This window comes from Mycobacteriales bacterium, from assembly GCA_030697205.1.
Taxonomy (GTDB): Bacteria; Actinomycetota; Actinomycetes; order Mycobacteriales; family SCTD01; genus JAUYQP01.
In genome coordinates, this window is the sequence record JAUYQP010000041.1 from 1 (window position 1) to 56,500 (window position 56,500).

Below are 56,500 nucleotides of genomic sequence, written 5' to 3' on the forward strand. Positions count from 1 at the left end.
CACCGCCGCCACCACCGCGGCGGCCGTCGGTGCGGCCGCCCTCGCCGCGGGCGCGCTCGCCACCCGCCACGCCCGCACCCCCTCCGCGACCTGAGCCGACCGGCCCTTCCGTCGTACCGCCCCTCCTGACCCAGCCCTGGAGATCCCATGGACCGCCGCGACTTCCTGCGCAGCTCTGCCCTCGCCGTCGGCGTCACCGCCCTCGGCCCGTCGTTCTGGAACAACGCCTACGGCGCGCCGGCCAAGCCCGGCAAGGGGCCCTACGGCCCTCTGCTCAAGGCCGACCGCAACGGCGTGATGCTGCCGAAGGGCTTCTCGAGCCGCATCCTCGCGACGAGCGGGAAGCCAGTCGGGAAGAGCGGCTACGCCTGGCACAGCGCGCCTGACGGCGGTGCGGTGTTCCCGCAGAAGGACGGCGGCTGGGTCTACACGTCCAACGCCGAGACCACGGCGGCGTCCGGCGGTGGCGCGGGCGCGCTGCGCTTCGACAAGCGCGGCGAGGTCGTCGACGCCTACCGGATCCTCGCCGACACGGCCAACAACTGCGCCGGTGGCCCGACCCCCTGGGGCACCTGGCTGTCGTGCGAGGAGACCCCGACCGGGCAGGTCTGGGAGTGCGACGTCACCAAGCCGGGCCAGGGCGTCGTGCGGCCGGCGCTCGGCCGCTTCAGCCACGAGGCGGTCGCCTTCGACCACGGCCGCAAGGCGCTCTACCTCACCGAGGACATGGGCGACGGGCGCTTCTACCGCTTCACCCCGACGTCCTACCCGGACCTGTCCGCCGGGGCGCTCGAGGCTCTTGCGGTGGCCGCGGACGGCTCCGTCACCTGGGTTCCGGTGCTGCTGCCGCAGCTGCCGCAGTCACCGCTGACCCGACCCGCCGGGTCGACCGCCTTCAACGGCGGCGAGGGCGTGTGGTTCGACGCCGACCACGTCTACTTCACGACCAAGGGCGACAACGTCGTGTGGGACCTCGACGTGAAGGCGCAGAAGCTCACGAAGCTGTACGACGCAGCCGCGCTCGGCGCGTCGGCGCCCCTGACCGGGGTGGACAACATCGTGGTGTCGCGCTCGGGCGACATCTTCATCGGTGAGGACGGCGGCGACCTCGAGGTCGTCCTCATCACGCCCGACCAGGTCGTCACCCCGGTCGTGCGGCTGATGGGCCACGACGCGTCGGAGATCACCGGCCCCGCCTTCAGCCCGGACGGCTCGCGGATGTACTTCTCGTCACAGCGCGGCCCGGGGACCACCGCGGCCGGCGTCACCTTCGAGGTCCGCGGCCCCTTCCGCACCAAGCGCATCCGCCCCACCCGCTGACCCGGCCCACCCGGCACCCCCAACCCCCCGCATGTACGCCGCTCTCGGCGCTACGGGGCCTCGTAGCGCCGACCCGGGCGCACAAGCGGGCCGTGGAAGGGGGTGGGGGCGGGGGGAGTCGTGCGGTGACGTTCACCTGGGAGTCGTGTCGAGGGCGCCGGCTGGCCGTGGTGGGAGCGGACCGTCAGCGGCATGGAGGTCCTCGGACACCGCGGCTACCCGTCCCCCACCACCCCTGAGAACACCCTCGTCTCCGTCGAGGCGGCGCTCGCCGCCGGCGCGCACGGCGTCGAGGTCGACGTCCGGCTGACTGCCGACCGCGTCGCGGTGTGCCTGCACGACAGCGACCTGCGCCGGGTCGCCGGCCTGGCCGTCATCGTCGAGCGCACATGCTTCGCACAGCTGCGCCGACTGCTGCTCCCCGGCGGGCACGTCATCCCGACGCTGCGCGAGGTCGCCGTCGCTGTCGCCGGTCGCGGTCGGCTCGTCGTCGACGTCAAGCCCGACCGGCGGACCTCCTCGCTCGCGCGCGGTGTCCTGCACGGCATCGACGGGATCGCCGACGACGATGTGGTCGTGTCGTCGTTCGACCCGCAGGTGCTGCTCGAGGTCGGCCGGCGCGAGCCCTCGCGCTCGCTGGCCCTCATCGACGGCGAGGACCTCAGCCGCTCCGTCGCGTGGGCCATCGGCCTGGGCTGCGACGCCCTGCACGCCGAGCTGAAGGCAGTGCTGCTGCAGCCGCACGTCATGGCCGAGGCCCGCGAGGCGCGACTGGCCCTGCGGGCCTGGACGGTCAACCGCCCGGTCGACGCCGAGCTGCTCGAGCGGACCGGCGCCACTGCCGTCATCACCGACGAACCCGCCGCCCTGCTGGCCCGTCAGCCCGTGACCGCCCACTAGCCACCAGCCACGGCGTCTGCTCGAGTCCGGCACGGGCGGTCCCGGGTGGGCGGACGCTGCAGGCGACAGGGCAGGGCAGGGTCAGCCGAAGCGGCCGTTGACGTAGTCCTCGGTGCGCGGGTCGTTGGGCTCACCGAAGACCTGCTGCGTCGGCCCGTGCTCGACGATCACACCGGGGGCGCCCTGCTCGGCGAGGAAGAACGCGCAGATGTCGGAGACGCGCGCCGCCTGCTGCATGTTGTGGGTGACGATGACGATGGTGACGTCGCGGGCGAGCTCGCCCATCGTCTCCTCGATGACGCGGGTCGACGTCGGGTCGAGGGCGGAGCACGGCTCGTCCATGAGCAGCACCTGCGGCCGGACCGCCAGCGCCCGCGCGATGCAGAGCCGCTGCTGCTGCCCTCCGGACAGCGCGCCACCCGGCGAGCGGAGCCGGTCGGACACCTCGCGCCACAGGCCGGCCTTGACGAGGCACTCCTCGACGAGGTCGTCCTTCTCCGACCCCGACGCGCGCGTCCCCGTGAGCTGGAGGCCCGCGACGACGTTGTCGTAGATGGACATCGCGGGGAACGGGTTGGGCTTCTGGAAGACCATCCCCACCTGACGACGCGCGTCGGTGAGCCGGCGCTCCACGTCGTAGAGGTCGTCACCGTCGAGCAGGACCTCACCGGCCAGCGACGCGCCGGGGATCAGCTCGTGCATGCGGTTCAGCGTCCGCAGGAAGGTCGACTTCCCGCAGCCCGACGGGCCGATCAGCGCCGTGACCTGATGGCGCGGCATGTGCAGCGAGACCCGGTCGAGAACCTTGCGCTCACCGAACCACGCAGAGACGTTGCGGGCCTCGAGGCCGGGCATCGCCAGCGGCCGAGGTGCAGCGGCCGGTCGCCGATCAGCGGTGGTGTCGAGCACGGGGGTCTCCTCGGGTGCGGTCACAGGACGTTGGGGAGCAGGCGCGAGCCGGTGTCAGCCACGACGAGCGACAGGATGATGAGGACGGGCACGCCGACGAGCCACGCCTGCCGACGGCCCCAGCGCACCCGCGCCCAGGTGTAGCCCAGCGCGGCGAGCAGCAGGGCTTGGCACCAGAGCACGAGCGGGTACGCCGCAGCAGGCTCCCCCTCGAGGGCGCGCTCGGCGACCGGCAGCGCTCCGGGTGCGAAGCCCGAGGCCGGGCGCGGCTGCACGGGCGTGATCGCGACGGCGTCGACGAGGACGAGCCCGCTGGGTGCGAAGGGCGAGCCGAGGGCCGTGACGAGAGTGAGCCCGGCCGTACCTGCGGGCACGACCGGCGCCGGCTGGCCGGAGCGGCGGATCGAGGTGACCTCGAAGCGCTGCTCGCCCTGGCCCGTCGTCACGGTGATGAGGTCGTCGACGGACAGCGAGGTGAGCGACCGGAACGGCCCGCCGAAGCCGGCTTTGCGACCGACCAGCACGCTGGTGCCGACCTGCCCCGGCAGCGGGGTGTCGCGGCGGTGACCGACTCCGCTCTGGGTGACGCCCGAGGTGGTGCCCTCGAGGACGACCTCGCGCAGACCGAGCTCGGGCACGTCGAGCAGCGCGACCGGAGCACCGAGGGCGAGCGCTGCGCCGTCGACGTCGGTCGGTCCGACCGGGGCGGTGCCGTTGGCCAGCGCGAGCCGGAGGTCGTCGTACGCCGTGGCCTGGTCGCGCTGGTGGACCAGCCCACCGATGACGGCGACGTGCGCCACGAAGGCCAGCAGCAGCAGGCCGATCAGGGTGAGGCTGGTGCCCGCGACCGACGCCGCGGGGCGGCGGGTCGGGACGGGGGCAGGTGCCTCGACGGTGCTCGGGGTCTCGGGCAGCGGGGGTACGGCACGGAGGTCCCGGATCGCGGCGGTGCTCATGGGGCCTCCGGGGTGGGTGAGGTGCGGACGGGTAGGGCAGGTGGTCCTGGGCCTGCCCCGCCGAAGGGGTCCGTCGGCGGGGCAGGCGTCAGGGGCATGCGTGTCGCGTGCGCTAGCGGACGATCTGCACGAGTCCACCCGTGCTGCGGGCGCCCACCGTCGTCGAGCTGACGTTGTAGTTCGTGTACCAGCGGAAGTCGTCGGCGACGCGGAAGAAGCCGTAGGACAGTCCGTCGTCGTCGGTCACGGTGCGGCGCGACAGGGCGAAGGTGCTGCCCCCGCGGGTGCGGGTGAAGAAGCCGACCGCCTTGCCGGGCACGTGCGACATGTCGCTGCGGACGAGGCGGGTCGACAGGACGACGGTCGTGCCGGCCTTGACGCGGAGGTACTCCGGGCTGATCCGCAGCGCGAACCCGGGGGCCACGGGGACCGGCGCGGTCGTGGGAGGCGCGGTGGTCGGGGGCCGCGTCGTCGGCGGGGCTGTCGTGGGCGGAGCCGTGGTCGGCGGGGCCGTGGTCGGCGGGGCAGTCGTGGGCGGAGCCGTGGTCGGCGGGGCCGTCGTCGGGGCGGCGCCCGAGACGAAGGTGGTCGGGCTGGTGAAGGTGATCTGCCCGGTGAAGTCACCGAAGTCGGCGGTGCCGAAGACGTCCTGGCACTTCAGGCTCAGCGTGTAGGTGCCCGACAGGGTCGCGGGCGGGCTCTGCTGGGCGGCGAAGGCCTTGAGGGTGTCGGACAGCGCGACCGAGAACGGCGCGGAGTTCGAGACGCCGGCGTCTGTGTTGCCGACGACGACCTGGCCGGTGGTGGGGAAGCCGCTGCCGAGGACGCGCACGACGACGTTGGTGCCGCCGGACGGGCAGCCGGCCGAGGTGTTGACCGACAGCGGGGTGCTGTCCGCGCCGGAGGTCGGGGTCACGGTCAGCGAGCCGACGACCGCGGCGCTGGACGAGCTCGAGCCGAGCAGGGCGACGAGGCCCGTGGCCGCGACGGTTGCTGCGGCGCCTGCCGCGGCGTACCGGCGGGTGGTCTTTCCTGCCACTTCATCTCCTGGTGTGTGGTGGTGCTGGTGGTCTGGTGGGGGGTGTCGTTGCGTGGTGCGACGAGCGGGTCAGGTCACGGCGGTCCGGGGTCGCGGGTGCCGGCTGAGCCGTCGGCGCAGCCGCGAGGCACCGAGCAGGACACCGGCGAGGCCGAAGCCTCCGAGTCCCGCTGCCGCGAGGGGCAGCAGCGAGCCGTCGTCGCCGACCGAGGCGGAGGCAGTGGCGGACGCCTTGGTGGTGGGTGTCCCGCCTGCAGCGGCAGCGGCGGTGTCCGCGCCGGAACCGGGTACGGCACCTGGCGCGGCCGCGGCGGTGCCGTCTGCCGCACCCGGCACCTGGGCAGCGCCCGGAGCACCGGTCGGCAGGGGCGCGGCATCGGCCGGCGCGGGCACCGGCCGGACGGCGGGGTTGCGGGCGGTGTAGCTGCGCGGGCTCGAGAAGACGAGCGTCCCGACGTAGTCGCCGAGGCTGACCGAGCCGAGCGCCTCCTGGCAGGAGACGACGACGCGGTAGCTGCCGGACAGCACGCCCGGGGTGGGCTGCAGCGCCGCAAAGGCACGCAGGGTGTCACCGGGTACGACGGAGAACGCGCTCCCTCGGCGGACGCCCGCGTCGGTGTTGCCGACCACGATCTGCCCACCGGCGGGGAAGCCGTTGCCGAAGGCCCGGGCGACGACGTTGGTCGCCGGGGCCGGGCAGCCACCGCTGGTGAGCAGGTCGAGCGGGGTGTCGTCGGCCCCTGTGGGCGGGTCGACGAACAGCGTCCCGAGCTGGGGGACGGCCGTGACCGACGAGGCGGCGGCCGAGACCGGCGCGGGGACAGCGCAGAGGACGCCTGCGAGCAGAGCTGCTCCGGCGTACGCCCGTGCTGTGGTCATGAGGTCTCCCGAAAAGGTGACCGAGCCGCCGGGCGGGGCAGCGCGCACCGCCCGACGGACCGGGTCAGGACTGGCTGGAGGTGCTGCCGCAGCTCGGCGAGACGGCGAGGCCGTACTGCAGGATCGTGGCCACGTTGGTGCACACCTGCGACGACGGGCCGACGAAGACGGTGTCCCACGGCGCGGTCCCGATCTTCGAGGTCGGGATGATGTTGTTGACCGTCCGTACGTTGGCGAAGCTGGTGTTGGTGGCGATCGCCGTCGTGCCGTCGATCTGGCCGAGGGTCGACCGGCCGCGCTTCTCCTGGATCGTGCCGGAGGCCTGCGCGATCCACTGGGCGCTCGAGAAGGGCACAAGCGAGCTGTCGTCGAGGATGCGCCCGTCGTGCTCCTGCGCACCCGTGTCGACCAGGCAGGGGTAGAGCGCGAGGTTCGGGCTGGCGGTGCCGTAGATGTAGCTCAGCCACGAGCTGCGGGTGCCCGAGCCGGCCTGCGGCAGCACCGGCTTGAAGGGCGCGCCGGCGGGGCCGGTGATCTCGCACTTGTAGATGCTGACGAGCTGCGCCTTGGTGAGCTTGCGCGGGACGCTGGACGTCGTCGTCACGGCGTAGCTGAGGCCCTCGACCGCGAAGGGCACCCAGGTCATCGACGGCGTCGAGGTGAAGGTGCCGCGGCTCGACGACGAGCGCGCGAAGTCCAGGCACCCGTTGCCGGCACCGCTGTTGGCCTGCAGCGAGGCGAGCAGTGCGTCACGGCCGGCGCTCGAGCCGTTGGGGCGGTTGATGGTGCAGCCCGGCGTCGTGCCCGGGTCCTTCGTCGTGATCTGCGCCGAGCCGGTCGCGTTGTAGGAGGCGATCTGCTTGACGCCGTCGATGAGCACGACGTCGGACAGCCCCTGCACAACCTCCTCGGTCGTGTCGGACCCGACACCCGCGAGATTGCGGAAGGTGGGCGTGCCGGCCGGGTCGGCCAGCGCGGCGCTGGTGCCCAGGGCGGCGGCAGCGATAAGGGTGCACAGGGCGGCGACGGCCACGCGAGCGCGAGTCTTCACAGGGGGTTCCCTTTCGAGGTGGTGGAGGTGCGGTAGTGGACGAGCAGGGTCGGACGGCTAGCGGGAGCGGCGGCGCAGCATCGGTCCGGTAAGGACCGCGAGAGCACCGAGGAACGTGGCGAGCAGGAGGGAGTACTGGTCGGCGACGCCGACGGGCAGGGGCCGCGCGGCCGCGAGGGTGGCGGGCACGGGCGCGACCGGGGCAGCAGTGGGGGCCGTCTGCGGGACCGGCAGCGGCGCGGGGACGACGGGCGGGACCGTCACCGGCACGACGGGCGCAGGCCCGCTGACGCCGCCGCCGGACACGACGGGGGTCACGGGCGCGGAGGTCGCGACGGTCGCAGGGGTTGCGGTCGGTGCGGACGTAGGCGCGGCCACGACCGGCTTCTCGAGCAAGGTGGCGAGGGCGAGCGTCGTGGACCGCAGCGACGCCGGCAGTGGTGCGTAGCCGCGGGGCAGCTGGCCCGGTGCGTCCCCCGGCTGCTGGCCACCCTCGACGGCGTAGCGCAGCAGGACCGCGTAGTCCGCGCGCGCCTGCGCATCGAGTGCGCTCGGCACAGTGGCGGCGTAGGTGAGGAAGGACAGGGGGTACGCCGCTGCCGCCTTCACGTCGGTCGCCACCTGCGGCGCCGCGGCGGTCGTGGGTGCCGGCAGGGTGGCTGCTGCCGCGAGCATCGACGCGGTCGTCGGGGCGACGAACTCACCGGAGGCGTTGCGCAGCTTGGCCATCGGGATGCCGTAGCGCGCGGCGCTCGCCGTGTCGGTGAGAGCCAGGGCGTAGCGGCCGCCGACCGGCTGCGGGGTGTTCTTCTTGTAGCCCGGCGGGATCGCGAGCGGCTGGTAGTCGGTGCGGGCGAGGGTGTCACCGCGGGCGGCGGACCGGGCGGCGTCGTGCAGGTCGGCGGCGTAGGGGTGCGCGTCCAGCGTGCACAGGTCCGGCTGGTCGGTCGTGAACTCACGGCAGTAGGGGTCGGCCTTCGGGAAGCCGTCCTGGGGCAGCGAGATCCCCTTGTAGTTCGGGTTGACCGTCATCCCGCTCGGGTCCGGTGCCCCGGCCAGGAACGCCCTGGCCTCGGCGTCCGTGCGCAGCCACTCCCAGACGTGTCGGGCGTCGTCGGTCAGTCCGGTCGGCAGCAGAACCTCCGCGATGGCGGGGTAGGTCAGCAGCGCGAAGCCCGGGTTGAGGGCCTGGAACTCCGGGTCGCGGGTCATGTCGAGCGGGTTGCCCTTGACGCTGTCGGCCTGGAAGTCGACGGCAAGCCGGTAGGACTGGGTGATGAGCTTCGCGACGAGGCGCGGGGTCAGCTGCAGCTCCCCGATGCGGGTCGCGTCGCGCAGCTGCACCTCGGTCGGGGCGTCGGATCGCGCCAGGCTGTCGATGTTGAAGGCCACGCCCATCCCGGACAGCGTCACCGGGGCGTAGGCAGGAGCCCGACCGGCGAGCTCCTCGGCCTCGACCTCACGACCGACGAAGACGACTCCCGGGTCGTCGCCCGCGAGGACCCGGCGGCCGGTGGCCTCGGGGACCTGGCTGAAGCCGAAGACCCGCTCGCCACCGGCGCACAGCGTCGGCTGCCAGCGGCTGATCGCCTCGACGACCGGCTCGTTGCCGACGGTGCGCCGCTCGGACGCGCCGAGCGGGCAGGACAGGCCGAGCGGCTCGAACTGCAGCGGGAAGGTGAGACGCTGCGCCCAGTTGGTCGCCGACAGCGCCGAGCTCTCGAGCTGGTTGATGGCCGAGGTCGTGCGGGTCGATCCGTCGACCTCCTTGTTGCCGCGGGGGACGACGACGAGCCAGCACGACCGCCCCACGGTCGCACCGCCCACGGTGAGCGGCTCGCCGCAGCCGAGGCCCGCGGCCTCGCGGGCGGTCTGCACCTCGACGTACTCCAGGCCGCTGCCGTCCGGGCGGGTGCGCGCCAGCGGGATCTCGTTGGTGGTGCTCTGGTCGAAGAACTCGTTGCGGGCGCCTGTCGCGACCTTGCCGGACACCGCCTCGAACGGCACGAAGGCGTTGCCGCTCCCCGTCGTCACGTAGGTCTCGCGCGGGTCGACGACGCCACCCTGGTTGGTCTGCCGGGAGGTGACGTTCTGCCCGCCGCGGGTGTCACCGGCGAAGCCGCCGAACTGGCACTGCTCGCGCCGGGGGCCGTCGGCCGCGTCGCCCCAGCACTGGAAGACCTGCAGAAAGTTGACGGCGAGGTTGCCCGTCGCGGGCTCGGTCGGGGCGCCGCCCTTCCACGACACCTCGACGACCTGGTTGATGAGGTTCTTCGTCTGGCTGACGGTGACCGACAGCCCGGCGAAGTCTCCGGCGCCGGACTTGGTGACCGCGGACGCGGTGGTCTCGGCAGCGGTCGCAGGGCCGGTCGTCGTCGCGATCGGGAGGGCCGCGACGACGGCGAGCAGCGCAACGGCCGCGAGGGCCCGCGGGGACCTGGTCATGTGAGGTCCCGCTTCAGCCGGCCGTCGAGCAGAGGCGGCAGGATCGTGACGGCGAGCAGCACGGCGATGGCCAGCAGCACCAGGGCTGTGCCGGAGCCGACGCCACCGGCACCGATCGACACCGGGATCGCGGCGATCTGCTGACCGTTGGCGTCGACGGCGCCGTCGGTGATGACCGCGCCGGTGTCGGGGTCGACCGTGACGGTGCCCGGGCCGGCCACGCCGCTCACCGCGCCCGGCAGGACGGGCGCTCCCGCGACACCGGATCCGGTGGTGCCCGAGGTCGTCGTACCTCCGGTGGTCCCTGCGGCACTGCCACCTGTGGTCCCCTGAGCAGCCGCGCCACCGGTGGTGCCGGTTGTCGTCGTGCCACCCGCGGCGCGGGTGCCGACGCACTGCGAGGCGCCCTGCTTGTCGCAGGCCTGTGGCTGCGGCGCGTTCTTGGCGAGCGTGTTCTCGCCGGTCGCGGAGAAGGTCGGGTTGTTGCACTTCTTGATGTCGGTGTCCTGCGCGGCAACGCCGGGGATGCGACGGACCTGCTTGAGGCCGGCCTCCACGAGGTTGATGGGCAGCGGGGAGTAGCCGAGGTCCTCGGCCTCCTGCTGGCCCTGGCACAGGAAGTAGTAGGCGAAGGCGCCGAGTGACTTGCCCTTCTCGTTGTTGAACGAGTCCGACAGCGCGGTCGGCACGATCATGTAGCTGTAGCTGGACAGCTGGTAGGACCGCGGGTCGGTGTTGCGGTAGACGCCGCGCAGGTCCGGGGTGAGGTAGGTCTTGCTCGACGGATTCTCGTCGACCTTCGCCTTGAGCAGCGCGACTGCGACGTTGCTCGCCGTAGGCTCGACGTAGTAGCCGCCGTCGTTGAGGACCTTGGCCGACGGGAAGCGCAGGTTCAGCGCGTAGCTGTACTCGACGTAGGTGATCGCGCCCTCGCTCTGGTCCTGCGCGACGTAGCCCGAGACGTTGAGCGAGCCGGCCAGGGCGACGAAGCCGCGGCCGTCCTTGACGGGGTAGTTCGACGTCGTGCCGCAAGGGACCGGGCGACCCACGAGACCGCACCAGGCGTCCCAGGTCTGCTGGTGCCGGTCGGCCATCCACGAGGTCAGCTGCGCGGTCGTGCCCGACCCGTCAGAGCGCACCACCGGGACGATGCGACGGGCCGGCAGGACGAGACCCGGGTTGTCGGCCTTGATCTTCGGGTCGTTCCACTGCGTGATGGTGCCGGTGAAGATGCCGGCGATGCTCGAGCCCGACAGCCGCAGGTCGGTGACCCGCTTGCCACCGATCTTGAGGTTGTACATGAACGCGGTGCCGCCGGCGACGATCGGCATGTAGGCGAAGGCGCGGGTCGGCGGCTCGTCGACGGTGTCGCCGTCCTTGATGCCGTAGGCGATCTCGCTGACGCCGAAGTCGACCGTGCCGTTCTTGAACTGGTTGCGGCCGTCCGACGACCCGGTGCTCGCGTAGTTGACCTTCAGGCCGTACTGGTTGACGTTGCGGCGCCACTGGTCGATCGCGTTGGCGCTCCACGTCGAGCCGGCGCCGCTGGTCGGGACGTAGCTCTCGGCCTGCACGGGCGCGGCGACGAGCAGCGGGGCGGCCACCACGGCAAGGGCCAGGAGGCGGGTCAGGAGGCGGGGCACGAGGCGGTCCTTCACGGGGGTCATCAGGAGTACGACGGGGGGCTCGGGTGCGGCGGGCCGTCCTGCGGCGGGACACGTCTCGGCATGACGTTCGGCAGGACGACGGTCCGGTGCGGCGCGAGGGAGGCTGCGGCGGACGGTCGGGCGGCCAAGCGCTCGGCGTCGCTCGCGGACTGGCGGGCGCGGCGACGGGACTGGGCCTTGCTCAGCTGGCCCGCCGGCCTGCCGCCGAGGGTGCGGGCCAGCACGAACAGCCCGAGCACCAGCACGAGCAGGACGAGGGCGGCCCCGAAGCCGCGGGCGATCTGCACCGGCTGCGGCGACTTGACGAGCTCGAAGACGGCCAGCGGCAGAGACACCATCGGGCCGCTGAACGGGTTGGTGTTGGTGTAGGCGGTGTAGCCGGCGGTGAGCAGCACCGGGCTGGTCTCGCCGATGCCGCGCGCGGTGCCGAGGATGACAGCGGTGGCCAGACCGCTGCGCGAGGTCGGCAGGGTCACGTGCCACGCGGTGCGCCAGCGGCCGGCGCCGAGGGCGAGCGAGGCCTCCTTCAGCGAGCCGGGCACGAGGCGCAGCACGACGTCGGAGGCGCGGATGATGATCGGCAGCATCATGACGCTGATGGCCATGGCCGCAGCGAAGCCGCTCTTGGGGACGCCCAGGGCCTGGATGAGCGTCGCCAGGACGAACAGCCCGCAGACGATGGACGGCAGCGCGGTCATCGCCTCGACGACGGTGCGGACCAGGCGGCTCGCCTTGCCCGGGACCTCGTTGAGGTAGACCGCGCAGGCGATGCCGAGCGGGATCACGATCGCCAGCGCGATGGAGATCATGATCAGGGTGCCGAGGATCGCGTGCAGCACGCCGCCGACGTCGATCGGGCTGAGCGAGCCGGCGTTGGCGAGGTCCTCGGTGACGAGGTTGAGGTGCGTGATCGCGGTGCGGCCCTTGTAGACCGTGAAGCCGGCGACGAGGACCAGGCAGCCGAACAGCGTCGCGGCGAGGCTGTGCGCCGCGACCTGGGCGACCCGGTCCTTCACGGCGAGCGAGCCCTCGTCCATGCCGACCAGCAGCGCGTAGATCCCGAGGAACAGCGCGTAGGCCATGACGACGAAGCCGAGCGGGCCGGACAGGGGCGCGAGGAAGTCGAAGGCGACCGCGGTGGTCGCGACGGATCCGACAGCCGCACCGAGGACGGCGTAGACCTCAGTGGCCCGGACCCCGCCGGTGCGGCGGCGGACCTCCGGCGAGCGCTCCTGCGGCTGCGCCGTCGTCGCGGGCGGGCTGGCGAGCAGCGTCATGCGTCGCTCGATGCGCCGGAGCGGGACCTCGCGACGACCGTGGCCGCGGCGAAGTTGATGACGAGGGTGATGAGGAACAGCGCGAGCCCGGCCGCCATCAGCGCGGACAGGCCGATCGGTGTGGCTTCTCCGAAGCGCAGCGCGATGAGGGCGCTGACGGAGTTGCTGCCGTTCTGCAGGATGTGCGGCTGGATCACGAACACCGGCGAGATGATCATGAAGACCGCGATGGTCTCGCCCATCGCGCGGCCGAGGCCGAGCATCGTGCCGCCGATGATGCCGCCCATACCGAAGGGCAGGACGACCGCGCGGACCATGCCCCACTTGGTGGCGCCAAGGGCGTAGGCGCCCTCGCGCTCACCGGCAGGTGCCTGGCTGAAGACCTCGCGCATGACGGAGCAGGCAATCGGCGTGATCATCAGCGCGACGACCATGCCGGCGATGAAGGTCGAGCTCGTGAGGACCGTCGCCGACGACAGCGGGTCGCTCGGGTCGGCGCCGTCGACCCGGAACGGCGGGAACCACCCGACGTAGGTCGCGAGCCAGCGGGAGAGGCCGAGCACGTGGCCCTGCAGGAAGAAGAAGCCCCAGAGCCCGTAGACGACGCTCGGCACGGCGGCCATCAGGTCCACGAGGCTGATCAGGGTCCGCCGCAGGCCGACGGGGGCGTACTCCGACAGGTACAGCGCGGTCCCGAGCGCCAGCGGCAGTGCGAAGGTCACGGCCACCACGGCGATGAGGGCGGTGCCCGTGATGACGGCAGCGATGCCGAAGGTCCCGCTGTCCGGCTCCCAGGCGCTGGTGGTGAGGAACGAGAAGCCGGCCTCGTCCAGTGCGGTGCTCGCGCGGTAGGCGAGGAACAGCCCGACCAGCGTCATGATCGCGAGGACCGTCGCCCCGCTGCCCTTGAGGATCCCGAGGAAGACCCGGTCGGCCCCGTGGGCCCGCGACTCCAGGGTGCGCGGGACGTCCGGCGACGCGGGCACGTCGAGCGCGGCCGTCACTGGCACTCCCCCCGAGCTGGTGTGAACGGGCCGCCCCTGGGCAGGCCCGACTGGTTGCCTTGCGAGGGTGCGGGCCGGCGACGACCGGCCAACGGCCCGCGTCCGACCGGCCCGTGTCTGCCGGGTGAACAGTCGGGGTCGCGCGGCGCGGTGCGCCCCGATGGGTAGCGTTCGTCGCGTGACCCCCGACCACGGCCCGGCCCCCCGCGTCGTGCGCCGGCTGTCCACCGACGAGGTCGCCGCGGTCCGTGCGCTCGTCGACGCCGTGACCTCCGAGGACGGCCACCCGCCGCTGTCGGACCACGTGCTGCTGCACCTGCCGGTCGGCGGCGACGACGACGTCCGCCACCTGCTCGTCGAGGACGCCAGCGGCCTGCTCGGCTACGCCCACCTCGACGTCACCGACGCGGTCTCCGGCTCGAGCGGCGAGCTCGCCGTGCACCCGTCGGCCCGCCGCCACGGCGTCGGTCGGCGGCTCGTCGACGCGCTGCTCGCCGAGTCGCCCGACGGCCGGCTGCGGCTGTGGGCCCACGGCGAGCACCCGGGGGCTCGCGCCCTCGCGGGCTCGCTCGGCTTCGAGCGGTCACGGGCGCTGTGGCAGCTGCGGCGCCCGCTGTCGGACGCCCTTCCGTCGTACGACCTGCCCGAGGGGCTGGAGCTGCGGCCCTTCGTCGTCGGTCGCGACGAGGCGGCCTGGGTGGAGGTCAACGCGCGGGCGTTCGCCGACCACCCGGACCAGGGGTCGTGGACCGTGAAGGACGTGCTGCTGCGGGAGAAGGAGGGCTGGTTCGACCCGGCCGGCTTCTTCCTGGCCTGCCGCGGCGACCGGCTGGTGGGGTTCCACTGGACCAAGGTGCACGGGGCGTCGGTCGAGGAGCACGGTCATGCCCACGGTGAGCTCGGTGAGGTCTACGTCGTCGGTGTCGACCCGTCGGAGCAGGGCCGCGGCCTCGGGCCGGTGCTGACCCTCGTCGGGCTGCACCACCTGCAGCAGCGCGGGCTGCCCGAGGCGATGCTCTACGTCGACGAGGGCAACACCAACGCGATCAGGGTCTACGAACGGCTCGGCTTCACCCGCTACGGCACCGACGTGAGCTTCAGCCGCGGCTGACCGGTGTCCACAGGGGCTCGCCGGCAGCCCCGTCGGCGTGTCACACTTCCAGTCATACTCTGGAGGTGGCGATGTCCGAGGCGAGCAGCGAGACCTCCGCCGACGAGCGCTTCGGTCGGCGCACCGTGTCGATGCCCCAGTCGGTGCTCGTGCGCGTCGACCAGCGGGTCGCCAGTCGCGAGTTCTCGGCCTACGTCACGGAGGCGGTCCGCCGACAGCTCGAGCGCGACGACCTGCTGGAGCTGATCGCGGAGTTCGGCCCCTCCGACCCCGAGGCCGATGCGATCGCGGACGCCCGCCTGGAGGCCGCCCTCGCGGAGGCGGGGGTCGTCACCGACCACGGTGCGCAGTGAGGCAGGGCACCCCCTTCCGGACGCTGCTCCTCGACGCGGAGGGCGTCTCTGCCGTAGCAACCCGCCACCTCACCGTGCGGAGGTACCTCGCGGCTGCGGCCGCCCACAGCGCCCGGGTTGCCGCCCCCTGGACCGTGCTGGCCGAGACGCTGCACGGCAGCGGTCGGCGGGCCCGCGAGCACGCCGTGAGCCGGCTGTCCCTCGTCGAGCTCACCGCGGACCACTACCGCGACGCCGCCCGCCTCATGGACCGCGCGTCTCTCGGCGGCCGCACGATCGACGCCCTGGTGGTCGCGGCGGCGAGGACCTGCGAGAAGCCCGTCGTGATCGTGACCAGTGATCCCGGCGACATCAAGGCGCTCATCCGGGGGGAGCCCGGTATCGCCGTGGTGGCGGTCTGACCGTCACCGGTCCGCCGCAGGTCGTTCACCTGCGATCGGCGTACGCGACGTATGGGCTCGCCAGGGTCGGGGCGACCCGTCAGCCCGCGTCCCCGGAGGACCGCCGTGCCCCGCCTGCTGCTCCCGCTGTTCACCGCCGCCGTCAGCACCGTCGTCGTCTCGCTCACCTCAGCCCCCGCGGAGGCCGGCGCGCCCGACAACCGCTCGGCCGCACCGCTCGAGATCGCGCTCATCGCAGACACGCCCTACGGCGACGCGCAGCGCGCGGCCTTCCCGGCACTGGTCGACGACATCAACGCCGACCCGCAGGTGCGGATGGTCCTGCACGCCGGCGACATCAAGAACGGTTCGTCGACCTGCTCCGACGAGCGCTTCGCCGACCTCGCGCAGCTCTACGGCACCTTCGCCGACCCGTTCGTCTACACGCCCGGCGACAACGAGTGGACCGACTGCCACCGCCCCGCCGCCGGCCGCTACCTCCCGACGGAGCGGCTCGCGGCGGTGCGTTCGGTCTTCTACCCCGAGGCCGGCCAAACGCTGGGCCGACGCACGATGACGGTGACCACGCAGGCCACTGACCCACGCTTCTCGGCGTACGTCGAGAACACCCGCTTCACCCGCAGCCGTGTGGTCGTCGCGTCCGTGCACGTCGTGGGGAGCAGCAACGGCCTCGACCCGTGGTCGGGTCTGGTCGGGGGCGACCGGCCCGCGGAGCGGCTCGCGGAGTTCGAGTCGCGGCGGGCGGCGGCCCTCGCCTGGATCGACGAGGCGTTCGACAGCGCCGTGCGTGAGGACTCCGCGGGGGTCCTGCTGATGATGCAGGCCGAACCGGTCGGTGACGGGATGACCGAGGTCCGCGCCCGCATCGTCGAGCGGGCCCTCGCCTTCGGACGCCCGGTCCTGCTGGTGCACGGCGACGAGCACCGCTACGAGCAGGAGCCGACGTACGCCGGAGTCTCCAACCTCACCCGGCTGGAGACCTTCGGCGACACCGCATCGTCGTGGCTGCGCCTGACGGTCGACCCGCGCAGCCCGTCGGTCTTCTCGTGGGCTCCCCAGGACGTCTAGCAGCAGACGTAGCCGGGGCCGAGCTGGCCCTTGCGCAGCCACTGCACCACGGCCGAGGCCGTGCGTCGCAGCACGGACGGACGGCAGCAGTCGGCGAGCTGCTGGAGGCGGTCGAGGCAGGCCCGGGCCCGCAGTGCGCGGACGTGCTGACCGGCGAGGGCTGTCGTGAGGTCGTTCATGGCGGTGCTCCGTTCGGTAGGTGTGGGGTCAGATCAGCAGCAGGCGGCGGCGGGTTCCTGGGAGCCGCAGCAGGCGGTCTCGTCCGCGGCAGTGCGGGGGCTCTCGCCGAACGCGTCGGTGTCGGCGAGGACCGTGTAGACCTCCCAGCGCTCGCCGTCGGGCGCGGTCGCCCAGACCTTGTCCTGCGTCGCGAAGCAACAGGTCTGCCCGATTTCGGTCGCCTCGACGAGCCCGGCATCACCGAGGCGGGCGATCTCGCCGAGGACCTCGTCGGAGGTCGCCACCTCGACGCCGAGGTGATTGAGGGTGCCGCCCTGGCCGGGGTTCTCGAGCAGGACGAGCTTGAGCGGCGGCTCGCTGACCGCGAAGTTGGCGTAGCCGGGCTTGCGCTTCGCCGGCTCGGTCTTGAGCAGGGCGCTGTAGAAGGCGACGGCGGCGTCGAGGTCGTCGACGTTGAGGGCGAGCTGCACGCGGGACATCCCGGGTCTCCTGTCTGGAAGGCATCGACGTCTGTCGATGCGGGAACAGTGGCAGTTCTATCGAGACTTGTCAATACTCATGAGAGTCGATGTCATGGACGGCATGCCCCGCGAGCTCCCCGTCCTCGACCAGCCCGACGTGCAGGCCTGCTGCGCCCCGCTGCGCACGGCCGCGCTGTCGGTCGTCCAGGCCCCCGAGCTGGCCCGGCGCTTCGCCGCGCTCGGCGACCCGGTGCGACTGCGGCTGCTGTCGCTGCTCGCCACCGCGCCCGGCGGCTGCGTCTGCGCCTGCGACCTCGTCGAGCCGCTCGGCAAGAGCCAGCCGACGGTCAGCCACCACCTCAAGATCCTGCGCGAGGCCGGCCTCGTGACCTCGGAGAAGCGCGGCGTCAACGTCTGGTACGCCGCCGTCCCCGCCGCCCTCGAGTCGCTGCGCACCGCCCTCGGCACGACCTGACCCCCGCCGTCGCACCCGCCAGCCCGCCCGCCCCCACACCCCCGCTTGTACGCGGCTGTCGGCCCTACCCGCCCCCGTAGCGCCGACACCGGCGCACAGGAGGGGTGGGGATCGGCGCGTGGGACGGGGGCATCAACGCGGACTGATTTGACGGATGTCGAAGAAGAGCCGCACCCTGTACGACGTGCCCCGCGCCCTCCCGCTGCTCGACGCGACCCGCCCCGTCAGCTGCGCCCCGCTGGCCGCCGGAGCCCTCGACACCGCCGCCGCGACCCAGGTCGCGGTGCGACTCAAGGCGCTCGCCGACCCCGCACGCGTCCGGCTGATGAGCCTGCTGCTCGCGAGCGGCACCGACGGCGTCTGCACCTGCGACCTCGCCCCCGCCCTCGGCCTGTCCGAGCCCACGGTGAGCCACCACCTCAAGACGATGCGCGCGGCCGGCCTCGTCACGAGCGAGCGCCGCGGCCTCAACGTCTACTACCTCCCGCAGCGCGACGCCCTCGGCGCGCTGTGCCGCGTCATCGACCCGGAGTGCTGCTGATGGCCACCCGCACCGCACCTGCCCGAGCCGCCCAGGCGCCCGGCGACCAGCTGCCCGAGCGCTCGGGGGAGGCGCAACCGACGGAGCCTTCCGTCGTACCCCCGTCGCTGGCGCAGAAGGCGCTCGCCGAGCTGGTCGGGTCGGCGCTGCTCGCCGCCACCGTCGTCGGCTCAGGCATCGCGGCCACGCAGCTCACCGACGACGTCGGCCTGCAGCTGCTGGTCAACGCCCTCGTCACCGGCGCCGCCCTCGTGGCGCTGATCTTGGCCCTCGGCCCGGTCAGCGCGGCGCTCAACCCGGTCGTGACGCTCGTCGAGCGGGCCCTCGGCGCGATCACCACCCGCACCGCGACGGTCCTCGCCACCGCGCAGGTCGCCGGTTGCGCGGTCGGCGTCGTGGTCGCCAACGTGATGTTCGAGCTGCCGGCCGTCGCCGTCAGCGAGACCGACCGCAGCACCGCAGGGCTGCTGACCGGCGAGGTCGTCGCCACCTTCGGCCTCGTGCTCGTCGTCTTCGGCGTCCTGCGCAGCCGCAACGCCGCCCACATCGCCTATGCCGTCGGCGGCTACATCACCGCGGCCTACTGGTTCACCAGCTCGACGAGCTTCGCCAACCCGGCCATCACCCTCGGCCGAACCCTGTCCGACACCTTCGCCGGCATCGCGCCCGCCAGCGTCCCCGCGTTCGTCGTGATGCAGCTCCTCGGTGGCACGCTGGCCCTGCTCACCGTCATGGCCCTCTACCCCCGGGACGCCCGCTCGTGACCACGATCCTGTTCGCCTGCATCCACAACAGCGGCCGCTCCGTGGCCGCGCAGCTCCTTGCCCAGCACCTGGGTGGGGACAGGGTCACCGCGGTCAGTGCCGGCTCACAGCCCGGCGACGGCGTCAACCCGGCGGTCGCCCTGGTGCTCGAGGAGCGCGGCCTCACCACCCACGGCCACGTCCCGACGCTGCTGACCCACGACGGGGTCCAGCAGGCCGACGTCGTCGTCACGATGGGCTGCGGCGAGACCTGTCCCGTCTTCCCCGGGAAGACCTACGAGGACTGGTTGGTCGCCGACCCGAAGGGCCAGGACCTCGACACGGTCCGCGCGATCGTCGACGACGTCGAGGCGAGGGTCCGCGACCTGCTCCAGCGGGTGCTGTGAGCCAGTTCACCTGACGTCCACGCTCAGCCTGCCGTGGGGCCACCAGACGTCCCACCCGCGTTCACCTGCTGTTCACCGTGATCCCGGTGAACGGCCATGTCGCCTTCCTACCGTCGGTGTCGACTCCGCCCGTTGAGCGGACCACCCACCAGGAAGGACTCCCCGTGAAGATCTCGCGGTCCGGCAAGGCTGCTGGCCTCGTCATCTCCGGCGCCCTCGCCCTCGCTGCCTGCGGCAGCGACACCCAGACCACGACCGGCGCCACCCCGACCGGCTCGTCGTCCACGGCCGCCATCGACTGCGGCAGCGGCGACCTCAAGGGCGCCGGCTCGTCGTTCGCCAAGAACATCGTCGCGCAGTGGATCAAGGACTACGCCGCGGCGTGCGGCACCGCCAAGGTCGACTACCAGGGCGTCGGCTCCGGCACCGGCATCAAGCAGTTCACCGCCGGCACCGTCGACTTCGCCGGCTCCGACGCCGCGTTGAAGGACACCGAGCAGGCCGACGCCACGAAGCGCTGCGGTGGCGCCCCCGCCCTGCACCTGCCCGTCACGGCCGGTGGCGTCGCCATCGCCTACAAGCTGCAGGGCGTCGACTCGCTCCAGCTGTCGCCGAAGACCCTCGCCGGCATCTTCCAGGGCACCATCACCACCTGGGACGACGCCGCCGTCAAGGCCGACAACCCCAGCGCCACGCTGCCGAGCACGAAGATCACCGCGATCCGCCGCAGCGACTCCTCCGGCACCACCGACATCTTCACGAAGTTCCTCGAGGCAACGGCCGGCGCGGACTGGACGCTCGGCTCCGGCAAGGAGGTCGACTTCCCCGCCGCCGTCCAGGGCGCCGCGAAGTCCGACGGTGTCACCCAGGCCGTCACCGGCGTCGAGGGCGCCGTGACCTACGTCGAGCTCTCCTTCGCCAAGGGCGCCGCCCTCGGCGTCGCCGCGGTCAAGAACGCCGGCAACGAGTACGCCGAGCTCAGCGCGGCCACCGTCACCAAGGCGCTCGAGTCCCTCACGGTCCCGACCGGCGACCTCGTCCTCGACTTCGACTACGCCGCGCTCGGTGCCGGCACCTACCCGCTGACCGGTGTCACCTACGCCGTCGTCTGCTCGAAGGGCACCGACGCCGCCAAGCTCGAGCTGCTGAAGAAGTTCCTCACCTACAGCGCCACCACGGGCCAGGCCGCGGCCGAGGGCCTCGACTACGCCCCGCTCCCGTCGAACCTCGCGACCGCCGTGACGACCGCCGTCGCGTCGCTCGCCTAGCACCCAGCAGCACCCGTCGCACGCCCCTCCCCGGCCCTCGCCGGGAGGGGCGTGCGCCGCGTCCGGGACCGAGAGGGAACACTGATCCCATGAGCACCGGCACCACGGGCATGCCTGCCCCGGGCACCGTCCCCGGTCCCGACCCGATCACGCCCTCGTCGACCAGCGGCGGCACCGCCCGCCGCGGCGACCGCGTCTTCCTCGGGCTGTCCGCGACGGCCGGCGTCTCGCTGCTGGTCATCATCGGCGCGATCACGGTCTTCCTGGTCAGCGAGGCCGTTCCGTCGCTGCAGAGCAACACCGTCAACTTCCTCACCGAGAAGCGCTTCCTGCCCGAGCCGGAGAGCCCCGGCCAGGAGGTCGTGTTCGGGATCGCGGCGCTCGCCTACGGCACCGTCGTCAGCTCGCTCATCGCGCTGCTGCTCGCGGTGCCGGTGGCGATCGGCGTCGCGCTGTTCATCACGCAGTACGCCCCCCGCCGCATCGCCGGCTTCCTCGGCTACCTCGTCGACCTGCTCGCCGCCGTGCCGAGCGTCGTCTACGGCCTGTGGGGCCTCGCCTACCTCAACTCCAAGATCATCCCGACATCGGACTTCCTCAACTCCACGCTGGGCTTCCTGCCCTTCTTCGGCGACACCGGCGGCGTCTACGGCCGCTCGCTGTTCCTCGCCGGCGTCGTGCTCGCGATCATGATCCTGCCGATCATCGCCGCGCTGTCGCGGGAGGTCTTCCTGCAGGTCCCGAGCGGCAACCGCGAGGCGGCGTTCGCCCTCGGCGCGACCCGCTGGGAGATGATCCGGATGGCGGTACTGCCCTTCGCCCGCCCCGGCGTCACCAGCGCGGTGATGCTCGGCCTCGGGCGGGCGCTCGGCGAGACCATCGCGGTCGCGCTCGTGCTGCTGTCCAACCCGGTCATCAGCGTGAAGGTCCTCGGCCCCGGCGGCGGCTCGATCGCAGCCAACATCGCCAACAAGTTCAGCGAGTACGGCGAGGTCGGCCGCGGCGCCCTCATCGCCTCCGGGCTGGTGCTGTTCGTCATCACGCTCGTCGTCAACCTCGCCGCCCGCGGCATCGTCTACCGCTCGACCCGCAAGCTGAAGGTGACCTGATGGCGACGACGACGCTCGAGCCCGACACCCGCGGGTCGCTGCAGGGCGGTGGCCGCAGCCGCCCGATCGGGCGCAGCGCGCAGGGGCTGCTCGCCGCGGTCTCGCTCGCGGTCGGCGCCTCGCTGGTCGCCGTGCAGGGCGGCGGGGCGCTCGGCCTCGCGACCTTCGCCGCGCTCGCCTACTGCGTGCTGGTCACCGCCGCGTCCGCGGTCCTCGAGGGTCGGCGGCGGGCCGTCGACCGCTTCGCCGGCACCCTCATCGCGGGGTCGTTCCTCATCGCGCTGCTGCCGCTGTTCAGCGTGCTGTTCCTCGTGATCCAGAAGGGCCTCGCGCGCTTCGACCTCTACTTCCTCACCCACTCGATGGCCGGCGTCGGCCCGCGCGACGCGACCGGTGGCGTCTACCACGCGATCATCGGCACGTTGGAGCAGGTCGCGCTCGCCACCGTCATGGCGGTGCCGCTCGGACTGCTCGCGGCCGTCTACGTCGTGGAGTACGGCCGGGGTCGACTCGCCTCGCTGATCCGCTTCTTCACCGACGTCATGACCGGTGTCCCGTCGATCGTCGCCGGGCTGTTCCTCTACGCCTTCTGGGTGCTCGCGCTCGGCCAGGGCTTCTCCGGCTTCGCGGCCGCGCTGTCGCTGGCGATCCTCATGCTGCCGACGGTGGTGCGCGCGACCGAGGAGATGCTCAAGCTCGTCCCCGACGCGCTGCGCGAGGCCGCGCTGGCCCTCGGCGTCCCGCGCTGGAAGACCATCCTGCGCATCGTGCTGCCGACCGCGATGGCGGGCATCATCACCGGCGTGATGCTGGCTGTCGCCCGGGTCGCCGGCGAGACCGCACCGATCCTGCTGACCGCGCTGAACTTCGACTCGATCAACGTCAACCCGTTCAGCGGCCAGCAGGGCACCCTGCCGACCTTCATCTTCTCCCAGGCCGGAAACTCCCTGCAGGTCTCGATCGACCGGGCCTGGGCCGGCGCGCTCACCCTCGTCCTGCTCGTCATGTCCCTCAACCTCGTCGCCCGCGTGATCGCCTCGCGCTCGCGCGTCGTCTCCCGATAGGACCCCCGCACCCGTGGCCAAGCGCATCGAGAGCAAGGGCGTCAACGCCTACTACGGCTCGACCCATGCCATCGAGGACGTCTCGATGGTCATCGAGCCCAAGAGCGTCACGGCGCTCATCGGCCCGTCGGGCTGCGGCAAGTCGACCTTCCTGCGGACGCTGAACCGCATGCACGAGGTCATCCCCGGGGCCTACGTCGAGGGCAGCATCACCCTCAACGACGAGGACATCTACGGCCCCGGTGTCGACCCCGTGGCGGTCCGCCGCACGATCGGCATGGTCTTCCAGCGCCCCAACCCCTTCCCGACGATGTCGATCTTCGACAACGTCGCGGCCGGGCTGCGCCTCAACGGCATGAAGAAGAAGTCCGACCTGCAGGGCGCCGTGGAGCGCTCGCTGCAGGGCGCGAACCTCTGGAACGAGGTCAAGGACCGGCTCGACAGGCCCGGCGCCGGGCTGTCGGGCGGTCAGCAGCAGCGGCTGTGCATCGCCCGCGCGATCGCCGTCGAGCCGGAGGTACTGCTCATGGACGAGCCGTGCTCGGCGCTCGACCCGATCTCGACGCTCGCGATCGAGGACCTCATGACCGAGCTCAAGGACCAGTTCACGATCGTCATCGTCACCCACAACATGCAGCAGGCGGCCCGGGTCAGCGACACCACCGGCTTCTTCACCATCGACGGCCCCGGTCGCCCCGGCCGGCTGGTGGAGATCGACGAGACGCAGAAGATCTTCTCCAACCCGTCGGAGAAGCGCACCGAGGACTACATCACCGGCCGCTTCGGCTGAGCCGGTGACACGCCTCGTCCACGGCGTGTCGCAGGGACTCCCGGCGTGTCGAGGTGAACACGAGGTGAACACCCTTCCCCTTCCGGGCGATCGGGTGCAGTGTCTGACCCGAGAGCACCTGCACCCGGCCGCCACGTGGAGGCACGATGCACGGCAAGGACCCTGGCGAGGAGAAGCGGCACCTGGCCGCCGTCGAGAAGGACCTGGTCGCGGAGTTCGCCGCGGACCTCGACGAGGACACGGTCGTACGACGCTGGTCGGCGATCGTGCAGGAGTTCGACGGCGCACCGATCCGCGACTTCGTCCCTGTGCTGGCGCGCAAGCGGGCGCGGCAGGAGCTGCGGCAGGCCGTCAGCGCCTGAGCCCGCGCACCGCACCGGGATCGCACGGGCCGGTGTCGCCGGGGCGGTCGCGGTGACCACCGTCCTGCCCTCCACCGGGGTCCCCTCCGTGCTGCTCCGCGCTGAGCACGCGCCGCCGCCGCGCACGCTGCTCGACGTCCTCGACGCGACGACCGCCGCGCACCCGGACGCGGCCGCGCTCGACGACGGCACCACGTCGATGTCCTACGCCGAGCTGCAGGTCGCCATCGCCGAGGTCGCCGCGGAGCTGGCTGCGCGCGGGGTGGGCGGGGGCGACCGGGTCGGCGTCAGGCTGCCGTCAGGGACGGCTGGGCTCTACACCGCGATCCTCGGCGTGCTCGCGGTCGGTGCCTGCTACGTCCCCGTCGACGTCGACGACCCGGAGGACCGGGCCCGTCTGGTCTTCCGCGAGGCCGGTGTGAAGACGGTCCTCGGCGACGGCTGGACCGACGTGTCCAGCGCCCCCTCCGAGCCACGGCGGCCGGGCCTCGACGACGACGCGTGGGTCATCTTCACCTCGGGATCGACCGGCACCCCGAAGGGCGTCGCGGTGAACCACCGCTCGGCTGCGGCCTTCGTCGACGCCGAGGCGAGGCTGTTCTGCCAGGGCGAGCCGCTCGGGCCCGACGACCGGGTGCTCGCCGGGCTGTCGGTGGCCTTCGACGCCAGCTGCGAGGAGATGTGGCTGGCGTGGCGGCACGGCGCGTGCCTCGTCCCCGCACCCCGGTCGCTGGTCCGCAGCGGGATGGACCTCGGCCCGTGGCTCGTCGCGCAGGACGTCACCGTCGTGTCGACCGTCCCCACGCTGGCGGCGCTGTGGCCCGCCGAGTCGCTCGAGTCGGTGCGGCTGCTCGTCTTCGGCGGCGAGGCCTGCCCGCCCGAGCTCGCGGAGCGGCTCGCCGTCGACGGCCGCGAGGTCTGGAACACCTACGGCCCGACGGAGGCCACCGTCGTCGCGTGCGCCGCTCCCCTCGGCGGTGACGGGCCGGTCCGGATCGGGCTGCCGCTGGACGGCTGGGACCTCGCGGTCATCGGCCCCGACGGCGAGCCGGCCGACGAGGGCGAGCTCGTCATCGGCGGCGTCGGGCTCGCGCGCTACCTCGACCCGGCCAAGGACGCCGAGAAGTACGCCGCCCTGCCATCCCTGGGCTGGGACCGCGCCTACCGCAGCGGTGACCTGGTCCGCTTCGAGCCCGAGGGACTGCTCTTCCTCGGCCGCTCCGACGAGCAGGTCAAGCTCGGCGGCCGGCGCATCGAGCTCGGCGAGGTCGACGCGGCGCTGCAGGCGCTGCCCGACGTGGCGGGCGCGGCGGCCGCGGTCCGCACCACCAGCGGCGGTCACCAGGTGCTCGTCGGCTACGTCGTGACGACCGCCCCGCTCGACCTCCCCGCGGCGCTCGCGCGGCTGCGCGCTGCACTGCCCGCGGCCCTCGTGCCGGTGCTCGCCGAGGTCGACGAGCTGCCGGTCCGCACCTCCGGCAAGGTCGACCGCGCGGCGCTGCCCTGGCCGCTGGCCTCCGCCGGCGACGTCGACCTCGACGGCACGGCCGGCTGGGTCGCCGAGCAGTGGACCGAGGTGCTCGGCACGGCGGTGACGGGGCTCGACGACGACTTCTTCGCCCACGGCGGCGGGTCGCTCGCCGCGGCCCAGCTCGTCGCGGCGCTGCGGGTCCGCTTCCCCGAGGTCGCGGTCGCCGACGTCTATGCGAGCCCACGGCTCGGCGCGCTGGCCGCGCTGCTCGAGGCGATGGACCCGGTCGAGACCGCACCGGACCGGGTCGTGCGACCGGTGTCGCGCCGCGCCCAGGCGGTGCAGCTCGCCCTGTGGCTGGTCGTCCACGCGGTCACGGGGCTGCGCGCACTGACCTGGCTCGGCCTCGCCCTGCTCGGCCTCGACCTGCTCGGCGTCACCGTCCCGCAGGTCCCGGTTGCCGCGGTCGTCACCGGCGCCGTCCTGCTCGTCTCGCCACCCGGTCGCATCGGCCTGGCCGCGCTGTCGGCCCGGCTGCTGCTGCGCGGGGTGCGCCCCGGCGAGCACCCCCGCGGCGGGTCGGTGCACCTGCGGCTGTGGTGCGCGGAGCGCCTCGTCGAGGCGGTCGCGGCGCACGGCCTGGCCTGCGCACCCTGGGTCCCGCTCTACGCCCGGCTGCTCGGTGCGCGACTGGGACGCGACGCCGACCTGCACGCACTGCCCCCCGTCACCGGGATGCTCGAGCTCGGCGAGGGCGCGTCGGTCGAGCCCGAGGTCGACCTTGCCGGCCACTGGCTCGACGGCGACGTCCTGGACCTCGGGCCGGTCCGCATCGGTGCGGGCGCCCGGGTCGGCACCCGCAGCACCCTGCTGCCCGGCGCCGACGTCGGCGAGCGCGCCGTGCTGCTGCCCGGCTCCGCCCTCGACCGCGCCGTCCCCGCCGGGCAGACCTGGGCCGGCTCACCGGCCTCGAAGGTCGGACGCGGACGCCACCGCTGGCCCAAGGAGCGCCCACCCCGCGGTGCGGCCTGGCTGCTGCCCTACACCGCGACGGCAGCACTCATCGGTGGCCTTCCCGTGCTGTCACTCGCCGCCGCCCTCGCCGTGATCAGTCCGTGGTGGAGGAGCGCAGCGTCGTACGACGTCCTGGTCACCCGGGTGCTCGTCACCGCTCCCGTGGTCGCCGTCGTGGCCTTCGTCCTCCTCGCGGGCGCCGTGCTCGGGCTGGTGCGGCTGCTCGGGATCCGGGTCGCGCCGGGACACGCGCCGGTGCGCAGCCGGACGGGCTGGCAGGTGTGGGCGACGCTGCGACTGCTCGACGAGGCGCGAACCTGGCTTTTTCCCCTGTACAGCAGCCTGTTGACGCCGACCTGGCTGCGGCTGCTCGGCGCGAGGGTCGGCAAGGGCGTCGAGGTCTCGACCGCGCTGGTGCTGCCGACGATGACCACGATCGGCGACGGCGCGTTCCTCGCCGACGACACGATGGTCGGCGCCTACGAGCTGTCGGGTGGCTGGCTGCGCGTGGCCGCGACGAAGATCGGCAAGCGGGCCTTCCTCGGCAACAGCGGCATGACCGCGCCAGGCCGGCGGGTCCGCAAGGACGGCCTCGTCGCGGTGCTGTCGGCCGCGCCGGAGCGGGCCAAGCCGGGGTCGTCGTGGCTGGGCAGCCCGCCGGTGCGGCTGCGTCGGGTGGCGGCCGCGGCCGACGAGAGCCGCACCTTCGCGCCGCCGAGACGGCTCGTTGCGAACCGGGCCGTCGTCGAGTCGCTGCGGCTGGTGGCGGTCGCGCTGTCGGGCCTGCTGGGAGCAGGCGTGCTGATCCTGCTCGCCGTCGTGGGCGCCGACTCGTGGCTCGTCGCGGCCCTGGTCGCCGGGCCTCTGCTCGTCGCCGCCGGTGCCGTCGCCGCTCTGTCCGCGACCCTCGCGCACCGCCTCGTCATCGGGCGGGTCCGTCCGGGCGAGCACCCGCTGTGGAGCTCCTTCGTCTGGCGCAACGAGTTGGCCGACGCCTTCGTCGAGGTGGTGGCCGCACCGTGGTTCGCCCGGACGGCGACGGGCACACCGGTGCTCGTGCTGTGGCTGCGGACGATGGGGGCGCGGATCGGTCGCGGCGCCTGGTGCGAGACCTACTGGCTGCCCGAGGCCGACCTCGTCACCCTCGGCGCCGGGTCGAGCGTCGGGCGCGGCTCTGTCGTGCAGACCCACCTGTTCCACGATCGGGTGCTGGCCACCGACCGGGTCGTCGTGGGCGAGGGTGCGACGCTGGGGCCGCACAGCGTCGTCCTGCCCGCCGCCTCGCTCGGAGACCACGTGACCGTCGGCCCCGCCTCGCTCGTCATGCGCGGTGACCGGCTGCCCGCCGCCTCGCGCTGGCGCGGCAACCCGGTCGCGCCCTGGCACAGCCGTTGAGGCCTGACCGCCAGGTCCCTGACCGCTACGTCCCCGGCCGCGGGGACGACTCGTTCAGCGTGTCCCACTACGACCTCGACCTCGACCTGCGCGGCACCGGGTCGATCAGCGGTCGCGCCCGGCTCACCGTCACGGCTCGGGTCGACCTCACCTCGCTGACGCTCGACCTCGTCGGCCTCGGGGTCGACAAGGTCGCGGTCGGCGGTCGCGCCGCCCGGTGGCGCCACCGCGGCAGCCGCCTCGTCATCACGCCCGCCGCCCCGGTGGCCGCCGGCAGCCAGGTCCTCGTCGAGGTCCGCTACTCCGGTGAGCCGGGCCCGCAGCGCGGCCCGTGGGGGGAGGTCGGCTGGGAGGAGCTCACCGACGGGGTGCTCGTCGCTGGGCAGCCCGATGGCGCGCCGACCTGGTTCCCGTGCCAGGACGTGCCGGGCAGCAAGGCCACCTATGCGACCCAGGTGCGCGCCGACTCGACGTACTCCGTCGTGGCCCACGGGGTGCTCGCGCTGCAGTCGCGCGGCGGCAGTCGCACCACCTGGGTCTACGAGATGGCCGACCCCACCGCGACCTACCTCGCGACCCTGCAGGTGGGGCGCTACGAGCGGCTTGCCCTGCCGGGCTCGGACGTGCCCGTGACGGCCTGGGTGCCACCCCGATTGCATGGGCGCGCGACCCAGGACCTGCGTCGCCAGCCCGAGATGCTCGAGGTCTTCAGCCGGCTGTTCGGTCCCTACCCCTTCGCCGGCTACACCGTCGTCGTCACCGACGACGACCTCGAGATCCCCCTGGAGTCGCAGGGTCTGTCGGTCTTCGGCGCCAACCACGTCGACGGCGCGGGCGGGTCGGAGCGGCTGGTCGCGCACGAGCTCGCCCACCAGTGGTTCGGCAACAGCGTCGGGGTCGCGGCCTGGCAGCACGTCTGGCTCAACGAGGGCTTCGCCTGCTACGCCGAGTGGCTGTGGTCGCAGGAGTCCGGCGGGCCGTCGGCCGACGACCTCGCTCGCACGCACCACCGCCGGCTCGCGCAGGAGCCGCAGGACCTCGTGCTGTCCGACCCGGGTCCGGACCTGATGTTCGACGACCGGGTCTACACGCGCGGCGCCCTTGCCCTGCACGCCCTGCGGCGCTCGGTGGGTGACGGCGCCTTCTTCGACCTGCTGCGCGAGTGGACCGCCACCCACCGACACGGCACCGTCACCACCGACGACTGGCTGGCCCACGTCGGCCCTGCCGGGACCGCGCTCTTGCGTCCGTGGCTGGACGACACCGCGCTGCCGCCGATGCCCTGACGACACGACTTCGTCCGATGTTCACCGGCCGCTCCCTCAAGGTGGGAACGCCGTCGACCGGGCTCCCACAGCCTGTCCGTCGAACGGTCCCGACCGGGACCCAGGCTCACTGGAGCAGCTGTGCGCGCACGTCCCCTGTCCCTGGCGCTCGTCGCCTTCGCCACCGCGGGCCTCACGGCGCTCGCGACCTCCCCCGTCACGGCGGCGACGACGACGACCGCGACCGGCACCAGCACGAGCGTGTCGCCGTACGTCCTGCCCGTCGCCGACGGCGTCGGCATCACCAGCCTGTTCACCGTCGGTGACGACAAGGCCGCTGGCAACGGCTACGAGATGGTCGGCATCCCGGACGGCCTCGGCGCGTTCGCTCCGAAGGACGGCACGACGACCGTGCTCATGAACCACGAGCTGCGTCCCAACGCCGGCATCACCCGTCGGCACGGCGAGAAGGGTGCCTTCGTCTCCAAGCTCACCATCGACGACGCCACCGGCACCGTCCTCGCGGGCGAGGACTTCATCAAGCCCGGCGTGCAGTACTGGGACTACGCCAGCGACCGCTTCGCGGCTGCCCCCGTCGCTCCCGAGGACTACGTCACCAGCGGCCCGACCGACCTCAACCACAAGGCGGCCTTCGCCCGCTTCTGCTCGGGCTACCTCTCGGCCCCGGGTGAGCTCCAGGTCGGCAAGGGCGGACCGGGCTACGACGGCCAGATCTACTTCGCCAACGAGGAGACCGGCGACGAGGGTCGCGTCTTCGGTGTCACCGAGGACGGCCAGGCCTACCAGCTCCCGCGGCTCGGCCTGTTCTCCTGGGAGAACACGATCGTCGCGCCGACCAAGAGCCGCACGACCGTCGTCATGGGCAACGAGGACACCGCCGAGGGCGAGCTGTGGGTCTACGTCGGTCGCAAGGAGCACAAGGGCTCGCCGGTCGACCAGGCCGGTCTCACCAACGGCGACAACCACGTCATCAAGATCGACGGCGTGACCACGGACGCCGGCTTCCGCAGCACCTTCGGCAAGGGCGTCGCCGCGCCGTTCTCCCTGCAGGACATCGAGTGGGACCAGAGCGGCAAGGCGCAGAACGACGAATCGATCGCCGAGGGCGGCCTCGTCCTCAACCGCATCGAGGACGGCGCCTTCAACCCGGCCAACCCGCGTGAGTACTTCTTCCTCACCACCGAGGGTGGCGACAGGACCCCCTTCAACGGGGTCAGCCGTGACGGCGGTGGCCTGTGGAAGCTGACCTTTGCCAACGTCGAGCGTCCCGACCTCGGTGGCACCCTCGAGCTGGTCCTCGACGGCACTGAGACCTTCGCTGCCGGTGAGTCGGGTCTGAGCAAGCCGGACAACATGATGATCGACGCTGCCGGCAACCTCCTCATCCAGGAGGACCCGGGCGGCAACGACCACCTCGCGCGCATCCTGTCCTACCGCCTCACCGACGGCGCCCGTGGCGTCGTGGCTCGCTTCGACAGCGCGCTGTTCGGGCCGACCATCCCGACCGGCACGACGCCGGCGACCCGCGCCGTGCTGACCACCGACGAGGAGTCCAGCGGCATCATCCAGCTCTCCGACGGCAGCTACCTCTTCGACGCCCAGGTCCACACCGCGAAGGGCCTCGCGACGACGGGTGGCAAGGGATCGGCCGAGGAGTACGTCGAGCGCGGCCAGCTGCTGCGCATGACCGTCCCGAGCTTCAGCACGGTCTACACCGTCCTGCCGTAGCCCTGATCGGCCAAGGGGCCCCCGTCGCGACCGCGACGGGGGCCTCTGCGGTTCAGGCCCGGACCACCTTCAACAGCGGCGGTGCGGTAGCGAGAACAGCGGCGGCACAGACCCACGGCAGCGGTACCCCGACGTCGACGAGCTGGGCACCTCTGCTCGGCTCGCGACCCGCGGAGGCGGTCGGGTCGCCGACCACCACGGTGCGGGGATCAGTACGCAGCCCCTCCCCGGTGGCCTTGAGCACGGCCTCCTTGCGGGTCCAGAGGACCGCCCGATCGTGCGGGTCGTTGGCGGCCTCCCCGGGCCCGAGTGCCACGTCGTCGAAGCCCGCGAAGCGGATCGCGTCGAGGTGCTCGACATCGACGCCGACCGGGCCCTCGTCGCAGACCGCCACCACCGAGAGGCCGTGCGACTGCGAGGTGCTGACGTGATGTGTCGGGTGGTCGAGCACCGGCTTGCCGTGGGGGCGCTCGCAGTCGGGGCAGGTCCGGTCGAGGTCGGGGACGCGACCGAGCACCTCACGCAGGACGTCGGCGAGCAGGTCGCGCGGCGCCCTGTCGGTGGAGTGGACGACGAGCAGCACAGCCCGATCGTGTCAGGTGCGGTCGCGTCGCTCACGGGTGAGGAAGGCGGCCGCGACGAGGGCAGCGACGCCGACGTAGCCGGCGGGCTCGGGGAAGCCGGTTGAAGACGTCCTGCCACCAGGAGGTGCAGGCGACGTGGGCGACCGTCAGCTCGGTGATCTGGTCCGTCGGGCGAGGCGCGGTGCGGGTCCGGCCCACCGGGGAGCGGAACCCCAGCGCGGTGAAGGCGAAGTAGAGCGTCGTCGCGGCCGGCAGCCGGTCGGCGTCGACCTTGACGGTCCAGTCACGGGCCGCCGTCGTGCGGACCTTCCCCTTGCGGACCACCTGGGTCAGGGCCGGGTCGCGCGCGATGACCCACTGCACGTCGACGGCCTTGATGCCCTGCGGGTCGGCGACCCGGGTGGCGTCCCACCCGCGCGCGTCCGGGATCGTGACGCGGGTCCAGAGGATGACGCTGTCGGGCAGCGGGTCACCGGACATCACGCCGTGGCCGAAGGGCAGCAGCTCGACCGCGACCGGGTAGGTCCACCCCGCAGGGATCGCGCGGGAGTACCCGGCGGCAGAAGCCTCGCCGGTCAGCTGGGTCGCGAGCCCCGCGACAGCGACGGTCTTGAGGAAGTCCCTGCGGTTGACGCCGACCCTGGTGAACACGGTCCGACGGTAGGCAGCGAGGATGTCGGACAGGCGAACACCGGCAGACGTGATGACCACGAACGGTCGAGGAGACCGACGTCACGCGTGACCGCACCTCGCCGTTCACCCGGGGTTCGCCGACCGGACAGGTCGGGCACGGACCCTGGGACGTCCCAGCCCACCTTCACAACGGAGCCCCCCGTGGTCCTCGGAGCCCGTGTCCTGCGCTCCCGTCCCGCCGTCGCCGCCCTCGTGGTCGCGACCGGAGCAGCAGCCTGGACGGCTGCGCCCGCGCAGGCGGCCGACCCGCGGACGCGGGTGGTCGTCGTCGTCGTCGACGGGCTGCGCCCCGACGAGGTGGCGCTGATGCCGTTCCTGTCCTCGCTGGCCGCACAGGGCCGCTACTACACCGAGTCCCGGTCGGTGATGGTGGCGGAGACGATCCCGAACCACGTCGCGATGGTCACCGGCACCTACCCGGACCGCAACGGCATCGTCGCGAACGACTTCCCCGACTCCGGCACCGGCCAGGTGCTCGGCAACGAGTCGCCGTCGTTCCTGCAGAGCGACTCGCTCTTCACCCTCGTCGAGAAGCAGTGCCCGACCCTGTCGACGGCGTCGGTGACGAGCAAGGACTACCTGTTCGAGGTGATGTCGCACGACCGCACCGGTGACGGCAGGACCGACGCGGACTCCAACTTCGACAACACCAGCGACCCGACCTTCATCCCGGTCGCCGGCCTGACCCCGGACGAGCGCACCGTCGCCGAGGCGGTCACGGTCGTGGAGGAGCAGGACCCCGACTTCCTCTTCCTCAACCTCGGGTCGGTGGACCGCGTCGGTCACGTCGACGAGATCGGCGGCGTGACGTCGGCGCTGCCCACGGGCAGCCGACCGGCGGCCCGCGACGTGCAGCGGACCCTCACCGACACCTACCTGCGCACCTTCGTCGAGCAGCTCCGCAGCAGCGAGCGCTGGGCGGAGACCGCCGTCATCGTCACGGCCGACCACTCGATGGACTGGTCGCTGCCGACCGACACCGTGTCGCTGTCGGCCACCATGGAGGCCGACCCGCTGCTCGCCGGCGAGGTGGTCGTCGCGCAGAACGGCGGGGCCGCGCTCTACAGCCTCCTGAAGCGCAACGACCCCCAGGCGAAGGCCCGCCTGAAGCGGATGCGCGAGATCGCCATGGCCACCGACGGCGTGGACGAGGCCCTCTACCGCCAGCCCAACCCGCTCGACGGCGGCACCGCCCACTGGGTCGGGGCCGTGCACCCCGACTGGCACCAGACCGGACCGCGCTCCGGCGACCTGCTCGTGACAGTCGAGGACGGGCTGCGCGTCACCGAGCCGTCGTCGACCTCGAACCCGATCCCCGGCAACCACGGCATGCCCTCGACACTGCGGATCCCCGTCATCGTCAGCGGTGGCCTGCCGGTCGCCGCCGCGACCGTCGCCGGCAGCGCCGACCCCTTCGTGCGCGCCGCCGATCAGGCGGAGAACGTCGACGTGGCCCCGACGGCTGCTTGGCTGCTCGGGGTGGACCCCCCCGCCGGCGGCTTCGACGGTCGCGCGCTGTCGGAGGCCTTCCCGACCCGGCCGGCCGACAGCTGCATCAGCGCCCGGACCGCGACGCCGGGGACCGGCACCCCGCCCGCCGGCAGCCCGGTCCCCCCGGTCTCCGCTCCCGGCACCGGCTCGCTGCCCGTCACCGGCCTCACCGGCCTCCCACTCATCGGCGGCGTCCTGCTCGCCGCCTCGCTGGCCCAGCGACGACGTCGTCGTTGCACCAGCCGGGAGATCTGACCCGTGCGCACCCGCTCCCTGCTCGTCCTGCCACTGCTCGCCCTCGGGCTGCTCCTCGCACCGCAGGCCGGCGCCGTCCCGCTCGAGGCGCCGCTCGACAAGGCGCTGGTGCTCGCCCACCGCGGCGCCAGCTACGACGCGCCCGAGCACACCTTCCCGGCGTACGACCGGGCCGTGCAGGCCGACACCGACTTCCTCGAGTGCGACCTGCAGCTGACCAAGGACGGGGTGCTCGTCTGCATCCACGACACGACCGTCGACCGCACGACCGGCGCGCAGCACACCGGCCGCGTCGACGCCTACACCCTTGCGCAGCTGCGCGCGATGGACTTCGGCTCGTGGTTCAACACGACCAACCCGACCCGTGCGAAGCCGGAGTTCGCGAGGGCCCGCGTCGTGCCCTTCGAGGAGCAGCTCGCCTGCTATCGCAGGGTTGCGCCGCGCATGCGCTTCCACATCGAGACCAAGGCCCCGTCGGAGTACGCCGGCAAGCTCGAGTCCCAGCTGGTCAAGGTCCTGAAGAAGCATCGCCTGCTCTCGACCGGTGACGAGCTGACCTCGCGGGTCGTCGTCCAGAGCTTCGAGCTGTCGTCGCTGGAGGCCATGTCGAAGATCACACCGACGGTGCCGCGCGCGTTCCTCTTCGCCGTCCCGACCTCGCCGCAGCAGGCCCTCGCGCAGTTCCCGGACTACGTCGACATCGTCGCGCCCACCTACCAGTTCCTGCTGGCCCACCCGACCTTCACGACGCTCGCGCACGACGCAGGCCTGCCGGTGCACACCTACACCGTGGACCGCGAGCAGGAGATGGAGCAGCTGCTCGACCTCGGCGTCGACGGCATCTTCACCAACCGGCCCGACGTCCTGCGCCGCGTGATCGACAAGCGCGGCACGGGTGTCGCCGTCAAGGACCGCCCGCGCAAGCCGCTGACCGCCGGGTGCAAGGGCATCGCCGGCACCGTGCGCGGCCCGGTCCGCTGAGACCAGCTCCCCAGGGGCGCCCTGCTGTGCTCCTGCGTATCCTGCGTCCCCACGTCGGGACCGGCGCCGTCGCCGGTCGCTCGGTGAGCAGCCGACCGCAGGGCCCGCACCGGTAGGGGTCGCGCAGGTGACGCTCAGGCGCCGGGCCGGCGAACTCCCCGCCGCAGCCGAGCCGTGACGACCAGCCCGGCGATCGGGATGAGGGCCGCGAGCACGAAGCCGGGGCCGGCGTAGGGGACGGCGACACCCACGGCTCCACCCACAGCCCAGCCCAGCTGCAGCCCGGTCTCACTGCGGGCAAAGGCCGAGCTCGTCGACCGCGCCGGGACGTGGGTCTGCAGCGCGGCGTCGAGGCGGAACTTCGCCAGCGACGCCCCCAGACCGGTCACGCCCGCGGCGAGCGCCGCGTTGAGGGCGCTCGGGGAGAACGCCGCGATCAGGCAGACCGCGGCCGGCACCACGAGCGAGGTCAGCGTGATGCGGGTGACGACCCGCTCGGGCAGCCGGCTGGCCGCGAGCGTTCCGAGCAGCTGACCCACCACCGCACCGGACAGCACCACCGCGATCGTCGTCCCCGACACGTCGCGCTCGCGCAGCAGGAAGGCCAGGAAGATCGTGAGCATCCCGGCCAGCGCCCGCAGCGACACCGCCGCCACCAGCGGCCGCAGGACGACTGCAGGGGCAGACCTCAGGCGGTACGCCGAGGACGCCGGCGCGTCCGTCCGGTGCTCGTCCACGTGGTCGGGCAGGCGCACCGCGGCCACCGCCGCGACGAGCAGGACGAGCGCGCCCAGCCGCAGGGTCCACGCCCCGGAGCCGGTGACGGTGAGCAGCAGGGCACCGATCGCCGCCGCCACCGAGGCGCTCGCGACGCTCGCGATGTTGAGCCGGGCGTTGGCCTGCACGAGGGTCACCCGCTCGGGACGCACCCGTGCGACGGCCGCCGAGCGGGCGACGCCGTAGGCCCGCGACAGCACGAGCACCGCGAGTGCCGCGGGGTAGAGGGCGAGGCTCGCCAGCCACCCGGCCATCGACCAGGCGACCAGGCCGCGGACGCCGCAGGTCAGCGCGAGCACGTTGCGGCGACCGTGCCGGAAGCGGTCGAGCAGCGGGCCCGCGACGGGGACGAGGAAGGAGAACGGCAACAGGGTCAGCAGCAGGTAGAGCACGACCCGGCCGCGGGCCTCACCGAGCGGTACCTGGAAGAACAGGCTCCCGGCGAGGCTGACCGTGATGAGGGCGTCGCCCGCGGAGTGCAGCGCGTGCACCGACAGCAGGGCAGCCAGGCCGCTGTGGTCCGCGCCGTCGGCGTGCGCGGCCCGCCGCACGCGGGCGGCTGCGGCGCCCACGAGGCGTCCCGTCGTACCTGGCATGCCCTGAGCATGTCCCCTCGTCCTAGGGTCACGCCATGCCCCCCACCGCACAGCGCTCCGTGTCCGCCTCGATCGAGGTGGCGGCGCCGCCCGAGGCGGTCTTCGCGCTGCTCTCCGACCCGCACCGCCACCCCGAGATCGACGGCAGCGGCACCCTGCGCCGCACCCTGTCCGGTCCGCACCGCCTCGCTCTCGGCGACACCTTCGGCATGCGGATGCAGTGGGGACTGCCCTACGTCATGCGCAACACCGTGGTCGAGGTCGAGCCCGACCGGCTGATCGCCTGGCGGCACCCCGGTCGGCACCGCTGGCGCTACACCCTCGAGCCGACCCCGACCGGCACCCGCGTGACCGAGACCTTCGACTGGTCGACCACACCGCTGGCCCGCGTCCTCGAGCGGCTGCAGGTGCCGGCCCGCAACCTGCGCTCCATCGAGGCGACGCTGCAACGGCTGAAGGCGGTCGTCGAGCGGGGTTGACGACGTAGGTGAACGTCGTTATGTTATCGACGTTCATCTACTGGAGGGGTCGTCGTGCTCGGTCTGCTCGCACGTCGTGTGGTCGCGCTCCGCAAGGTCGTCCTGCTGCTCGCGCTGCTCTTCGTCGGGGTCGCCGGCGCGCTGGGTGGCGGGGTCGCCGAGGAGCTGTCCTCCGGCGGCTTCGACGACCCGAAGGCGCCGTCGGTCGCGGCGACCACGCTGCTCGAGTCGGAGTTCGACGCCGGCTCGGCCAATGTCTTCCTGCTCGCCTCGGTCGATCCGGGCACCCCGAGCGGGGTCGACGGTGCGAAGGCTGCCGGCCTCGCCCTGACCGAGCGGCTGGCGGCCGAGCCGGGCGTCATCCAGGTGCGCTCCTACTGGACCACCGGCGCCGACGTCCTCAAGAGCACCGACGGCACGAAGGCGCTCGTCCTCGGGCGCTTCACCGGCACCGAGGACGAGCAGATCGACAAGGCCGCGGAGCTCGCACCGCGCTACAACGGCGAGTTCCAGGGGCTCACCGTCGGCCTCGGTGGCGAGATGGAGGTCTTCCGCCAGGTCGGCGACACCATCGAGCGCGACCTGGCCCGCGCTGAGGCGATCGCCTTCCCCGTCACCGCCGTGCTGCTCGTGCTCGTCTTCGGGTCCGCGATCGCGGCCGGCCTGCCGCTGCTCGTCGGGATCCTGTCGATCCTCGGCACGTTCCTCACGCTGCACGTCCTGCAGTCGTTCACCGACGTCTCGGTCTACTCCGTCAACCTCGCGATCTCGCTCGGCCTCGGCCTCGGCATCGACTACGCGCTGTTCATGGTCACCCGCTTCCGCGAGGAGCTCAAGGGCGGCCTCGAGGTCCCCGACGCGGTCGTCCGCACGGTCCGCACGGCCGGGCGCACGGTGCTGTTCTCCGCCCTCACGGTGCTGCTCTCGCTCGGCGCGCTGTGGGTCTTCCCGCTCTACTTCCTGCGCTCCTTCGCCTACGCCGGCATCGCTGCCGTCTTCTTCGCCGCCGTCGGCGCGCTGGTCGTGCTTCCCGCCGCCCTGGCGGCGCTCGGCCACCGCGTCGACCGCTACGACCTGCGCAAGCCCGTCCGCCGGCTGCTGCGCCGCCCCGAGCCGACCCCGCAGGAGCTCGCCGAGCACGGCATGTGGCACCGCATCGCCGTCACCGTGATGAAGCGCCCGCTGCCGATCGCCACCGGCGTCATCGCGCTGCTGCTCTTCGTCGGCTCGCCCTTCCTCGGCGTGCAGTTCGGCCTGCCCGACGACCGGGTGCTGCCGCGGGAGGCGAGCGGTCAGCAGCTCGCCCAGGTCGTCCGCGACGACTTCCCCACCAACGAGCAGTACGCCCTGTCGCTCGTCGCGACCGACGTCGGTGACCCGTCGCAGCGGCGGGCCGACATCGACTCCTACGCCGCATCGCTGTCCGCCGTGCAGGGCGTGGTCCGGGTCGATGCCTTCACCGGCAGCTACGCCGGCGGCACCCGGGTCGTGCCGGGCAGCGACGCGAGCACTGGCTTCGCGTCCGACGACGCGACCTACCTGTCGGTCGTGCCCGACAAGGACTCGGCCTACGGCCCGGGGGGCGAGCAGCTCGTCGAGCGGCTGCGCGACGTCGGCTCGCCCTTCGACGAGCTCGTCGTCGGAGGCGCCGCCGCATCGCTGTCGGACACCAAGGCCTCGCTCGCCGACAGCCTGCCGCTCGCGCTCGGCCTCATCGCGGTGGCGACGTTCGTCCTGCTGTTCCTGTTCACCGGCTCGGTGGTCGTCCCGATCAAGGCCGTGGTGCTCAACCTGCTGTCGCTGACCGCGACGTTCGGCGTGATGGTGTGGGTCTTCCAGGAGGGGCACCTCACCTGGCTGATCGGCGACCCGATCACCACCGGCACCCTCGACACCACGACGCCGATCCTGATGTTCTGCGTGCTGTTCGGCCTGTCGATGGACTACGAGGTGTTCCTCCTCTCCCGCATCAAGGAGGAGTACGACGAGCACGGCGACAACACCCGCGCCGTGGCGATGGGGCTGGAGAAGACCGGGCGGCTGGTCTCCGCGGCGGCCGGCCTGCTCGCGCTGGTCTTCCTCGCCTTCGTCTCCTCCGACATCGCCTTCATCAAGCTGCTCGGCCTCGGCACGGCGCTCGCGGTCGTGGTCGACGCGACCCTCGTGCGCGGAGCCCTGGTGCCGGCCTTCATGCGGCTCGCGGGTCGGGCCAACTGGTGGGCGCCCCGGCCGCTGCGGCGGCTGCACGACCGCATCGGCCTGCGCGAGGCGCCGGAGCCGGTGCAGGACAGGGAGCTCGTGGGTGTCTGAGCCTCGCCGGCGGTCGCCGCGCGGGCAGGGGGCCGCCCTGCGCGGCGACCTGCTGCGCGCCGCCATGGACCTGCTCGCGGAGACCGGCTCCGAGGAGGCCGTGTCGATGCGTGCCGTCGCGACCCGGGCCGGCGTCAGCGTTCCGTCGGTCTACCTCCACTTCGCCGACAAGCAGGCGCTGCTCGACGCCGTCTGCGACGAGGTCTTCGAGGCGCTGCACGTCACGATGAAGGCCGCCTCCGAGGACGCGCCGCACGTCTTCGAGGCCCTGCGGCGCCAGGGCGTGGCCTACGTCGAGTTCGCGCTGGCCAACCCCGAGCACTACCGGATCGTCATGATGCGGGCGCACCCGGCGGCGTCCGAGGGTGCCCCCGCCGACATGGAGATCGCCGGTGGCGCGTTCGGTCACCTCGTCGCGACGGTCGAGGCCTGCGTGGCCGCGGGGGTCTTCGAGGGCGAGCCGCTCCACATGGCGGTGCGGCTGTGGGCGGCTGCGCACGGCATCGCGGCCCTGCTGGTCGCCAAGCCCTACTTCCCCTGGCCACCTGTCGAGGAGCTCGTGGACAGCACCATCTGCATGGCCGGTCTTGGGCTCGTTCTGGAGTCCCGCGTCCGCGACCTGCGGGACAGGCCACTGGACGAGCTCGTCGCCAGGGTCGAAGCCGTCAGCCCGGTACCGGCTCCGCGTCGGCGGCGACCTGGGCCGGCAGGTCGGTGACGACGACCCGAGGTGCAAGCCGCCGGACCGCGAGGACGGCGCCCTTGCGCTCGTAGCGGTCGATCGCGTCGCGCAGGTCGGCCTGCGCCCCCTCGAGATCCCCCAGCAGCGCCCGTGTCTCTGCGCGGTCGGCCAGCACGTCGCCCTGGCTCGTGACCTCGTCGGTGCGGGCAGCCAGCCGCACTGCGTCGTCGGCGAGGCACAGGGCGCGCACGGCGTCGCCCTGGCGCGCCGCGAGCTTGGACTGCACGGCGCGCCAGCGCAGCTCGCTGATGACGTCGCCCTCCGACCCGACCCGGCGGCAGGCGTCGACCGCGGCCTGGGCCCCGTCAGGGTCACCGCAGCGCCACCGCGCCTCAGCCAGCAGCGCGAGCAGGGTCGACCGGTAGGCCCGGTCCCCCATGGACGCGAGCACCTCGCAGGACTGCTCGAGCACCGCTGCCGCACCCTGCGGGTCGTCGGCGAGCAGCAGCACCGGCCCGCGCATGAAGGCGGTGGCGGCCGCCGAGAGGTCACGCCCGAGCGAGCGGAAGACCTCGACGACCTCGTCGAGCGTGTGCAGAGCCGCCGGCACCTCGCCCTGCAGGGCGAGCGTCCCGGCGAGGCGCGCCTGGACGGAGGCGCGGTGGGGTCGGCTGATGCCCGGCTCGTCCGCCATGCGCTGCAGCCGTCGACGCACCTCGCCGGCATGCGTCGGGCCGTGGAACAGGCTGCCCACGAGCAGCGACTCCGCGAGCTCGCGCAGTCGCTGGTCGTTGGCCCGCCTGGCGTGCAGCAGCGCGCGGTCGAGCGGCTCCTGCATCGCCGCCCACCGGACGCGGTACTGCAGCGCGCCGGCCTCGAGCTGGTGGACCAGGGACAGACCGTGGTCGTCTCCCGCCGCCCGCAGCACCGGCACCACCTCGTCGACCAGCGCGGGGACGAGGTCGACCGCGCCCTCGGGCCGGGTCGAGCGCAACAGGTCCATCAGGGCGATCCGGGCGTGCGCGACGGCCGTGTCGTGGCCGCCGGCCCTCGCCCTCTCGAGCACGTCGCGCAGCTGCTCCTCCGCACCGGCCAGGTCGCCGGTGAGCGCGCGCACCCGTGCGAGGTCGGGGACGAGCAGCAGCCGCCGCACGTCGTCGTCGGGGAGCAGCGCGCAGGCCCTGCCGAGCAACGACACCGCCGCGCGCGCATCGCCGGTCAGAGCGCGGCGACCGGCGCGCCCGAGGAGGTCGGCCGCGTCGTCGCGCAGCGCGGTCGCGTCGACGCCGATCTCGGACAGGTGGCGCACGGCCTCCTCGAGGTGACCGCCGGCCAGCTCGTCACGACCGGGCTCCGCGGCCAGTCGCCTCCCGACCTGCTCGTGCAGCCGGGCCCGCTCCGCCCGCGGCAGCCCGGCGTAGGCAGCCTCCCTGACCAGGCTGCTGGGAAAGCTACGCGTCGTCCCCGCTCCCAGCAGGAGGTCGCGGCGCACCAGGGCGTCGAGCAGTCCGTCGAGGTCCTCGCGCAGCCCGGTGTCGACCAGGCCCGCGACATCGGCCATCGCGAAGTCCTTGCCCAGCAGCGCGCCTCGCTCGAGGACGTGGCGCTCCGCCGGAGGGAGCCGGTCGAGGCGGGCGGCCAGCAGGGCTGCGACCGTCGGCGGGAGGTCCAGCGACCGCGGGTCGCCGTGCAGCTCCCAGCGCTGGCCCTCGCGCACGAGCCGCCCGGACTCGATGAGCACCGACACCAGCTGCTCGAGGTAGAGCGGGTTGCCCCCGGCCGCCTCGAGCACGAGGTCGACGACCTCCGACGGCGCGGTGGCCGGGGCCAGCAGCAGGACAGCGTGGCGGCGGGCGTCCGCCGCGCCCATCGGTGGCAGGCAGAGCGACAGCGACTGACGCAGGCCCGCCCCCCAGGCAGGACAGGCGTCGCGCAGCGTGGGCCGAGCCGTGGCGAGCACGACGACGGGGGCGTCGTCGAGACGTCGCACGACGTTCTGCACGACCTCGAGGACCTCCGGCTCCGCACCGTGCAAATCCTCGAGCACGATCACGCACGGAGCCTGCGAAGCAAGCCACCGCGTCTGCAGCGCCAGCGCCCAGCTCACCTCGGAGACGGTGAGGCCGGTGCCCTCGTCCGCGAGCGCCGCCAGCACGCTGCGGGCATCGGCGGGGAGGTGGTCGACGGGCAGCCCTTCGAGCAGCTGTGGCAGCGGCGACCACCGGACCCGCGCGCCGTAGGCCCGGGTGCGGACGCGCCGGGTGAGCACGCCGGCGACGGCCTGCTCGTCGAGGAAGTCGTCAACGAGCCGCGACTTCCCGAGGCCCGCCTCCCCGAGGACCGTCACGAGGTGCGCCGTCCCGCCGCGGACGGTGCGCTCGACGGTCGCGGCGAGCAGCGCCCGCTCGCTGGAGCGGCCGACGAGGGAGGTGCGCCGGACCCGACGATGTCCCTGTCGCACAGCCAGCAGCGGGTGGGCGCGCACGGCAGCGGTCCGGCCACGCAGGACCAGCTCGCGCGGCTCACCCGTCCGCACGACGCTGCGCAGCAGCTGCGCCGTGTCGGGCCCGAGCAGCACCTCACCCGGACCGGCCTGCTGCTGCAGGCGGGCTGCGACGACGACGGCGTCACCGAGGACGAGTCCCTGCTCGCTGTCGGGCTGGGTGAGGACCTCGCCGGTGTTCAGCGCGGTGCGCAGGGCGAGCCGCACTCCTGTCCGGTCCGACAGCTGGTCGAGCAGCGGAGCCAGCCGGTCGGCGACCGCCAGCGCTGCGGAGGCCGCCCGCTGCGCGTCGTCCTCCCGCGACACCGGCACGCCGAACACGGCCATGACGGCGTCCCCGGCGTACTTCTCGAGGGTGCCGCCGTGCTCCTCCAGGATCACCCGCAGGGCCCCGTGGAGCTCGGTCGTGATGCGTCGCACGACCTCGGTGTCGAGCCGCTCGGCGAGGATCGCCAGGCCGTCCGCGTCGGTGAACAGCACCGTCACGGTCTTGCGGACCACGGCGGGCTCGAGCAGCGCGGTTCCGCAGGTGGCGCAGAACCGCGCCGCCTGCTGCGTGCTGCGACCCCCGCAGCGGCGGCAGCTCCCGCCCATGTCGAGGAGGGTACGACGGGACGCGCCGCCGGGGAAGCCCTTTGTCCCCGTTCGCCCCCCGCGGGCCTACGCTGATCCCGGGGAGGGTCACGTGGCGCGAGGGATGGCACCTGAGGACGTCCTGGCCGCACTGCGGTCGGTCGAGCTGTTCGCGCGACTCGACGAGGCGGTCCTCGCACAGCTCGCGGCCGTCGTACGCCCCCGGTCCTTCGACCGTGGTCAGCTGCTGTTCGTCGAGGGCGACCCCGGCGACTCCCTGCTCGTGCTGGTCACCGGCTCGGTGACGGTCTTTCGGACTGCGCCCTCAGGGGAGCGGGCGGGTCTCGCCGTCCTCGAGCCCCCGGAGGTCCTCGGAGAGGTCTCGCTGCTCGACGGCGCCCCGCGCTCGGCCTCGGTCGAGGCAACAGCACCGACCCTCGCGCTGGCCCTGTCCCGACCCGAGTTCCTCGGGCTGCTCCGCTCGCAGCCGACCGTGCTCGAGCCGCTGCTGCACGCCCTCGGCATCATGGTGCGCCGGCTCACCGACCAGGCCGCCGACCACGTGTTCCTCGACCTCGCCGGTCGGGTCGCGAAGGCCCTGCTGCGGCTCGCCCCGCCTGCCCCGCACGGGCTACCACCCGTCGTCGCGATCACCCAGAGCCGTCTCGCGGAGATGAGCGGTGGCACCCGTCAGAGCGTCAACCAGGTCCTCGGCGGCTTCAGCCAGCGCGGTCTGGTGCACCTCGAGGGGCGGCGCGTGCTGCTCACCGACGTGGCCGGCCTGCGCCGCCGCGCCCACCTCCCTCCGGAGGAGGTCAGCCCTCCCGGAGTGCGTCCCGCATCCCGGCCAGATCGAGGTCCGGGCGTGCCGGCCACTGCGGGTCGAGCTCGCTGAGCGTCTCGTGCAGCAGGTGCGCGACCGCCCAGTCGCGGTACCACTTGCGGTCCGCCGGCACGACGTACCACGGTGCGACGTCGGTGCTGCAGCGCTCGAGCGCCGCCTGGTAGGCCTCGCGGTACTCCGCCCAGTGACCGCGCTCGGTGAGGTCTGCGGGGTTGACCTTCCAGTGCTTGGCCGGGTCGTCGAGACGGGCGAGCAGGCGCTCCCGCTGCTCGTCGTAGGACAGGTGCAGGAAGACCTTGAGCAGGGTCGTGCCCTGCGCGGCGAGCTCGGCCTCCCACGCGTTGATCCGGTCGTAGCGCGACTCCCACTCGTCGCGGGGCACGAGGTCGTGCACGCGTACGACGAGGACGTCCTCGTAGTGGCTGCGGTCGAAGACGGCGACGTTGCCGGGGGCGGGCAGCGCTCGCTCGATGCGCCAGAGGAAGTCGTGGGCCCGCTCCTCGTCCGTGGGCTTGCCGAACGACGTGACCCGCAGACCGGCAGGAGCGACGAGCCGGCCGATCGACTCGCTCGCCCCGCCCTTGCCCGAGGTGTCCATCCCCTGGAGGACCACCACGACCCGACGTGGGGAGCCGTGCTTGCCCTCGGCGAACAGCCGCTCCTGCAGGTCGCGACTCGGCTCGACGAGCGCCTCGACGTCGGCGGCCGCCGCCCTCTTGTCGCTCACGCCGGGGTGCGCGTCGCAGCCGGCCTCGGTGACCGGTGTGCCGGGGACGAAGCGCAGCAGGTCGCGAGCGCTCATCCGGCGAGCAGCTGGTCGAGCAGCGGGCTGTCCTTGGTGACCTCGGCGGCCGGCGGGGCCTCGACCTCGATCTCGAGCCCGAAGTCGTAGAACTCGAGGATGAGGTCGGCGTCGCCGGTCTCCCCGCCCTGGTCGATCGTGAGCTTCTGGGTGAACGTGCGCATGCGGCCCTCGGAGTCGATGAGCGCGGTGAAGGGCACCGTCGTGTCCTTGAGCGCCGCGAGCGACTTCTCCAGCTGCGCCTTGGCCCCGCCCGTGGCTGCGGCCGCGGCCTTCTGGTAGTCGAAGACCCCGGTGTAGACCGTGCACTCAGCGCCCCGCGTCGTCTCGGTGCCCGTCTCCTTCAGCTCGCTGGAGGCCGAGGCCAGCTGGTCGAGCGCGCTGGTCGGGTCGGCACTCTGGCCGAACGCGCTGCTCGCGAGCTTGTCCAGCGGAGCGGCCAGCCAGCCGGCCTGCCCGGGGAGCTTGAGGTAGGCCTGGCCGTCGAGGACGCGCACCTCGATGTCACCGATGGAGGGGAAGGTGAAGACGAGCGAGCCCTTGCTGCCGTCGGCCGCGAAAGCGCCCTTGCCCCCGATGGTGATCTTCTGCCCCTCGGCCTCGACGTTGGTCGTGAGGACGAACCTCGACGTGCCCTCGGCCTGGGTCTTGGCCGCGACCTGGGAGAAGACCGTCGCCGGCGACAGCGAGTCGCTCGACGTGGTCGCCGTGTCACCGCAGCCGGTGAGCGCGAGGGCGAGCGCGGCGGTGGGAGCGAGGACGAGGCGGTGGAGTCGGCGCATGCGTCGCATCCTCGCACTATCCGGCGGCGAGGAGAACGACTCCGGTGAGGGCCAGCGAGACCCCGGCCCACTGCCTCGTGGCGAGCCGCTCGTGCAGCAGCACCACGGCGAGGCCCACCATCACGACGGGAGCCAGGGTCGCGAGGACGCTCACCACGCTGACCAGACCGCTCGTCGCCGCGACACCGTAGGCCGCGGTGCCGATGACCAGCAGCAGCCCGGGCACCGCGACCCAGGGCAGGTCACCGGCCGCGACCCAGCGCCGACCGTTGCGGGCCGTCAACCACCCGAGCGTGCTCGCGAGCAGGGCGACCCGGCTGGTCAGGACAGCCCAGCTGGTGCTGCCCTCGCTCGCCTCGGCGAAGGTCGTGAGGAACAGCCCGAAGGCCCCTGCCGACGCGACCGTGAGACCGAGGGTCGCGGGGCTCGCCTGCACACCAGCCCCACCCGCCGGCTTCGCCGCGGCCAGCACGACACCGAGGACCGCCAGCGGGATCCCGACCAGCTGCAGCGCACTGGGCCGCTCCCCGGCCGCCAGCGCCACAAGGACGGGCACCATGCCGCCCGTCGCGCCCAGTGGGGCGACGACGCTCATCGGTCCCCGTGCCGCCGCCGTGAAGAACATTGCAATGGCCGCCGCGTTGGCGAGCCCCGCGACAACGGCGTACGCCGTGGCGCGGCCACCCGGGAACGCGTCCGCCTGCAGGCCGACCAGCACCGCACCCCCGGCCACGCCGACGACCTGGCCGACTACGAGCACCGGACCGAGCGTGTGCACCAGCGACAGCCGCGGACCGAGGAAGTTCGCGACGCCGTACGACACCGCGGTGAGCAGAGCGAGCAGGACCGCGGTCATGCACGCCAGTCAACGCCACGCCTCGCTGCTCAGCCCTGCAGCACCCTCGACAAGCGCGCCAGACCCTGTACCCGTGCCTGCGCGGCGAGCTGCTCGTGCACGGCTTGCCGCCAGTGACCTCCGCGCTCGGTCGTCTGCCGTCGGTGGCAGTTGGCGCAGGGTCCGACACAACTGGCCGAGGTGGGCCGCCTGGGACTCGAACCCAGAACGAACGGGGTAAAAGCCCGCGACTCTGCCAATTGAGCTAGCGACCCTCGTGACAGGGTATCGCCGCGTGTCCCTCGCCCAGGGCTCACCTGTCGGGGTATCGGACAACCGCGCCAGGTTCTGTGCGCCACCACGTTCTCGACAGCCCCTGAGGCAACGCCTGAGAGCACCCGCCGGGGTTCCGCTATGCTTTCCCGGTCCCTGACGGTCAGACGGCGGAGACGCCCTGCTCCGGCGGGTCCGTCCCCATCGTCTAGCGGCCCAGGACTCCACCCTTTCAAGGTGGCTACGCGGGTTCGAATCCCGTTGGGGGCACGGTTCCACCAGCACATTGCAAGAAGGCCTGGAAGTCCTCAGGCCCCGTAGCGCAGTTGGTTAGCGCGCCGCCCTGTCACGGCGGAGGTCGCGGGTTCGAGTCCCGTCGGGGTCGCCACAGCACCACACACGGCACGACACAAGAAGCGACACAAGAGCAGCACCAGCCCGGTCAGGTAGCTCAGCTGGTAGAGCACACGCCTGAAAAGCGTGGGGTCGGCGGTTCGATCCCGTCCCTGACCACAACCACACAGCACGCGCACCGCAAGAGCCGCCCCGAGCCATGGGGCGGCTCTCGTCGTACCTGCCCCAGGACGCCGAACGGCGCTCCACCTCGGGGGGATGAGGTGAAGCGCCGTTGGGGTCCCGCGCGCGCAGCGCCCTCTGGGGGTGGGCGAGGTGCCGCGCCTTCGGGAGGCTCAGGATCCGGACAGGGGGACCGGACCCGGAGGTCGAGGGGTGGGGCTACTGACCAGCGGGGCGCGGCTGCGGGATGCCCGCGAGCAGGGCACGCACCTCGGCCTCGCGGTAGCGGCGGTGGCCACCGAGGGTGCGGATCGAGGTGAGCTTGCCGCTCTTGGCCCAACGGGTGACGGTCTTGGGGTCGACACGGAACATCGTGGCGACCTCGGCCGGGGTCAGCAGGGCCTCAGCGTCGGGGGTACGGGTGCTCATGTCGGGGGTCCTCTCGCGTCGCGTCCGTCGTGGCCGCTGAGTAGAGAGTGCGCGATGTCCGCTTTGCTCGCTATGGCCCATCGGGACCATCTTGTGACTAGTGGAATGACTAGTCAGTTGGCCGTCTCGACGGCCTGTAGGGCCTTCATCCGTGCCGTGACCCGGGAGTACGCCGCTGCCGCCCGTTCGGGGTGCCCAGCCGTGAGGGCGGCCAGCGCGTCGGTCACGTCACGGGCCGACTCGTCCTGCTGGAGCTCGGCGTCGTCGAGCAGGTGCACCAGGCCGCCGTAGTCGAGCTCGACGACCGAGCGCGGGTGGAACTCCTCGAGCCAGCGGGCGAGGTCCTCCACGCCCTGCGTCACGGCGCCGTCGTCGACGGTGCGACGCAGGACGGCGAGCGCCCGGGCCGTGCGGCGACGGGCTCGCGACATCGCGGTGCGGTAGACCAGCTCGCGGCCGGTGCGGACCGCGCCCTCGCCGAGCGAGACGGTCCGCTCGTCGGCCTCGACGAGGACGAACCACCGCAGCGGCACCTGCCAGGTGCAGGTGAGGACGTGGCTCTTGGCGTCGGGCTGCGCGGTGCGCCACTCCTCCACGGCAAGCTCGGCCTGGTCGGCGACGGCCCGGGGGACGAAGGCGTCGGCGAGCTCCTCGGGCAGCCCCTCGCGGAAGTCGACGAGCGCCTCCCACGACCGCTCGCGGACCCGCCACGGGCAGACCAGCATGACCCCGTCGAGCTCCAGGACCCACGCGCTGTCGGGGGCGTCGGGGATGCAGCGCGGCACCACGGCGGCCACCGCACGGACTCCGGCCTCGTGCTCGAGCAGGGCGCTCTCGGCCCGGCTGCGGGCCTCGCCCGACGCCGCGAGCCGCTGCCAGCGCTCGCGCTCCTCACCGTCGAACGCAGCCAGCGGCTCGTAGACGCGCAGGCTGGCCGTGAACACGGAAGCGATCCTCACACACCTGCACCGCGACTAGCCTGGTGAGCGCGGGGCACACCTCCCCCGCACCGACCGACGGGCCTCACGAGGGCGCGCCACCACCATCCTCAGGAGCCCCGACATGGGCGTGTTCGACCGCACCGACCACCTCAAGGACGCAGGTCACGAGCAGGTGGTCTTCTGCCAGGACCGCGCGAGCGGCCTGAAGGCGATCATCGCGATCTACTCCACTGCGCTGGGCCCGGCCCTCGGTGGGACCCGCTTCTACCCCTACGCCTCCGAGGACGCCGCGCTCGACGACGTGCTCAAGCTGTCGAAGGCGATGGCCTACAAGGCCGCCTGCGCCGGGCTCGACCTCGGCGGCGGCAAGGCGGTCATCCTCGGTGACCCGAGCCGCGACAAGACCGAGGCGCTGCTGCGCGCCTTCGGCCGCTTCGTCGAGTCCCTCGGTGGCCGCTACTACACGGCCTGCGACGTCGGCACCTACGTGCGGGACATGGACGTCGTCGCGCGCGAGACCCGCTTCGCGACCGGCCGCTCCCCCGAGCAGGGCGGCGCCGGCGACAGCGCGGTCCTCACCGCCTTCGGTGTCTTCCAGGCGATGCGCGCGGCCGCCGAGCACACCTGGGGCGCGCCGACCCTGCACGGCCGTCGGGTCGCGGTCGAGGGCGTCGGCAAGGTCGGGTTCCACCTCGTCGAGCACCTGCTCGCCGACGGCGCCCGCGTCGTCGTCTCCGACGTCAGCGAGGCCGCGCTCGAGCGCGCCCAGGCGCTGTCCCCCGACATCGAGGTCGCCGCCGTGGACGCGCTGCCGACGCTCGACGTCGACGTCTACGCGCCCTGCGCCCTCGGCTCCTCGGTGACCGACGAGCTCGTGCCCGCCCTGCAGGCCCGGGTCGTCTGCGGTGCGGCCAACAACCAGCTCGCCCACCCCGGCATCGAGAAGGCGCTGGCCGACCGCGGGGTGCTCTACGCCCCGGACTACGTCGCCAACGCCGGCGGTGTCGTGCAGGTCGGCGACGAGGCGCTGCACGCGGTCTTCGACTTCGACCGGGCCAAGGCCGGGGCGGCCCGGATCTACGACACGACGCTCGAGGTCTTCCGCCTCGCCGACGCCGACGGCGTCCCGCCGGCGGTCGCGGCGGACCGGCTCGCGGAGCGCCGGATGGCCGACGTCGGCCGGCTGCGCTCGGTCCTGCTGCCCTGACGGGCGCGACCCCAGACACGGGACGAGTCCGGCACTCCCCCCGGAGTGCCGGCCTCGAGACCGTGTGCGTCGACCTACTTGTAGGTGAAGGTGTACTTGCCGGCGGCCGTCGGGCCACCGATGCCGTTCTGCGCGACGATCTGCAGCGCCGTCTTCTTCTTGAGCTTGATCTGCACGACCTCGGTGGTCGCCTCGATGAAGCCCGTCGAGGAGCCGATGACGCTTCCGCTCGCGTCGAGCACGCAGAGGTCCCAGTCACCCTGGAAGCCGGTGAGCTCCACCTTCAGCGTGCCGGCCGCAGGCGCCGTGAACGGCTCGACGAACTCGCCACCCGGCACGTCCTGGGTGCAGGCACCGGTCACGTTGGGCGTCGGGTCGGGGGTGGCGGTCGCCGAGAAGGTCTTGGTGATCGGAGCGGGCTTCTTCGGCGCGGCGAAGGACGGTGCTGCCGCGACGCCGAGGGCGACGGCCGGGACGAACACGAGGGCGAGACGACGGTTCATGTGGAGGCTCACTTGGCGTAGGTGAAGGTGTAGGACATGGCGGCGTCGCCGACGGCGCCGACGTTGCAGGCGGTGATGAGGATCTTCTGGCCCTTGGTCATCTTCAGCGTGAGCGAGGCCACGCTGTTGGCGAGGGTGAAGTCCTTGGCCAGCTCGTCACGCTCGGGCGACCACAGGTAGAGGTCCCAGTCGAGGTCACCGCCGACCATCTTCACGACGAGCTTGCCGGCCGCCGGGGCGGTGAAAGGCTCGTCGTGGACGCTCATCGGGATCGTCCCGTCACAGCCGAAGGTGACGTCCGGGACCGGCGCCGTGGCGGTGTAGGACTTCTTGACCTGCTTGGGAGCGGCGATCGACGGCGCGGCCGCGAGCCCGACGAGGGCGAGCGGGGCGACGAGCAGGGCGGTACGACGGAGCATGGCTGGCCTCTCGGAGGGGGGTGGGTGTCCTCGACGTCGAGGCGCTGGGTTCGTCAGTGCAGACAACGATCGGGCTCGCGGGCGGTGACGGGTACATCAGAGGCTGGCCCTCTCGCGACGGCCGGCCTCGGACGGAATGGGCTACTTGTAGGTGAAGGTGTAGCTGACCTGGATCGAGGGCTCACCGGCGAAGTTGCAGGTGTCGATGCTGATCGTGGTGGCCTTCTTGAACTTCACCGACACCGACTCGACGACCTCCGGGCTCGCGCCGTCGGCCGAGGCCACGACGGCGCCGTTCTGACGGATGGCGACGAGCCAGTCGAGCTGGTTGGCCAGCTTGACGACGAGGGTTCCGGCGGCGGGGACCTTGAAGGCCTCGCTGTGGATCGCGAGCGGGTTGACCTGCGGCTCACACGCCTCGCCCACGTTGTTCGACGTCGGGTCCGGCAGCGCCGTCGCCGTGTAGGTCTTGGAGATCGGCTTGGGCTTGGGCGCCGCGAGAGCGGGCGCCGCTGCCAGGCCCGCAAGCACGAGCGGTGCGACGAGAAGAGCGGTACGGCGGTGCATGGCTGGCCTCTCGGGGAGTTGGGGGACGGACTACTTGGCCGTGTAGAGGAGGGTGACCGTCGCGGTCGGGCCACCGGCGAAGTTGCACGCGCGGATCGTGACGGTGGTCTTCTTCTTGAGCTTGATGGTGATCGTGGACGGCTCGTCGATGGCCGTCCCGAGGTCGTTGTCGTGATCGGCGATCTTGGCGCCCTTGGCGTCGAGGACGGCGAGCGCCCAGTCGCCCTGGAAGCCGTTGAGGTCGACCTTGAGCGTCCCGGCGTAGGGGATCGCGAACGGCGCCTCGTGCTTGGCCTGGTCGAGCGTCGGCGAGCAGTTGCCACCGGTCTCTCCGCTGATCGGCGTCGGGTCCGGCACGGGAGCCGTCGCGGTGTAGGTCTTCTTGATCGGAGCGGGCTTCTTCGGCGCGGCGAGCGCGGGAGCGAGCGACCCCGCGGCGACGATGCCGACGAGCGAGACGGCGAGGGCGGAACGGCTGCGCATGAGTGCTCCTGAATGGCTGGTCGTGGTGCCCGGTCGGGGTTGCTGGGGGACTCCGAGCTGATCGGTCACCTGGGGAGTTCGCCCCTCGGAGCGCGGTTCCTGCTCGGTGTCCGCAATCCGTCCCGCGTGTCGTCGGGCTCGCGCTGGTTCGTCCTGGTACGTCCCGCTCGCGCGGGCGATCGGGCGAGGGCATCGTCACCTCTGGGTCATCTCCAGGTGAGGCTCGGCACCCCGCCGCGTGCGAGCGCCGCCGCTCCTGTAGCCTTGCCCCCACGAGCACCACCCGGAAGATCTGCGGGCGGTGCCCGCTGCGGGTCCAACCGAGTCCGGGGCGCTGCTCGCCCCTGTCGTGAGCGAGGGGGTCGAGCCCTATGGGCCGCGGCCGTGCGAAGGCCAAGCAGACGAAGGTCGCTCGCGAGCTGAAGTACAACACCGGCTCGCTCGACCCCGACCGTCTCAAGCGCGAGCTCGAGGCGGGCGGGTTCGCCAGCGTCCCGTCGAGCACCAGCGACGACACCGACGACGGTGACGACTACGCCGACCCGTACGCCTCCGACGAGGACGACGAGGACGACGAGGACGAGCCCGCCGCGCGCTGACGCGACGGTGACGGAGGGCGGACCCGCGGGTCCGCCCTCCGTCATGTCCGGAGACGGCCCTGCGTACGACGACACCGTCCTGTCCGGGTCGTGCGTCGTACGACCTGGGCGTCAGGCCCAGGTCAGCGGGAGTGCTCGCCGACGAGGCGCGCGGCGCCGGTGGGCTCGTCGGTGATGGTGCCTGCGACCCACGCCTCGACGTGGCGGGCCGTGAGCAGGGCGAGGGCCCGGTCGACGTCCTCGGGCGGCAGGACGGCGACCATGCCGACGCCCATGTTGAAGGTGCGCTCCATCTCGACCTGCTCGACGCGGCCGCGCTGCTGGACCAGCTGGAAGACCGGCGGGACCGCCCAGGTGGTGCGGTCCACGACGGCGGTCAGGTGCTCGGGCAGGACACGGGAGAGATTGGCCGCGAGCCCGCCACCGGTGATGTGGGAGAAGGCCCGCACACCGGTCTCCTCGATGAGCGCGAGGCAGTCCTTGGCGTAGATGCGGGTCGGTACGAGCAGCGCCTCGCCGAGCGGGGCGGACAGCTCGTCGACGACGCCGTCGAGCCGCATCCGCGCGCCCTGCAGGAGGACGTGGCGGACAAGCGAGAAGCCGTTGCTGTGCAGGCCGCTCGAGGCCATCGCGACGACGACGTCGCCGGCCTGGATCCGCTCGGCGCCCAGGACCTGGTCGGCCTCGACGACACCGACCCCGGTGCCGGCGATGTCGTAGTGGTCGTCGGCCATCATGCCGGGGTGCTCGGCGGTCTCGCCGCCCACGAGCGCGCAGCCGGCGAGCCGGCAGCCCTCGGCGATGCCTCCGACGATCTCGGCGACCCGCTCCGGCACGACCCGGCCGACCGCGATGTAGTCCTGCATGAACAGCGGCTCGGCACCGCAGACGACGAGGTCGTCGACGACCATGCCGACGAGGTCGATGCCGACGGTGTCGTGCTTGTCCATCGCCTGCGCGATCGCGAGCTTGGTGCCGACGCCGTCGGTCGAGGACGCGAGCAGCGGGCGCTTCCACTTAGCGAGGTCGAGCTCGAAGAGCCCGGCGAAGCCGCCGAGGCCGCCGATCACCTCGGGGCGGGTCGCGCGGGCGACCTTGGACTTCATGAGCTCGACGGCGCGGTCGCCGGCCTCGATGTCGACGCCGGCTCCGGCGTAGGAGGCGGTCACGGGCGGCGCACCGCGTCCTCCGCGCCGACACCGGGGAGGAGGGCATCGAGGGGGTCGGCCGGCGCGATGCCGTTATGGGTCACGGTGGTCCCGTCGTTGAGGTGCTCGTGGTCGGCCCGCACGGTGCGGTCGAGGCCCTCGAGCAGGTGCTTGTTGCCGATGATGTCGCTGTGCGGCAGGGGGATCGGGTAGTCGCCGGTGAAGCAGGCCCGGCACAGGGTGTCGGCCGGGCGGGTGCTCGCCTCGGTGAGGCCCTCGAGCGTCACGAAGGCGAGCGAGTCGGAGCCGATCGACGCGCGGATCTCGTCGACGGACAGGCCGCTCGCCACGAGCTCGGCCTTGCTCGCGAAGTCGATGCCGTAGAAGCACGGGTCGGTGACCGGCGGGCTCGAGATGCGGACGTGCACCTCGGCGGCGCCGGCCTCGCGCAGCATCCGCACGAGCGCGCGCTGGGTGTTTCCGCGCACGATCGAGTCGTCGACGACGACGAGCTTCTTGCCCTTGATGACCTCGCGCAGCGGGTTGAGCTTGAGCCGGATGCCGAGCTGGCGGATGGTCTGCGACGGCTGGATGAAGGTCCGCCCGACGTAGGCGTTCTTCACCAGGCCCATGGAGTAGGGGATGCCGGACTCCTCGGCGTAGCCGATGGCCGCGGGCGTGCCGGACTCCGGCACCGGGATGACCAGGTCGGCGATGACGGGCGCCTCGCGCGCCAGCACTCGGCCCACCTCTACGCGGGTCTCGTAGACCGAGCGGCCGGCGATCGTGGTGTCAGGACGGGCGAGGTAGACGTACTCGAACAGGCAGCCCTTGGGGGTCGCCTCGGCGAAGCGCTGGGTGCGCACGCCGTGCTCGTCGATGACGAGCAGCTCGCCCGGCTCGACCTCGCGGACGAAGGACGCACCCACGATGTCGAGCGCCGCGGTCTCCGACGCCACGACCCAGCCGCGCTCGAGCCGGCCGAGCACCAGGGGGCGCACGCCGTGGCGGTCGCGGGCGGCGTAGAGCGTGTGCTCGTCCATGAAGACCAGCGAGAACGCCCCGACCAGGGTCGGCAGCACCTCCATCGCGGCCGCCTCGGGCGAGCGGTCGGAGCAGGAGGCGAGCAGCGCGGTGATGAGGTCGCTGTCGTTGGTGGCGCCCATCGCGTCCTGCGCGCGGCCCAACTCGCGGACCCGGCGGGCCAGGTCGGTGGTGTTGGTGAGGTTGCCGTTGTGGCCCAGCGCCAGCGACCCGCCGGTGGGCAGGGTGCGGAAGCTCGGCTGGGCGTTCTCCCAGGTGCAGGACCCGGTGGTGGAGTAGCGGCAGTGGCCGATGGCGAGGTGGCCCTTGAGGCTGCCGAGGGTGGCCTCGTCGAAGACCTGCGCGACCAGGCCGAGCTCCTTGTAGACCAGCACGGCGGCGCCGTCGCTGACCGCCATGCCGGCGGCCTCCTGGCCGCGGTGCTGCAGCGCGTAGAGGCCGTAGTAGGTGAGCTTCGCGACGTCCTCGCCGGGAGCCCACACGCCGAAGACGCCGCACTCCTCGCCGACCGGTCGCTCGGGCTCGTAGAGCGTCTCGTCGAGGGTGTCGACAGGGCCGTGTGCTGCGGGCACGCGGGGGCTCCTCGGGCGATCGGGAGGGTGGGGAAGCCTGCGGCCAGAGTGTAGCGGCGGGCCGCACCGGGGCTGCCTCGCCGCTCTTCGTACGAAGCTGCTGCGAACCGCGTTTGAGACCGCTGCGAGACGGGGATCACAGGCCCTGTCGCCGTTGCCAGACCCCCCTGTCGCCCGCGCCAGAAACGGACATCGCGGAGAGGTCGCGCGGCGGCTCTGTCGAATCCCGAACGGTCGTGGTGCGGCACCGATGCCGCGCTCCCAGCCACGCAGATCCCCCCTCACAAGGAGAGCACGTGACGCGAGTCCTCATCAGCGCCTCGGTCCTGGCCCTTGCCGTCACCGGCATGTCGTCCACCCTCGCCGGCACGCCGGATGGCCAGGGCGCCCAGAAGCGGGCCCTGTCCGCCGTCACGACCGAGGTCGAGGAGCAGTGCGAGGAGGCGGGCAGCGAGGACGCCGACACCGGCGACGCCTTCGGCTTCGCGATTCTCAACGCACCCGGCAAGGTGGGTGCGGTGACCAAGGTGGTGGGCGAGGTGTCGCTGAAGAAGGCCGACCCCAACGAGACCTTCATGGTCTTCCTCGCGCAGGACGGTATGTGCACCCCGACGGGAACCCTCACGACCAACGGCGTCGGCAACGGCAACTCCCACATCGACACCCCGGTCACCGGTGTGGCCGGCACCTACTACGTCGTGCTGCAGGACATGGCGATGGAGGAGCGCTACGCGAGCACGCCGGTCCTGCTGACGTAGCGGATCACCGCCGCGGCCCGGCACCGGACCCCCTCCCGGTGCCGGGCCGTCGCGCGTCCGGGCGCGTGAGCAGCGACGATGGAGGGGTGACCGCACCGACGCCCGACCCGTGGGCCGCACCCGACCGACCGGCGACGTCGTGGGGCGCACCCACCGGGGAGGCGCACACCGGGACCCGCACCTGGTCGTGGCTCACGACCGACGTGCTCGTCGTCGCGATCGCCGGCCTGCTCGTGCTCTTCGCCAGCAGCAGCCTCGCCGTCGTGCGCCTCGCCGAGGAGGAGACGGTCGACCTGACCGCAGCGCAGGCCGAGCTCGAGCGCCGGCTGCCCGACCTCGTCGCCTACGTCGAGCAGGAGCGCGGTCTGGCCTTCACCGAGCCGGTCGACGCGCGGGTCCTCGACGACGAGCGCTTCCTCGACGCGCTCTACGGCGGCGGCAGCGAGGTCGAGGACGACGAGGAGGAGGGCGACGCCGGGGCCACCCTGACGGCGCTCGGCCTGCTGGACCCCGACGACGACCTCGACGCGGTCGTCGACGAGGCCCTCGGTGACGGGGTCGTCGGCTTCTACGACCAGGAGAGCGACGAGCTGTTCGTCCGGGGCAGCAGCATCGACCCCTACGTCGAGATGGTGCTCGTCCACGAGCTCGTCCACGCCCTGCAGGACCAGCGCTTCGACCTCGACCGGCCGGACCTACGCGACGCCGACGACGAGCGCTTCAGCGGCTTCCAGTCACTGGTCGAGGGCGACGCCACCCGGGTCGAGACGGCCTACTACGACTCGCGTCCCGGGGACGTGCAGGCAGCGATCGACGCGGAGGAGCAGCGCCGCTTCGCGGGCTCCGACCGCGAGCCCGGCATCGTCGACCTGCTACTCGGCTTCCCCTACTTCGCGGGCCAGCCCTACGTCGAGGCGCTGCTCAAGAGCGGCGGTCAGGCCCGGCTCGACGCGGCCTTCGAGACGCCGCCGACGACCACCGAGCAGGTGCTCGAGCCCGACGGTGAGGACCTCGAGCCGGTCGAGGTCGAGACGCCGACGAGCAGCGGGAAGCGGGTGGACCAGGGTGTGCTCGGCGCGGCCGGGCTCTCGCTGCTGGTGCCGGCCGACCCGACGCAGGACGGCCCGCACCTGGGCTGGGACGGCGACCGCTACGCGACCTTCACCGACGGCGACGAGAC

General features: G+C 72.8%; 54 protein-coding genes and 4 tRNA genes (1 of these 58 cut by a window edge). 31 read left to right on the plus strand and 27 right to left on the minus strand.

Translation table 11 applies throughout. From position 1 onward, the window contains the following. Positions 1–147: 147 nt before the first annotated feature. The gene (locus Q8R60_12550; GenBank protein MDP3713300.1) at positions 148–1,320 is read left to right on the plus strand and encodes a DUF839 domain-containing protein; all 1,173 of its coding nucleotides are present in this window, start codon (positions 148–150) and stop codon (positions 1,318–1,320) included. 192 nt (positions 1,321–1,512) lie between these two features. Beyond that, a complete protein-coding gene (locus Q8R60_12555) occupies positions 1,513–2,220 on the plus strand; it encodes a glycerophosphodiester phosphodiesterase (GenBank protein ID MDP3713301.1) in 708 nt (235 codons plus the stop codon). Between the two features lie 81 nt (positions 2,221–2,301). Here Q8R60_12555 and Q8R60_12560 read toward each other — a convergent pair whose 3' ends face one another. The 9 genes from Q8R60_12560 to pstC (Q8R60_12600) all read right to left on the minus strand — a co-directional run bounded on the left by Q8R60_12560 (position 2,302) and on the right by pstC (Q8R60_12600) (position 13,447). Next, entirely contained in the window at positions 2,302–3,075 is a 774-nt protein-coding gene (locus Q8R60_12560; protein ID MDP3713302.1) for a phosphate ABC transporter ATP-binding protein, read from the minus strand. Positions 3,076–3,149: 74 nt separating this feature from the next. Then, positions 3,150–4,085 (minus strand): sortase, encoded by a 936-nt coding sequence (locus tag Q8R60_12565; protein MDP3713303.1) that lies wholly within the window; start codon positions 4,083–4,085, stop codon positions 3,150–3,152. 112 nt (positions 4,086–4,197) lie between these two features. Continuing rightward, positions 4,198–5,124 carry a hypothetical protein gene (locus Q8R60_12570; GenBank protein ID MDP3713304.1) on the minus strand — a complete coding sequence of 309 codons (927 nt, stop codon included), beginning with the start codon at positions 5,122–5,124 and terminating at the stop codon, positions 4,198–4,200. A 69-nt stretch (positions 5,125–5,193) separates the two neighbouring features. Beyond that, the gene (locus tag Q8R60_12575; protein MDP3713305.1) at positions 5,194–6,003 is read right to left on the minus strand and encodes a hypothetical protein; all 810 of its coding nucleotides are present in this window, start codon (positions 6,001–6,003) and stop codon (positions 5,194–5,196) included. 64 nt (positions 6,004–6,067) lie between these two features. Beyond that, entirely contained in the window at positions 6,068–7,054 is a 987-nt protein-coding gene (locus Q8R60_12580; protein ID MDP3713306.1) for a substrate-binding domain-containing protein, read from the minus strand. Between the two features lie 57 nt (positions 7,055–7,111). Continuing rightward, positions 7,112–9,499 carry a hypothetical protein gene (locus Q8R60_12585; protein ID MDP3713307.1) on the minus strand — a complete coding sequence of 796 codons (2,388 nt, stop codon included), beginning with the start codon at positions 9,497–9,499 and terminating at the stop codon, positions 7,112–7,114. Next, positions 9,496–11,142 (minus strand): phosphate ABC transporter substrate-binding protein PstS, encoded by a 1,647-nt coding sequence (locus Q8R60_12590; protein MDP3713308.1) that lies wholly within the window; start codon positions 11,140–11,142, stop codon positions 9,496–9,498. The genes Q8R60_12585 and Q8R60_12590 overlap by 4 nt, the downstream gene beginning before the upstream one ends. Positions 11,143–11,165: 23 nt before the next feature. Further along, complete coding sequence (gene pstA / locus Q8R60_12595; protein MDP3713309.1) at positions 11,166–12,443, minus strand: phosphate ABC transporter permease PstA; 1,278 nt, start codon at positions 12,441–12,443, stop codon at positions 11,166–11,168. Beyond that, the gene (pstC, locus tag Q8R60_12600; protein MDP3713310.1) at positions 12,440–13,447 is read right to left on the minus strand and encodes a phosphate ABC transporter permease subunit PstC; all 1,008 of its coding nucleotides are present in this window, start codon (positions 13,445–13,447) and stop codon (positions 12,440–12,442) included. The genes pstA (Q8R60_12595) and pstC (Q8R60_12600) overlap by 4 nt, the downstream gene beginning before the upstream one ends. 178 nt (positions 13,448–13,625) lie before the next feature. Between pstC (Q8R60_12600) and mshD the strand changes: the two genes are divergently transcribed. The 4 genes from mshD (at position 13,626) to Q8R60_12620 (ending at position 16,380) form a co-directional block, all read left to right on the plus strand. Continuing rightward, positions 13,626–14,558 carry a mycothiol synthase gene (gene mshD, locus Q8R60_12605; protein MDP3713311.1) on the plus strand — a complete coding sequence of 311 codons (933 nt, stop codon included), beginning with the start codon at positions 13,626–13,628 and terminating at the stop codon, positions 14,556–14,558. A gap of 65 nt (positions 14,559–14,623) precedes the next feature. After that, positions 14,624–14,911 (plus strand): hypothetical protein, encoded by a 288-nt coding sequence (locus tag Q8R60_12610; GenBank protein ID MDP3713312.1) that lies wholly within the window; start codon positions 14,624–14,626, stop codon positions 14,909–14,911. Further along, positions 14,908–15,312 (plus strand): hypothetical protein, encoded by a 405-nt coding sequence (locus Q8R60_12615; GenBank protein ID MDP3713313.1) that lies wholly within the window; start codon positions 14,908–14,910, stop codon positions 15,310–15,312. The genes Q8R60_12610 and Q8R60_12615 overlap by 4 nt, the downstream gene beginning before the upstream one ends. 105 nt (positions 15,313–15,417) lie before the next feature. Then, complete coding sequence (locus Q8R60_12620) at positions 15,418–16,380, plus strand: metallophosphoesterase (protein ID MDP3713314.1); 963 nt, start codon at positions 15,418–15,420, stop codon at positions 16,378–16,380. On the opposite strand, the gene Q8R60_12625 is transcribed toward Q8R60_12620, so the two are convergent. Then, on the minus strand, positions 16,377–16,559 hold the full coding sequence (locus tag Q8R60_12625) for a hypothetical protein (GenBank protein MDP3713315.1): 183 nt from the start codon (positions 16,557–16,559) through the stop codon (positions 16,377–16,379). The genes Q8R60_12620 and Q8R60_12625 overlap by 4 nt on opposite strands. A 33-nt stretch (positions 16,560–16,592) precedes the next feature. Beyond that, a complete protein-coding gene (locus Q8R60_12630) occupies positions 16,593–17,039 on the minus strand; it encodes an ArsI/CadI family heavy metal resistance metalloenzyme (GenBank protein MDP3713316.1) in 447 nt (148 codons plus the stop codon). 103 nt (positions 17,040–17,142) lie between these two features. Between Q8R60_12630 and Q8R60_12635 the strand changes: the two genes are divergently transcribed. The 12 genes from Q8R60_12635 (at position 17,143) to Q8R60_12690 (ending at position 30,674) form a co-directional block, all read left to right on the plus strand. Then, the gene (locus Q8R60_12635; GenBank protein MDP3713317.1) at positions 17,143–17,496 is read left to right on the plus strand and encodes a metalloregulator ArsR/SmtB family transcription factor; all 354 of its coding nucleotides are present in this window, start codon (positions 17,143–17,145) and stop codon (positions 17,494–17,496) included. Positions 17,497–17,680: 184 nt separating this feature from the next. Then, positions 17,681–18,037 carry an Rv2640c family ArsR-like transcriptional regulator gene (locus Q8R60_12640; protein ID MDP3713318.1) on the plus strand — a complete coding sequence of 119 codons (357 nt, stop codon included), beginning with the start codon at positions 17,681–17,683 and terminating at the stop codon, positions 18,035–18,037. Beyond that, positions 18,037–18,801, plus strand: a complete 765-nt coding sequence (locus tag Q8R60_12645; GenBank protein ID MDP3713319.1) for an aquaporin — start codon at positions 18,037–18,039, stop codon at positions 18,799–18,801. The genes Q8R60_12640 and Q8R60_12645 overlap by 1 nt, the downstream gene beginning before the upstream one ends. After that, positions 18,798–19,187, plus strand: a complete 390-nt coding sequence (locus tag Q8R60_12650) for a heat-shock protein HtpX (GenBank protein ID MDP3713320.1) — start codon at positions 18,798–18,800, stop codon at positions 19,185–19,187. The genes Q8R60_12645 and Q8R60_12650 overlap by 4 nt, the downstream gene beginning before the upstream one ends. Before the next feature lie 164 nt (positions 19,188–19,351). Beyond that, positions 19,352–20,455, plus strand: coding sequence for a phosphate ABC transporter substrate-binding protein PstS (pstS, locus tag Q8R60_12655; GenBank protein ID MDP3713321.1), 1,104 nt, complete (start codon positions 19,352–19,354; stop codon positions 20,453–20,455). 89 nt (positions 20,456–20,544) lie between these two features. Next, entirely contained in the window at positions 20,545–21,564 is a 1,020-nt protein-coding gene (pstC, locus tag Q8R60_12660; GenBank protein ID MDP3713322.1) for a phosphate ABC transporter permease subunit PstC, read from the plus strand. Next, positions 21,564–22,628: a phosphate ABC transporter permease PstA gene (pstA, locus tag Q8R60_12665; protein ID MDP3713323.1), complete on the plus strand. Its 1,065-nt coding sequence runs from the start codon at positions 21,564–21,566 to the stop codon at positions 22,626–22,628. The genes pstC (Q8R60_12660) and pstA (Q8R60_12665) overlap by 1 nt, the downstream gene beginning before the upstream one ends. 13 nt (positions 22,629–22,641) lie before the next feature. Beyond that, a complete protein-coding gene (gene pstB, locus Q8R60_12670) occupies positions 22,642–23,418 on the plus strand; it encodes a phosphate ABC transporter ATP-binding protein PstB (protein ID MDP3713324.1) in 777 nt (258 codons plus the stop codon). A gap of 146 nt (positions 23,419–23,564) precedes the next feature. Next, entirely contained in the window at positions 23,565–23,780 is a 216-nt protein-coding gene (locus tag Q8R60_12675) for a hypothetical protein (GenBank protein MDP3713325.1), read from the plus strand. Between the two features lie 88 nt (positions 23,781–23,868). After that, positions 23,869–27,660, plus strand: a complete 3,792-nt coding sequence (locus tag Q8R60_12680; protein ID MDP3713326.1) for an AMP-binding protein — start codon at positions 23,869–23,871, stop codon at positions 27,658–27,660. A 59-nt stretch (positions 27,661–27,719) separates the two neighbouring features. Then, a complete protein-coding gene (locus Q8R60_12685; protein ID MDP3713327.1) occupies positions 27,720–28,946 on the plus strand; it encodes a M1 family metallopeptidase in 1,227 nt (408 codons plus the stop codon). Between the two features lie 120 nt (positions 28,947–29,066). Beyond that, entirely contained in the window at positions 29,067–30,674 is a 1,608-nt protein-coding gene (locus tag Q8R60_12690) for a DUF839 domain-containing protein (GenBank protein ID MDP3713328.1), read from the plus strand. A 52-nt stretch (positions 30,675–30,726) separates the two neighbouring features. On the opposite strand, the gene Q8R60_12695 is transcribed toward Q8R60_12690, so the two are convergent. Together Q8R60_12695 and Q8R60_12700 are read right to left on the minus strand one after the other, a co-directional pair. Beyond that, complete coding sequence (locus Q8R60_12695) at positions 30,727–31,257, minus strand: 4'-phosphopantetheinyl transferase superfamily protein (protein MDP3713329.1); 531 nt, start codon at positions 31,255–31,257, stop codon at positions 30,727–30,729. Between the two features lie 31 nt (positions 31,258–31,288). Continuing rightward, positions 31,289–31,909, minus strand: coding sequence for a PhoD-like phosphatase N-terminal domain-containing protein (locus Q8R60_12700; protein MDP3713330.1), 621 nt, complete (start codon positions 31,907–31,909; stop codon positions 31,289–31,291). Between the two features lie 183 nt (positions 31,910–32,092). On the opposite strand from Q8R60_12700, the gene Q8R60_12705 reads away from it, so the two are divergent. Together Q8R60_12705 and Q8R60_12710 are read left to right on the plus strand one after the other, a co-directional pair. Beyond that, the gene (locus Q8R60_12705) at positions 32,093–33,697 is read left to right on the plus strand and encodes an alkaline phosphatase family protein (protein ID MDP3713331.1); all 1,605 of its coding nucleotides are present in this window, start codon (positions 32,093–32,095) and stop codon (positions 33,695–33,697) included. A 3-nt stretch (positions 33,698–33,700) separates the two neighbouring features. Then, a complete protein-coding gene (locus Q8R60_12710; GenBank protein ID MDP3713332.1) occupies positions 33,701–34,678 on the plus strand; it encodes a glycerophosphodiester phosphodiesterase family protein in 978 nt (325 codons plus the stop codon). Positions 34,679–34,812: 134 nt separating this feature from the next. On the opposite strand, the gene Q8R60_12715 is transcribed toward Q8R60_12710, so the two are convergent. Beyond that, positions 34,813–36,051: a hypothetical protein gene (locus Q8R60_12715; GenBank protein MDP3713333.1), complete on the minus strand. Its 1,239-nt coding sequence runs from the start codon at positions 36,049–36,051 to the stop codon at positions 34,813–34,815. Between the two features lie 35 nt (positions 36,052–36,086). On the opposite strand from Q8R60_12715, the gene Q8R60_12720 reads away from it, so the two are divergent. Genes Q8R60_12720 through Q8R60_12730 form a run of 3 tightly spaced genes read left to right on the plus strand, consistent with a single transcriptional unit; the run spans position 36,087 to position 39,558 of the window. Beyond that, the gene (locus tag Q8R60_12720) at positions 36,087–36,530 is read left to right on the plus strand and encodes an SRPBCC family protein (protein MDP3713334.1); all 444 of its coding nucleotides are present in this window, start codon (positions 36,087–36,089) and stop codon (positions 36,528–36,530) included. Positions 36,531–36,584: 54 nt separating this feature from the next. Beyond that, entirely contained in the window at positions 36,585–38,840 is a 2,256-nt protein-coding gene (locus Q8R60_12725) for an MMPL family transporter (GenBank protein ID MDP3713335.1), read from the plus strand. Next, positions 38,833–39,558, plus strand: a complete 726-nt coding sequence (locus Q8R60_12730) for a TetR/AcrR family transcriptional regulator (GenBank protein ID MDP3713336.1) — start codon at positions 38,833–38,835, stop codon at positions 39,556–39,558. The genes Q8R60_12725 and Q8R60_12730 overlap by 8 nt, the downstream gene beginning before the upstream one ends. On the opposite strand, the gene Q8R60_12735 is transcribed toward Q8R60_12730, so the two are convergent. After that, a complete protein-coding gene (locus Q8R60_12735) occupies positions 39,506–42,619 on the minus strand; it encodes an adenylate/guanylate cyclase domain-containing protein (protein MDP3713337.1) in 3,114 nt (1,037 codons plus the stop codon). The two genes, Q8R60_12730 and Q8R60_12735, sit on opposite strands and share 53 nt — an antisense overlap. 103 nt (positions 42,620–42,722) lie before the next feature. Between Q8R60_12735 and Q8R60_12740 the strand changes: the two genes are divergently transcribed. Then, entirely contained in the window at positions 42,723–43,493 is a 771-nt protein-coding gene (locus Q8R60_12740; protein ID MDP3713338.1) for a Crp/Fnr family transcriptional regulator, read from the plus strand. Here Q8R60_12740 and Q8R60_12745 read toward each other — a convergent pair. The 4 genes from Q8R60_12745 to Q8R60_12760 all read right to left on the minus strand — a co-directional run bounded on the left by Q8R60_12745 (position 43,414) and on the right by Q8R60_12760 (position 46,136). Beyond that, a complete protein-coding gene (locus Q8R60_12745; GenBank protein ID MDP3713339.1) occupies positions 43,414–44,244 on the minus strand; it encodes a polyphosphate kinase 2 family protein in 831 nt (276 codons plus the stop codon). The two genes, Q8R60_12740 and Q8R60_12745, sit on opposite strands and share 80 nt — an antisense overlap. After that, on the minus strand, positions 44,241–45,026 hold the full coding sequence (locus Q8R60_12750) for a hypothetical protein (GenBank protein ID MDP3713340.1): 786 nt from the start codon (positions 45,024–45,026) through the stop codon (positions 44,241–44,243). Before Q8R60_12750 ends, Q8R60_12745 begins: the two co-directional genes overlap by 4 nt. A gap of 16 nt (positions 45,027–45,042) precedes the next feature. After that, a complete protein-coding gene (locus tag Q8R60_12755; GenBank protein MDP3713341.1) occupies positions 45,043–45,882 on the minus strand; it encodes a DMT family transporter in 840 nt (279 codons plus the stop codon). 181 nt (positions 45,883–46,063) lie between these two features. Next, positions 46,064–46,136: transfer RNA gene (locus Q8R60_12760), tRNA-Lys, on the minus strand. A 195-nt stretch (positions 46,137–46,331) separates the two neighbouring features. Here Q8R60_12760 and Q8R60_12765 point away from each other — a divergent pair. The 3 genes from Q8R60_12765 (at position 46,332) to Q8R60_12775 (ending at position 46,647) form a co-directional block, all read left to right on the plus strand. Next, positions 46,332–46,404, plus strand: a tRNA-Glu gene (locus tag Q8R60_12765). Between the two features lie 41 nt (positions 46,405–46,445). Then, a tRNA-Asp gene (locus Q8R60_12770) sits at positions 46,446–46,522 on the plus strand. Positions 46,523–46,574: 52 nt separating this feature from the next. Then, positions 46,575–46,647: transfer RNA gene (locus tag Q8R60_12775), tRNA-Phe, on the plus strand. Between the two features lie 222 nt (positions 46,648–46,869). Here Q8R60_12775 and bldC read toward each other — a convergent pair. After that, the gene (gene bldC, locus Q8R60_12780) at positions 46,870–47,079 is read right to left on the minus strand and encodes a developmental transcriptional regulator BldC (protein MDP3713342.1); all 210 of its coding nucleotides are present in this window, start codon (positions 47,077–47,079) and stop codon (positions 46,870–46,872) included. 113 nt (positions 47,080–47,192) lie between these two features. Continuing rightward, on the minus strand, positions 47,193–48,023 hold the full coding sequence (locus Q8R60_12785; protein ID MDP3713343.1) for a hypothetical protein: 831 nt from the start codon (positions 48,021–48,023) through the stop codon (positions 47,193–47,195). Positions 48,024–48,141: 118 nt separating this feature from the next. Here Q8R60_12785 and Q8R60_12790 point away from each other — a divergent pair, with 118 nt between their 5' ends. Beyond that, positions 48,142–49,227: a Glu/Leu/Phe/Val dehydrogenase dimerization domain-containing protein gene (locus tag Q8R60_12790; protein MDP3713344.1), complete on the plus strand. Its 1,086-nt coding sequence runs from the start codon at positions 48,142–48,144 to the stop codon at positions 49,225–49,227. A gap of 74 nt (positions 49,228–49,301) precedes the next feature. Here Q8R60_12790 and Q8R60_12795 read toward each other — a convergent pair whose 3' ends face one another. The 4 genes from Q8R60_12795 to Q8R60_12810 form a co-directional block, all read right to left on the minus strand. Then, entirely contained in the window at positions 49,302–49,730 is a 429-nt protein-coding gene (locus Q8R60_12795) for a hypothetical protein (protein ID MDP3713345.1), read from the minus strand. A gap of 8 nt (positions 49,731–49,738) precedes the next feature. Further along, positions 49,739–50,149: a hypothetical protein gene (locus Q8R60_12800; GenBank protein MDP3713346.1), complete on the minus strand. Its 411-nt coding sequence runs from the start codon at positions 50,147–50,149 to the stop codon at positions 49,739–49,741. A 141-nt stretch (positions 50,150–50,290) separates the two neighbouring features. Next, a complete protein-coding gene (locus tag Q8R60_12805; protein MDP3713347.1) occupies positions 50,291–50,716 on the minus strand; it encodes a hypothetical protein in 426 nt (141 codons plus the stop codon). Positions 50,717–50,746: 30 nt separating this feature from the next. Next, complete coding sequence (locus Q8R60_12810; protein MDP3713348.1) at positions 50,747–51,199, minus strand: hypothetical protein; 453 nt, start codon at positions 51,197–51,199, stop codon at positions 50,747–50,749. Between the two features lie 371 nt (positions 51,200–51,570). Here Q8R60_12810 and Q8R60_12815 point away from each other — a divergent pair, with 371 nt between their 5' ends. Next, positions 51,571–51,798, plus strand: coding sequence for a DUF3073 domain-containing protein (locus tag Q8R60_12815; protein MDP3713349.1), 228 nt, complete (start codon positions 51,571–51,573; stop codon positions 51,796–51,798). Between the two features lie 122 nt (positions 51,799–51,920). On the opposite strand, the gene purM is transcribed toward Q8R60_12815, so the two are convergent. Both purM and purF read right to left on the minus strand, forming a co-directional pair. Next, positions 51,921–52,967, minus strand: coding sequence for a phosphoribosylformylglycinamidine cyclo-ligase (gene purM / locus Q8R60_12820; GenBank protein ID MDP3713350.1), 1,047 nt, complete (start codon positions 52,965–52,967; stop codon positions 51,921–51,923). Further along, on the minus strand, positions 52,964–54,562 hold the full coding sequence (gene purF, locus Q8R60_12825; GenBank protein ID MDP3713351.1) for an amidophosphoribosyltransferase: 1,599 nt from the start codon (positions 54,560–54,562) through the stop codon (positions 52,964–52,966). Before purF ends, purM begins: the two co-directional genes overlap by 4 nt. Positions 54,563–54,858: 296 nt before the next feature. On the opposite strand from purF, the gene Q8R60_12830 reads away from it, so the two are divergent. Next, positions 54,859–55,320 carry a hypothetical protein gene (locus Q8R60_12830; GenBank protein MDP3713352.1) on the plus strand — a complete coding sequence of 154 codons (462 nt, stop codon included), beginning with the start codon at positions 54,859–54,861 and terminating at the stop codon, positions 55,318–55,320. Between the two features lie 86 nt (positions 55,321–55,406). Beyond that, positions 55,407–56,500 carry the 5' portion of a hypothetical protein gene (locus Q8R60_12835; protein ID MDP3713353.1) on the plus strand. 148 nt of this gene lie beyond the right edge of the window, so only the first 1,094 of its 1,242 coding nucleotides appear in the window; its start codon is at positions 55,407–55,409; its stop codon lies off the right edge, out of view.

Coding starts and splice junctions, on each gene's coding strand:
- Q8R60_12790 (MDP3713344.1), top strand. CDS start 48,142: ATGGGCGTGTTCGACCGCACCGACCACCTCAAGGACGCAGGTCACGAG.
- Q8R60_12675 (MDP3713325.1), top strand. CDS start 23,565: ATGCACGGCAAGGACCCTGGCGAGGAGAAGCGGCACCTGGCCGCCGTC.
- Q8R60_12805 (MDP3713347.1), bottom strand. CDS start 50,716: ATGCACCGCCGTACCGCTCTTCTCGTCGCACCGCTCGTGCTTGCGGGC.
- Q8R60_12735 (MDP3713337.1), bottom strand. CDS start 42,619: ATGGGCGGGAGCTGCCGCCGCTGCGGGGGTCGCAGCACGCAGCAGGCG.
- Q8R60_12630 (MDP3713316.1), bottom strand. CDS start 17,039: ATGTCCCGCGTGCAGCTCGCCCTCAACGTCGACGACCTCGACGCCGCC.
- Q8R60_12645 (MDP3713319.1), top strand. CDS start 18,037: ATGGCCACCCGCACCGCACCTGCCCGAGCCGCCCAGGCGCCCGGCGAC.
- Q8R60_12750 (MDP3713340.1), bottom strand. CDS start 45,026: ATGCGCCGACTCCACCGCCTCGTCCTCGCTCCCACCGCCGCGCTCGCC.
- Q8R60_12560 (MDP3713302.1), bottom strand. CDS start 3,075: ATGCCCGGCCTCGAGGCCCGCAACGTCTCTGCGTGGTTCGGTGAGCGC.
- pstA (MDP3713309.1), bottom strand. CDS start 12,443: ATGACGCTGCTCGCCAGCCCGCCCGCGACGACGGCGCAGCCGCAGGAG.
- Q8R60_12585 (MDP3713307.1), bottom strand. CDS start 9,499: ATGACCAGGTCCCCGCGGGCCCTCGCGGCCGTTGCGCTGCTCGCCGTC.
- Q8R60_12625 (MDP3713315.1), bottom strand. CDS start 16,559: ATGAACGACCTCACGACAGCCCTCGCCGGTCAGCACGTCCGCGCACTG.
- Q8R60_12555 (MDP3713301.1), top strand. CDS start 1,513: ATGGAGGTCCTCGGACACCGCGGCTACCCGTCCCCCACCACCCCTGAG.
- Q8R60_12715 (MDP3713333.1), bottom strand. CDS start 36,051: ATGCCAGGTACGACGGGACGCCTCGTGGGCGCCGCAGCCGCCCGCGTG.
- Q8R60_12795 (MDP3713345.1), bottom strand. CDS start 49,730: ATGAACCGTCGTCTCGCCCTCGTGTTCGTCCCGGCCGTCGCCCTCGGC.
- pstA (MDP3713323.1), top strand. CDS start 21,564: ATGGCGACGACGACGCTCGAGCCCGACACCCGCGGGTCGCTGCAGGGC.
- Q8R60_12815 (MDP3713349.1), top strand. CDS start 51,571: ATGGGCCGCGGCCGTGCGAAGGCCAAGCAGACGAAGGTCGCTCGCGAG.
- Q8R60_12745 (MDP3713339.1), bottom strand. CDS start 44,244: ATGAGCGCTCGCGACCTGCTGCGCTTCGTCCCCGGCACACCGGTCACC.
- pstC (MDP3713322.1), top strand. CDS start 20,545: ATGAGCACCGGCACCACGGGCATGCCTGCCCCGGGCACCGTCCCCGGT.
- Q8R60_12740 (MDP3713338.1), top strand. CDS start 42,723: ATGGCACCTGAGGACGTCCTGGCCGCACTGCGGTCGGTCGAGCTGTTC.
- Q8R60_12800 (MDP3713346.1), bottom strand. CDS start 50,149: ATGCTCCGTCGTACCGCCCTGCTCGTCGCCCCGCTCGCCCTCGTCGGG.
- Q8R60_12720 (MDP3713334.1), top strand. CDS start 36,087: ATGCCCCCCACCGCACAGCGCTCCGTGTCCGCCTCGATCGAGGTGGCG.
- Q8R60_12755 (MDP3713341.1), bottom strand. CDS start 45,882: ATGACCGCGGTCCTGCTCGCTCTGCTCACCGCGGTGTCGTACGGCGTC.
- Q8R60_12565 (MDP3713303.1), bottom strand. CDS start 4,085: ATGAGCACCGCCGCGATCCGGGACCTCCGTGCCGTACCCCCGCTGCCC.
- Q8R60_12810 (MDP3713348.1), bottom strand. CDS start 51,199: ATGCGCAGCCGTTCCGCCCTCGCCGTCTCGCTCGTCGGCATCGTCGCC.
- Q8R60_12635 (MDP3713317.1), top strand. CDS start 17,143: ATGCCCCGCGAGCTCCCCGTCCTCGACCAGCCCGACGTGCAGGCCTGC.
- bldC (MDP3713342.1), bottom strand. CDS start 47,079: ATGAGCACCCGTACCCCCGACGCTGAGGCCCTGCTGACCCCGGCCGAG.
- Q8R60_12550 (MDP3713300.1), top strand. CDS start 148: ATGGACCGCCGCGACTTCCTGCGCAGCTCTGCCCTCGCCGTCGGCGTC.
- Q8R60_12575 (MDP3713305.1), bottom strand. CDS start 6,003: ATGACCACAGCACGGGCGTACGCCGGAGCAGCTCTGCTCGCAGGCGTC.